The 54,832-nt window shown below is 70.6% G+C and carries 55 protein-coding genes, 1 tRNA gene and 1 riboswitch (2 of these 57 cut by a window edge); of the genes, 18 read left to right on the top strand and 38 right to left on the bottom strand.

Annotated elements, in window-relative coordinates; translation table 11 throughout:
* From HNR01_RS18435 to HNR01_RS18370, 14 genes are all read right to left on the bottom strand, one after another.
* A protein-coding gene (locus HNR01_RS18435) for an ABC transporter ATP-binding protein (protein WP_183668960.1) crosses the window boundary here: on the bottom strand, positions 1 to 105 show its beginning. 831 nt of this gene lie to the left of the window's left edge; 105 of the gene's 936 nt are visible here — the first part of the coding sequence; it begins with the start codon at positions 103 to 105; its stop codon lies off the left edge, out of view.
* Positions 102 to 1,163 (bottom strand): ABC transporter permease, encoded by a 1,062-nt coding sequence (locus HNR01_RS18430; RefSeq protein ID WP_183668958.1) that lies wholly within the window; start codon positions 1,161 to 1,163, stop codon positions 102 to 104. The genes HNR01_RS18435 and HNR01_RS18430 overlap by 4 nt, the downstream gene beginning before the upstream one ends.
* Positions 1,164 to 1,188: 25 nt before the next feature.
* Positions 1,189 to 2,199, bottom strand: coding sequence for an ABC transporter substrate-binding protein (locus HNR01_RS18425; RefSeq protein ID WP_017484402.1), 1,011 nt, complete (start codon positions 2,197 to 2,199; stop codon positions 1,189 to 1,191).
* A gap of 373 nt (positions 2,200 to 2,572) precedes the next feature.
* Positions 2,573 to 2,682: riboswitch (guanidine-I (ykkC/yxkD leader) on the bottom strand.
* A 204-nt stretch (positions 2,683 to 2,886) separates the two neighbouring features.
* Complete coding sequence (locus HNR01_RS18420) at positions 2,887 to 3,693, bottom strand: inositol monophosphatase family protein (RefSeq protein ID WP_183668956.1); 807 nt, start codon at positions 3,691 to 3,693, stop codon at positions 2,887 to 2,889.
* A gap of 3 nt (positions 3,694 to 3,696) precedes the next feature.
* Positions 3,697 to 4,632: a phosphotransferase gene (locus tag HNR01_RS18415; RefSeq protein ID WP_153874866.1), complete on the bottom strand. Its 936-nt coding sequence runs from the start codon at positions 4,630 to 4,632 to the stop codon at positions 3,697 to 3,699.
* 10 nt (positions 4,633 to 4,642) lie between these two features.
* On the bottom strand, positions 4,643 to 5,623 hold the full coding sequence (locus HNR01_RS18410; RefSeq protein ID WP_183668954.1) for a phosphotransferase family protein: 981 nt from the start codon (positions 5,621 to 5,623) through the stop codon (positions 4,643 to 4,645).
* Positions 5,620 to 6,924, bottom strand: coding sequence for a Zn-dependent hydrolase (locus tag HNR01_RS18405; RefSeq protein WP_153874868.1), 1,305 nt, complete (start codon positions 6,922 to 6,924; stop codon positions 5,620 to 5,622). The genes HNR01_RS18410 and HNR01_RS18405 overlap by 4 nt, the downstream gene beginning before the upstream one ends.
* A gap of 32 nt (positions 6,925 to 6,956) precedes the next feature.
* Positions 6,957 to 8,795 carry a dipeptide ABC transporter ATP-binding protein gene (locus tag HNR01_RS18400; protein ID WP_183668952.1) on the bottom strand — a complete coding sequence of 613 codons (1,839 nt, stop codon included), beginning with the start codon at positions 8,793 to 8,795 and terminating at the stop codon, positions 6,957 to 6,959.
* The gene (locus HNR01_RS18395) at positions 8,795 to 9,820 is read right to left on the bottom strand and encodes an ABC transporter permease (protein ID WP_246417548.1); all 1,026 of its coding nucleotides are present in this window, start codon (positions 9,818 to 9,820) and stop codon (positions 8,795 to 8,797) included. Before HNR01_RS18395 ends, HNR01_RS18400 begins: the two co-directional genes overlap by 1 nt.
* A complete protein-coding gene (locus HNR01_RS18390; protein ID WP_183668950.1) occupies positions 9,820 to 10,800 on the bottom strand; it encodes an ABC transporter permease in 981 nt (326 codons plus the stop codon). Before HNR01_RS18390 ends, HNR01_RS18395 begins: the two co-directional genes overlap by 1 nt.
* Positions 10,801 to 10,879: 79 nt before the next feature.
* Positions 10,880 to 12,463, bottom strand: a complete 1,584-nt coding sequence (locus HNR01_RS18385; protein ID WP_026105504.1) for an ABC transporter substrate-binding protein — start codon at positions 12,461 to 12,463, stop codon at positions 10,880 to 10,882.
* Between the two features lie 275 nt (positions 12,464 to 12,738).
* Complete coding sequence (locus HNR01_RS18380) at positions 12,739 to 15,297, bottom strand: TonB-dependent receptor (RefSeq protein WP_183668948.1); 2,559 nt, start codon at positions 15,295 to 15,297, stop codon at positions 12,739 to 12,741.
* 170 nt (positions 15,298 to 15,467) lie between these two features.
* Positions 15,468 to 16,406, bottom strand: a complete 939-nt coding sequence (locus tag HNR01_RS18375; protein WP_183668946.1) for a FecR family protein — start codon at positions 16,404 to 16,406, stop codon at positions 15,468 to 15,470.
* A 115-nt stretch (positions 16,407 to 16,521) separates the two neighbouring features.
* A complete protein-coding gene (locus tag HNR01_RS18370; protein ID WP_183668944.1) occupies positions 16,522 to 17,043 on the bottom strand; it encodes an RNA polymerase sigma factor in 522 nt (173 codons plus the stop codon).
* 626 nt (positions 17,044 to 17,669) lie between these two features.
* On the opposite strand from HNR01_RS18370, the gene HNR01_RS18365 reads away from it, so the two are divergent.
* The 8 genes from HNR01_RS18365 to HNR01_RS18330 all read left to right on the top strand — a co-directional run bounded on the left by HNR01_RS18365 (position 17,670) and on the right by HNR01_RS18330 (position 26,760).
* The gene (locus tag HNR01_RS18365) at positions 17,670 to 17,816 is read left to right on the top strand and encodes a hypothetical protein (protein ID WP_153874872.1); all 147 of its coding nucleotides are present in this window, start codon (positions 17,670 to 17,672) and stop codon (positions 17,814 to 17,816) included.
* Positions 17,817 to 18,070: 254 nt separating this feature from the next.
* On the top strand, positions 18,071 to 19,876 hold the full coding sequence (locus HNR01_RS18360; protein WP_153874873.1) for an IucA/IucC family protein: 1,806 nt from the start codon (positions 18,071 to 18,073) through the stop codon (positions 19,874 to 19,876).
* Positions 19,860 to 22,868, top strand: coding sequence for an IucA/IucC family protein (locus HNR01_RS18355; protein ID WP_375373265.1), 3,009 nt, complete (start codon positions 19,860 to 19,862; stop codon positions 22,866 to 22,868). The genes HNR01_RS18360 and HNR01_RS18355 overlap by 17 nt, the downstream gene beginning before the upstream one ends.
* An 8-nt stretch (positions 22,869 to 22,876) precedes the next feature.
* Complete coding sequence (locus HNR01_RS18350; RefSeq protein ID WP_183669013.1) at positions 22,877 to 24,199, top strand: DUF6005 family protein; 1,323 nt, start codon at positions 22,877 to 22,879, stop codon at positions 24,197 to 24,199.
* On the top strand, positions 24,196 to 25,032 hold the full coding sequence (locus HNR01_RS18345) for a sugar phosphate isomerase/epimerase family protein (protein ID WP_017484389.1): 837 nt from the start codon (positions 24,196 to 24,198) through the stop codon (positions 25,030 to 25,032). Before HNR01_RS18350 ends, HNR01_RS18345 begins: the two co-directional genes overlap by 4 nt.
* Positions 25,033 to 25,054: 22 nt before the next feature.
* A complete protein-coding gene (locus tag HNR01_RS18340) occupies positions 25,055 to 25,333 on the top strand; it encodes a DUF2218 domain-containing protein (protein WP_183668942.1) in 279 nt (92 codons plus the stop codon).
* Between the two features lie 49 nt (positions 25,334 to 25,382).
* Complete coding sequence (locus HNR01_RS18335; protein ID WP_017484387.1) at positions 25,383 to 25,904, top strand: GNAT family N-acetyltransferase; 522 nt, start codon at positions 25,383 to 25,385, stop codon at positions 25,902 to 25,904.
* 166 nt (positions 25,905 to 26,070) lie between these two features.
* Entirely contained in the window at positions 26,071 to 26,760 is a 690-nt protein-coding gene (locus HNR01_RS18330; protein ID WP_183668940.1) for a DUF4142 domain-containing protein, read from the top strand.
* 227 nt (positions 26,761 to 26,987) lie between these two features.
* On the opposite strand, the gene HNR01_RS18325 is transcribed toward HNR01_RS18330, so the two are convergent.
* From HNR01_RS18325 to HNR01_RS18305, 5 genes are all read right to left on the bottom strand, one after another.
* Entirely contained in the window at positions 26,988 to 27,311 is a 324-nt protein-coding gene (locus tag HNR01_RS18325; RefSeq protein WP_183668938.1) for a hypothetical protein, read from the bottom strand.
* Between the two features lie 149 nt (positions 27,312 to 27,460).
* Complete coding sequence (locus tag HNR01_RS18320; protein WP_183668936.1) at positions 27,461 to 28,258, bottom strand: TetR/AcrR family transcriptional regulator; 798 nt, start codon at positions 28,256 to 28,258, stop codon at positions 27,461 to 27,463.
* Between the two features lie 70 nt (positions 28,259 to 28,328).
* Complete coding sequence (gene proC / locus HNR01_RS18315) at positions 28,329 to 29,159, bottom strand: pyrroline-5-carboxylate reductase (RefSeq protein WP_183668934.1); 831 nt, start codon at positions 29,157 to 29,159, stop codon at positions 28,329 to 28,331.
* Between the two features lie 77 nt (positions 29,160 to 29,236).
* The gene (locus HNR01_RS18310; protein WP_183668931.1) at positions 29,237 to 29,743 is read right to left on the bottom strand and encodes a type III secretion system chaperone family protein; all 507 of its coding nucleotides are present in this window, start codon (positions 29,741 to 29,743) and stop codon (positions 29,237 to 29,239) included.
* A gap of 338 nt (positions 29,744 to 30,081) precedes the next feature.
* Positions 30,082 to 30,363 (bottom strand): accessory factor UbiK family protein, encoded by a 282-nt coding sequence (locus HNR01_RS18305; RefSeq protein WP_026105500.1) that lies wholly within the window; start codon positions 30,361 to 30,363, stop codon positions 30,082 to 30,084.
* A 241-nt stretch (positions 30,364 to 30,604) separates the two neighbouring features.
* On the opposite strand from HNR01_RS18305, the gene HNR01_RS18300 reads away from it, so the two are divergent.
* Both HNR01_RS18300 and HNR01_RS18295 read left to right on the top strand, forming a co-directional pair.
* A complete protein-coding gene (locus HNR01_RS18300; RefSeq protein WP_017484380.1) occupies positions 30,605 to 31,327 on the top strand; it encodes a response regulator in 723 nt (240 codons plus the stop codon).
* Positions 31,324 to 32,808: an ATP-binding protein gene (locus HNR01_RS18295; protein ID WP_183668929.1), complete on the top strand. Its 1,485-nt coding sequence runs from the start codon at positions 31,324 to 31,326 to the stop codon at positions 32,806 to 32,808. The genes HNR01_RS18300 and HNR01_RS18295 overlap by 4 nt, the downstream gene beginning before the upstream one ends.
* Before the next feature lie 22 nt (positions 32,809 to 32,830).
* Here HNR01_RS18295 and HNR01_RS18290 read toward each other — a convergent pair whose 3' ends face one another.
* Positions 32,831 to 33,487 (bottom strand): glutathione S-transferase family protein, encoded by a 657-nt coding sequence (locus HNR01_RS18290; protein WP_183668927.1) that lies wholly within the window; start codon positions 33,485 to 33,487, stop codon positions 32,831 to 32,833.
* Positions 33,488 to 33,841: 354 nt separating this feature from the next.
* On the opposite strand from HNR01_RS18290, the gene HNR01_RS18285 reads away from it, so the two are divergent.
* Both HNR01_RS18285 and rpsU read left to right on the top strand, forming a co-directional pair.
* A complete protein-coding gene (locus tag HNR01_RS18285; protein WP_017484377.1) occupies positions 33,842 to 35,056 on the top strand; it encodes a polyhydroxyalkanoate depolymerase in 1,215 nt (404 codons plus the stop codon).
* Positions 35,057 to 35,383: 327 nt separating this feature from the next.
* Positions 35,384 to 35,692, top strand: coding sequence for a 30S ribosomal protein S21 (rpsU, locus tag HNR01_RS18280; protein ID WP_017484376.1), 309 nt, complete (start codon positions 35,384 to 35,386; stop codon positions 35,690 to 35,692).
* A gap of 111 nt (positions 35,693 to 35,803) precedes the next feature.
* On the opposite strand, the gene HNR01_RS18275 is transcribed toward rpsU, so the two are convergent.
* Entirely contained in the window at positions 35,804 to 36,193 is a 390-nt protein-coding gene (locus tag HNR01_RS18275; RefSeq protein WP_017484375.1) for a response regulator, read from the bottom strand.
* 283 nt (positions 36,194 to 36,476) lie between these two features.
* Between HNR01_RS18275 and HNR01_RS18270 the strand changes: the two genes are divergently transcribed.
* Together HNR01_RS18270 and HNR01_RS18265 are read left to right on the top strand one after the other, a co-directional pair.
* Positions 36,477 to 37,262, top strand: a complete 786-nt coding sequence (locus HNR01_RS18270) for a class II glutamine amidotransferase (protein ID WP_153874882.1) — start codon at positions 36,477 to 36,479, stop codon at positions 37,260 to 37,262.
* Between the two features lie 150 nt (positions 37,263 to 37,412).
* Complete coding sequence (locus HNR01_RS18265) at positions 37,413 to 38,204, top strand: TSUP family transporter (protein ID WP_183668925.1); 792 nt, start codon at positions 37,413 to 37,415, stop codon at positions 38,202 to 38,204.
* 28 nt (positions 38,205 to 38,232) lie between these two features.
* Here HNR01_RS18265 and HNR01_RS18260 read toward each other — a convergent pair whose 3' ends face one another.
* Positions 38,233 to 39,279, bottom strand: a complete 1,047-nt coding sequence (locus HNR01_RS18260; RefSeq protein WP_017484372.1) for a MaoC family dehydratase — start codon at positions 39,277 to 39,279, stop codon at positions 38,233 to 38,235.
* Positions 39,280 to 39,580: 301 nt separating this feature from the next.
* Positions 39,581 to 39,871, bottom strand: a complete 291-nt coding sequence (locus tag HNR01_RS18255) for a YggT family protein (RefSeq protein ID WP_017484371.1) — start codon at positions 39,869 to 39,871, stop codon at positions 39,581 to 39,583.
* A 123-nt stretch (positions 39,872 to 39,994) separates the two neighbouring features.
* On the opposite strand from HNR01_RS18255, the gene HNR01_RS18250 reads away from it, so the two are divergent.
* Positions 39,995 to 40,070: transfer RNA gene (locus HNR01_RS18250), tRNA-Ala, on the top strand.
* Between the two features lie 293 nt (positions 40,071 to 40,363).
* Here HNR01_RS18250 and HNR01_RS18245 read toward each other — a convergent pair.
* The 7 genes from HNR01_RS18245 to HNR01_RS18215 form a co-directional block, all read right to left on the bottom strand.
* Positions 40,364 to 40,993, bottom strand: a complete 630-nt coding sequence (locus tag HNR01_RS18245; RefSeq protein ID WP_003604313.1) for an FRG domain-containing protein — start codon at positions 40,991 to 40,993, stop codon at positions 40,364 to 40,366.
* Positions 40,994 to 41,165: 172 nt separating this feature from the next.
* Positions 41,166 to 42,353 carry a carbohydrate kinase family protein gene (locus HNR01_RS18240; RefSeq protein ID WP_012455858.1) on the bottom strand — a complete coding sequence of 396 codons (1,188 nt, stop codon included), beginning with the start codon at positions 42,351 to 42,353 and terminating at the stop codon, positions 41,166 to 41,168.
* Positions 42,350 to 42,703 (bottom strand): hypothetical protein, encoded by a 354-nt coding sequence (locus tag HNR01_RS18235; RefSeq protein WP_003604315.1) that lies wholly within the window; start codon positions 42,701 to 42,703, stop codon positions 42,350 to 42,352. Before HNR01_RS18235 ends, HNR01_RS18240 begins: the two co-directional genes overlap by 4 nt.
* Before the next feature lie 3 nt (positions 42,704 to 42,706).
* Positions 42,707 to 43,351 (bottom strand): 7-cyano-7-deazaguanine synthase, encoded by a 645-nt coding sequence (locus tag HNR01_RS18230; protein WP_003604316.1) that lies wholly within the window; start codon positions 43,349 to 43,351, stop codon positions 42,707 to 42,709.
* On the bottom strand, positions 43,348 to 44,532 hold the full coding sequence (locus HNR01_RS18225; protein ID WP_003604317.1) for a nucleoside 2-deoxyribosyltransferase: 1,185 nt from the start codon (positions 44,530 to 44,532) through the stop codon (positions 43,348 to 43,350). The genes HNR01_RS18230 and HNR01_RS18225 overlap by 4 nt, the downstream gene beginning before the upstream one ends.
* Positions 44,529 to 44,930, bottom strand: a complete 402-nt coding sequence (locus HNR01_RS18220) for a hypothetical protein (RefSeq protein ID WP_003604318.1) — start codon at positions 44,928 to 44,930, stop codon at positions 44,529 to 44,531. Before HNR01_RS18220 ends, HNR01_RS18225 begins: the two co-directional genes overlap by 4 nt.
* Positions 44,931 to 44,991: 61 nt before the next feature.
* The gene (locus tag HNR01_RS18215; RefSeq protein WP_012455859.1) at positions 44,992 to 45,657 is read right to left on the bottom strand and encodes an 8-oxoguanine DNA glycosylase; all 666 of its coding nucleotides are present in this window, start codon (positions 45,655 to 45,657) and stop codon (positions 44,992 to 44,994) included.
* A gap of 114 nt (positions 45,658 to 45,771) precedes the next feature.
* Between HNR01_RS18215 and HNR01_RS18210 the strand changes: the two genes are divergently transcribed.
* Both HNR01_RS18210 and HNR01_RS18205 read left to right on the top strand, forming a co-directional pair.
* Positions 45,772 to 46,104 carry a helix-turn-helix domain-containing protein gene (locus HNR01_RS18210; RefSeq protein ID WP_003604320.1) on the top strand — a complete coding sequence of 111 codons (333 nt, stop codon included), beginning with the start codon at positions 45,772 to 45,774 and terminating at the stop codon, positions 46,102 to 46,104.
* Positions 46,105 to 46,481: 377 nt separating this feature from the next.
* The gene (locus HNR01_RS18205) at positions 46,482 to 47,216 is read left to right on the top strand and encodes a type II toxin-antitoxin system PemK/MazF family toxin (protein ID WP_003596782.1); all 735 of its coding nucleotides are present in this window, start codon (positions 46,482 to 46,484) and stop codon (positions 47,214 to 47,216) included.
* A gap of 300 nt (positions 47,217 to 47,516) precedes the next feature.
* Here HNR01_RS18205 and HNR01_RS18200 read toward each other — a convergent pair whose 3' ends face one another.
* Together HNR01_RS18200 and HNR01_RS18195 are read right to left on the bottom strand one after the other, a co-directional pair.
* Complete coding sequence (locus HNR01_RS18200) at positions 47,517 to 48,263, bottom strand: hypothetical protein (RefSeq protein ID WP_012455861.1); 747 nt, start codon at positions 48,261 to 48,263, stop codon at positions 47,517 to 47,519.
* 147 nt (positions 48,264 to 48,410) lie between these two features.
* Positions 48,411 to 48,968 carry a hypothetical protein gene (locus HNR01_RS18195; RefSeq protein WP_238224433.1) on the bottom strand — a complete coding sequence of 186 codons (558 nt, stop codon included), beginning with the start codon at positions 48,966 to 48,968 and terminating at the stop codon, positions 48,411 to 48,413.
* A gap of 378 nt (positions 48,969 to 49,346) precedes the next feature.
* Between HNR01_RS18195 and HNR01_RS18190 the strand changes: the two genes are divergently transcribed.
* Complete coding sequence (locus tag HNR01_RS18190; protein WP_012455863.1) at positions 49,347 to 49,859, top strand: hypothetical protein; 513 nt, start codon at positions 49,347 to 49,349, stop codon at positions 49,857 to 49,859.
* 975 nt (positions 49,860 to 50,834) lie between these two features.
* On the opposite strand, the gene HNR01_RS18185 is transcribed toward HNR01_RS18190, so the two are convergent.
* The 6 genes in view from HNR01_RS18185 to HNR01_RS28160 are tightly spaced (at most 15 nt apart) and all read right to left on the bottom strand, a layout consistent with a single transcriptional unit that may run on beyond the window.
* Positions 50,835 to 52,115: an MFS transporter gene (locus HNR01_RS18185; protein WP_012455864.1), complete on the bottom strand. Its 1,281-nt coding sequence runs from the start codon at positions 52,113 to 52,115 to the stop codon at positions 50,835 to 50,837.
* A complete protein-coding gene (gene arsB / locus HNR01_RS18180; protein WP_012455865.1) occupies positions 52,105 to 53,172 on the bottom strand; it encodes an ACR3 family arsenite efflux transporter in 1,068 nt (355 codons plus the stop codon). The genes HNR01_RS18185 and arsB overlap by 11 nt, the downstream gene beginning before the upstream one ends.
* Before the next feature lie 7 nt (positions 53,173 to 53,179).
* Positions 53,180 to 53,605, bottom strand: a complete 426-nt coding sequence (arsC, locus tag HNR01_RS18175; RefSeq protein ID WP_012455866.1) for an arsenate reductase (glutaredoxin) — start codon at positions 53,603 to 53,605, stop codon at positions 53,180 to 53,182.
* Positions 53,605 to 54,132, bottom strand: a complete 528-nt coding sequence (locus HNR01_RS18170; protein ID WP_003596792.1) for an arsenate reductase ArsC — start codon at positions 54,130 to 54,132, stop codon at positions 53,605 to 53,607. Before HNR01_RS18170 ends, arsC begins: the two co-directional genes overlap by 1 nt.
* The gene (locus tag HNR01_RS18165; RefSeq protein ID WP_003596793.1) at positions 54,125 to 54,484 is read right to left on the bottom strand and encodes an ArsR/SmtB family transcription factor; all 360 of its coding nucleotides are present in this window, start codon (positions 54,482 to 54,484) and stop codon (positions 54,125 to 54,127) included. The genes HNR01_RS18170 and HNR01_RS18165 overlap by 8 nt, the downstream gene beginning before the upstream one ends.
* 15 nt (positions 54,485 to 54,499) lie before the next feature.
* Positions 54,500 to 54,832, bottom strand: the final stretch of a protein-coding gene (locus HNR01_RS28160; RefSeq protein WP_246417547.1) for a recombinase family protein. 1,923 nt of this gene lie beyond the right edge of the window; only the last 333 of its 2,256 coding nucleotides appear in the window; the start codon falls outside the window, past its right edge; its stop codon occupies positions 54,500 to 54,502.

Below are 54,832 nucleotides of genomic sequence, written 5' to 3'. Positions count from 1 at the left end.
CGCGACCTCGCGGGCCTTCAGCCGCTCGAAGCGGGCGCGCACGGGCTCGCACTGGGTGCGGTAGTCGCAGGCCTCGATCGGCAGGGTGATGGGGGCGCCGCTCATGCCTCGGCCCTCGCATAGGGGAAGAGCCGGCGGCCGAGCAGCGCGAGCGCGATGTCGGTGGCGATGCCGACGAGGCCGATCACGAGGATCGCGGCGTAGACGTTGTCGAAATGCTGGTAGCGGGCCTGTTGCGTGATGAAGAAGGTGATGCCCGACGAGGTGCCGATCAGTTCCGCGACGATCAGGTAGGTCCAGGCCCAGCCGAGCAGGATGCGCTGGTCGCGGTAGATCTGCGGCAGCACCGCCGGCACGATCACCCGGCGGATCAGGCGCAGGTTGCGCGAGCCCATGGTGAGCGCGGCCTCGACCAGCAGCGGATCGACCCGGCGGGTGGTGTTGGCGATGACGAGCACCTGCTGAAAGAAGGTGCCGATGACGATGATGGCGATCTTCGGCCCGTCGTAGATCCCGAGGATCGCGACCATCAGCGCGCCGAAAGCCGGCGCCGGCAGGTAGCGCACGAACTCGATTACGGGCTCGGTCAGCCGGGCGATCGAGGCTTGCGCCCCGCACAGCACGCCGAGCGGCACGCCGACGAGGGAGGAGATCGTGAAGCCCCAGAAGATGATCTGGATCGAGTGCCACAGGCTCGCGGGCAGCCAGATCGCGTCGCGCTGGGGCGGCGGCGCCGTGAGCGCGGTCCAGAGGGCGACCGCGACCTCGTGCGGGGCCGGCAGGTAGACCGGGTTGGCGGGCCGGCCCTCGGGGCCCGCGCCGCCGGCGCCCTGGGCCGCCGCGACCTCCTCGGCGAAGGCCGCCCGCGGCACCCGCATGCCGGGCTCCATCCAGGCCACGTCGCCGGGGTTCGTCACCTCGACCAGGGGATGCCAGAGGAAGGGGAGGTAGGAGACGGCGGCCCACAGGCCGAGCGGGATCAGGAAGGAGAGGAGCGTCAGCGTCCCGTGCCGCCGCCGCGAGAGCGGGCGCGCCACGCCGATCCAGGATCGCCGCGCCCGGCCGGCGACGGGGGCGGCCCCCGCCACCGGCGGGAGCGGGGCAACCGCCACCGCCGGAGCGGCGTCCCGGTCGGACAGGTGTCGAGGCTGCGGCGCGCGCATCGGCTCCTCTCCCCTCACTTGCCGCTCACTTGCCGTCGGTGAGGGCGGGATCGATCGCGGCCTTCACGTCCTGCGGGGTCTTGTAGACCTCGAACTTGACGTTGAAGGCGTCCGCGTGCCGGCTCGACCCGTAGAGCGAGCCGAAGCCGTCGGCGTCCTTCATCACCGCGCGGCCTTCGGCGAGCGTGAGGAGCTTCGTGCCCTTGAGGAAGCGGGTGAAGACGGCGGGCTCGATGCCGACCTTGGCCGCCATGATCGCCACGGCGTCGCCCTGCGTCTTCGGATCCTGGATATAGGCCACCACCCGGTCCCACAGGCCGACGAGCTTGATCCAGTCGGGCCGCCGCGCGGCGAGGCTCGCGGGCGTCACCGTGACTACGTCGTAGATCAGGCCCGGCCGGTCGGCGGAGGTGTAGAGCGGGCGGGCCCCCGCCGCGCCGCGCATGGCCTGACCCGCGATCGGCTGCCACGCGCCGATGGCCGAGACGTCGCCCGAGGCGAGGATCTGCGGCGTCTCGTTGGTCTTGGCGTTGACGAGGCTGACGTCGCTCTCCTTGATCCCGGCCTTCTGCAGGCCGTCGATGAGGAGGAGGTGCTCGACGAGGCCGACTTCGAGACCGACCTTCTTGCCCTTCAAGTCGGCCAGCGACTTCACCCCCGGCTTGCCGACGATCATGTCGTTGCCGTTGGAGTAGTCGGTGAGCATGATCATGACGTTCTTGGCGCCGTTGCCGCTCATCACGAGCGCGTCGCCGTTGGTGCAGGTCACCGCGTCGAGCTTGCCCGCCGAGAAGGCGTCCATCGAGGCCGAGTAGTCGAACCACTCGAACTTCGCGTCGATGCCGGCCTCCTTGAGCCAGCCCTTCTCGATGGCGACCTGCCACGCCACCCAGCCCGGCCAGTCGCTGTAGCCGATGCGCAGCGGCTCGGCGGCCTGTGCCATCGGTGCGGCGAGGAGCCCGACGGCGAGGGTGAGGGCGGACAGGCCGCGCCGGACCCCTGTGAGACCGCCGGTGATCAGGCTCGGGATGCGCATGTCTCGTCTCCTGGCATGTCTTGTCGTCTGGGATGGCCGCTTGCGGCCGGACACGGAGCTGGGGCGGGCGCGGCGTGCAAGCGCGCGCAGAGGCAGGCGGCGGGGCGAAGCCCGCTGTCGGACAGCCAAAGCAGGCCTGTTGGCAGGCGGCCACCACGAGGATGTGGAGCGTCCCCGCGCGGGCGCGGCCTACGGAACGGGGTTGGGAAAACCGGGGGGACGCGCGGCCAGGACGGGCCGGCGGTGGGAGCGCGGGAGGGCGCCGCTCAAAGAGGTCGAACAGTCGATCTTGGAGGCTCTGCCGGGCATACGTCCCTTCCAATACAGAAAGAGATTGTACAAGACCTGTCCTTGCCAATCTCTGGCCAGTGAGGTCTCCCGGGCTTTTATCCCGCCGTGCATCCGGGCGGATGTCTCCCGCCGCGGCAACCGCTCTCGGACCGAACACATCGAAGCGATGCTGGAACCCTAGCGATCAACTCGATTACATTTTTAAAATTGGCGATTTTCCCAGTCAAGCAAAGAGCATCCCGTCGATGCGCAAGTTTTTACCTTCGATGCCCATGTTTTAAGCGCTCTGCGATCCGAACTTGCATCCGGCCGGCGCGTGGGGCGGTCTTCGTCTCCGCCGCGAGGCGCCGCCCCGCACCATCGTCGGGGCCCGTGATCGGGTCCCTGCCGGCGGCCTCATTCCCGCAGGATCGCCAGTGCCTGCGCGTGCAGTTCCGGGCTCGCCGCCGCGAGCACCCGCCCGTCGGAGCCGAGGGTGAGGTCTGCGCCGGCCCAGTCGGTGACAACCCCGCCCGCCGCGCGGATCACCGGCACCAGCGCCATGTAGTCGTAGGGCTGGAGGCCGGTCTCGGCGATCAGGTCGCAATGGCCGGAGGCCAGCAGGCCGTAGGCGTAGCAATCGCCGCCGAAGCGGCGCAGGGCCGTGGCTGCGCTGAGGCGGCGGTAGCGCGCCGCGTCTTCGCCGATGAACCCGTCGGGCGCCGTGGTGAAGGAGCGCGCCGCCGACAGGCTCCGGCAGCCGCTGGTGCGGGCGGGCTCGGCCCCGAACAGGGCCTGCCCCGGCCGCCCGGTCCAGCGCTCGCCCAGCGCCGGCATGTCGATCAGCCCGACGAGCGGCACCCCGCCGTCGAGGAAGGCGATCAGGGTGCCGAACAGCGGCAGGCCGGTGACGAAGCTCTTGGTGCCGTCGATGGGATCGATCACCCAGACCGGGCCGTTTCCGGGCGCCGTGCCGGGCTTCACCCCCATCTCCTCGCCGAAGATGCCGTGATCGGGAAACCGCGCCTCGATCAGGCCGCGCAGGCGCGCCTCGATGGCGCGGTCGGCCAAGGTCACCGGGCTCTCGTCGGCCTTCGTCACGATGTCGAGGGGGGTGCGGAAATAGGCGCGCGCGATCGGGCGCGCCGCCTCCGCCAGTTCGGCGGCGAAGGCGAGGATGTCGTCGGCGGCGAGGGTGCCGGTCGTGGGAGCAGCCGGACCCATCGCTCAGAGCGCCTTCAGGAAGAGCGGCCAGCGCGGGTCGTTCATGATCGAGCGGGCGCGCATGTGCTTCCAGATCCCGTACTTGTAGAAATCGAAGTCGAGGGTGGAGATGCGGTTCTGCACCATCGCCCAGGTCGACCACTTCACGTCGGCGAGCGCCTTGTGCACCATCAGGCGCGCAAACAAAGCTTCGTCGTAGCGGCCGAAATACTGTTCGATCAGTTCGCGATCGACGCTCTCGGGGAAGAACATCTCCCCGCTCCAGATCGCGATGTCGTAGAGCCGGTCGTTGTTGGAGGCGTACTCGAAGTCGATCAAGAGGATCGAGCCGTCCTCGCCGATCAGGAAGTTGCCCGGCATCGGGTCGTTGAAGCAGGGCACGAGATCGAGACCGGACGCTTCGATCGCCGCCCGCGCCAGCCGGGTCTGGCGGGTCAGCCAGGCTTGGTCCGGGGGCAGGAGGGCGCCGAGTTCGGCCGCCTGCCGGTCGTGCTCGTCGATCATGTCGAACACGGTCTTGGTCAGCGGCAGGAGCGGGGCGGCGTGGAAGCGGCGGTAGACGCGCATCGCCTCCGCCCGCAGGGCCGGATCGGCGAAGTCGCGGTTGGTCGAGGGGCGGCGCCCGTCCACGAACTCGGCGATCTCGATGCCGTGCGCGTCGAGATCGTCGAAGGTGCGGGGCCCCAGCCCGATCACCTCCGCCTGCCGGCTGGCGGCGCGGGCGGCGGCGCGGTCGATGAACATCTCGGTGCCCCGGCCCGGCATCTTGACGAAGTAGGAATGCGGCTCGCCCTCGATCTCGACGCGCCAGTTGACGTTGCTGATCCCGCCGAGAACCGGGCGGTAGCGCGTCGCGCGCCCCTGCCAGCGCGGCACGGCGCGCAGGGCGGCCTCGAAGGCGTGCTCGGCCTCGGTGGCCGCCTGACCCAGAACGATCATCGTCACCTCCTCACAGGGCTCTCAGGGTTTCCTCGAAGCCCGGCCGGCCGACGAGCATCCGGCAGCGCAGGAAGCGCCAGGCGGCGTATTTGCGGAATTCGAGCGAGCGGCGGGGCGAGAGCCGGTCCATGGCGAGCGCCCGCAGGCCCCAGTGCAGGTCGTCGGCCGCCGCGTAGGCGCGGGCGCGGTTGAACACCTCGGGCCGGAACTGCCCCTCCGCCATCTCGATGCCGGCCCGCATCGGCGTCTCGAAGGCGCAGGCCTCGTTGAGGAAGGCGCCGAGCTGGTAATGGGGGTCGGTGTCGCAGGCCATGTCGAAATCGACGAACTGCAGGGCGCCGCCGGGGCCGAACAGCAGGTTGGAGGCGTGCGGGTCGGCATGCGCCGGGCGGATATCCGTGCCGGCGGCCGCGAGCGCCGCCTCGATCGCCTCGGCCCAGTCGAACAGGAACCACGCGTCGGGCGGCAGGCTGTCGGCGCCCGGCCCGAGCAGGGCGCGGAGGTCGCGGATCGCCTCGAACACGCTCCAGGGCCGGCCGAAGGCCTCGCCCGCGCCGATCCGGCGGAAGGCGTCGATCACGGTCGCCATGCCCTCCGGCCGCTGAAGCGTGTCGAGGGTGGCCGGGCGCCAGTCCGGGCCGAGGCACCGGAACAGGATCGCACCCTGATCCGCCGCGACGTGCAGCGGCTCCGGCGCGAGGCCCAGCGCGGCGATCCCTTGCGCCGCACGGAAGGCGGCGGCGGGGTCGAGCAGCGCCGCGGCGCAGGGTTCGGACACCTTGAGGAACAGGCTCGCCTCGGCGCCCTGCGCGTCCGCCACGCGATAGGTCGTGGATTCGACTCCGTGATAGGAGGGCGAGGCGAGGCCGGGCACGGCCACCTCGTAATGCGCGACCCCGCCCCGAAGGCCGGGGAGCGCGGCGAAGGCCTGCGCCAGAGCGGCCTCGGCGAGGCGCTCGGAGGCATCCTCGGGCGTGCCGAGCGGCTTCATCGGCGTCCTCCCCCGGCCTCGATGACGGCCATGCCCTCGACCGCCAGGATCATCAGCATGTCGGCGAGCACCTGGGTGCCGACGGCTTGGTCCTCGGGGCTCGCGAACTCGGTCGGGTGGTGCATCACGCCGCCGCGGCAGGGCACCGCCAGCACCACCGCCGGGCAGACGGCGGAGAGGCTGACGGCGTCGTGGCCGCCGATCGTGTCGAGGTGGCGGGCGACCGTGCCGTTGGCCGCCCCCGCGCGCTCGGCGAGCCGCACGAGGCCCGGCGCCATCGGCCCGGCGGCCCGGCGGTCGATGGCGCGCACCTCGTGGCCGACCTCGGCGCGGGCGGCGGCGAGGTCGATCGCCGCCTTGAGCCGGAGTTCGGCCTCTTCGAGGATCGCGGGCGAGCCGGAGCGCAGCTCGATGAACAGGACCGCCTCGCTCGGGACGGTGTTCGGCGAGTTCGGCCGCACTTCGAGGCGGCCGACGGAGGTGTGCAGGTCGAGGCCGTAATCGGCCGTCATCGCCTTGAGATCGGCGATCAGGTAGGCGGCGCCGAGAAGCGCGTCGCGCCGCTCGGCCATCGGCGTCGGGCCGGTATGGGCCTGACGCCCGAGGAAGGCGAGGCGGTACTTGGTGGCGCCCCAGAAGCGGGTGAAGGCGCCGAAGCGCAGGCCCTCCCGCTCCAGGATCGGGCCGCCCTCGATGTGCAGCTCGATGAAGGCGTCGGGCACCGGCACGGAATCGGTCCCGGCATAACCGATCCGCGACAGGGCCTCGGCCACCGTGACCCCGTCGCCGTCGCGCCGGGCAAGGGCCCAGTCGAGATCCGCCGCGCCGGTGAAGACGCTGCTGCCGAGCAGGCTCGGCTGGAAGCGGGCGCCCTCCTCGTTGGTCCAGTTGGCGACCGCGAAGTTGCAGGCGGAGGCCGTGCCCGCCGCTTCGAGCGCCGCGCGGACGGAGAGGACCGCCTCGCAGGCGGCGAGCACGCCCAGCGTTCCGTCGAAGCGCCCGCCATTGGGCTGGCTGTCGAGATGCGAGCCGACCATCACGGTCGGCGCGCCGGGCCCGGCGAGGTCCAGGACCCCGAACTGGTTGCCGATCGCATCGACCCGCGGCGCGAAGCCGTGGGCGGCAAACCACGCGGCGAGCCAGTCGCGCGCCTGCCCGTCCTCCGGCGACAGCGTCAGGCGGGTCAGGGCGCCGCCCGCTCCGCCGCCGAAGGCGGAGACCGCCTCCATCATCGCCTGGAGGCGGGCGGGATCGATCCGCGCGGGGGGCGGAGCCAGCATGTCGGCCGTCATGTCGGGCATGGATCTCATCGATGTCTCGGGAAGGGGCGGCATCAGGCGGCGCCCGCCAGCAGGGCGGCGCCGGCGCCCGGCACGCGGTGGCAGGCGGCGAGGTCGCGCGCGCCGCGCACGGTGAGGAAGGGCGGATGATGGAGGCAGGCCTCGAACGCCTGCGGGCAGCGCGAGCGGAAGGCGCAGCCCTGCGGCAGGTCGATCGGGCTCGGCGGCTCGCCCTCCATCAGGCAATCCTCCGGCCGGAAGCGCCGCGCCTCCAGGGCCGGCATCGCCGAGAGCAGGGCGCGGGTGTAGGGATGGCCGGGATCGAAGAACAGGCGCTCGTTGTCGGCGAGCTCCACGACCTCGCCGAGATACATCACCGCGATGCGGTTGCAGGCCTTTCGCACCATCGCGAGGTCGTGGCTGATGTAGATGTAGGTCAGCCCGTGCGCGCGCTGGAGTTTCTCGAACAGGGCCAGCAGCTTGAACTGCTCGGTCTGGTCGAGGGCCGAGAGCGTCTCGTCCATGAGCAGGATCTCGGGCTCGAGCACCATGGCGCGGGCGACGTTGATCCGCTGGCGCTGCCCGGCCGAGAGCCCGAGCGGCAGCTCGTCGTAGAGCGCCACGGGCAGGCCGACATCGTCCATCACGGCGCGCACCCGCTCGCGGATCTTCCTCGGATCGCGCCAGCCGTGGATGCGCAGGGGCGCCTCCAGCATGGCGCCGATGCCGGTGCGCGGCGGCAGCGAGTTGAACGGGTCCTGCAGCACCAGCTGCAGCTTGCGGCGGAAGCCGAGGAGTTCGGCGCCCGACAGGCGGGCGATGTCGCGCCCCTCGCACAGCACTTGGCCGGCGCTCGGACGCTCCAGGCGGCTGAGCAGCCGCATCAGGGTGGACTTCCCGCAGCCGGATTCGCCGACCACGGCGAAGCTGTCGCCCTTGACGATGTCGAAGGTGACGTTGCGGACGGCGCGCAGGTCGCTGGTGGCGGCGAAACTCCCGCGCCGCTTCACCCGGTAGGTCTGCGACACGTCCCGCAGGCTGATGATCGCGTCCGTGGGCCGCGCGCCGGCGGCCCTCGGCACCGCCGGCAGGCTCGGGCGCTCGCCCCAGATCACCGGGATCTGCGCGACGAGCTCGCGGGTATAGGCGTGGCGCGGGGCGGCGATCAGCGCCTCGGTCGGCTGCTCCTCGACCAGACGGCCTTGATCGATCACCAGGGTGCGGCTCGCCGCCTCGCGGGCCACGGGCAGCGAGGAGGAGACGAACAGGATCGCGGTCTCGAAACGCTCGGTGAGTTCGCGCATCAGGCGGATCACCTGGGCGGCCACCGTCACGTCGAGGGGCTGGGTCACGTTGTCGGCGACCAAGAGCGCCGGGTTCGAGACCATGGCGTCGACGATCAGCGCGCGCTGCATCATGCCGCCGGAGAATTGCGACGGGTAATCGTGGAAGCGCGCGGTCGCCGAGGGGATGCGCACGGCGTCGAGCAGGGCGATCACGCGCGCCTGCGCCTCCCGGCGGCTCACGTCCGGCATGACGGCGCGCAGTTTCTCGACGATCTGGCGCCCGACCGGCAGGGTCGGGTCGAGGGCGCCCATCGGGTCGGCGCCGACATAGGCGATGTCGCGGCGCAGGCGCCGCATCGCGCGCGGAGGCAGCCCGAGCAGGTCTGTTCCGCGGAAGGACACATGTCCGGAACGGATGGCGAGCGGGGCAGCGATCCAGTTGACGACCGCCCGCGACAGCACGGTCTTGCCCGCCCCCGAGGCGCCGACGACGCCGACGATCTCCCGCGGGGCGACGTCGAAGCCGATGGCGTCGAGGATCGTCCGCTCACGCCCGGGGAGGGTGAGGGCGACGGAGAGGTCGCGGACGGAGAGCACCGGGTCCATCAGGCGCCCCCGTGGATCGAGTTGCGGGCGCGCTCGAACGCGGCGCCGATCAGGTTGATGCTCGTCAGCGTGAGGCACAGGAACACGCCGGGCATGGTGGCGATCCACCACGCGTTGAGCAGGTACTTGCGCCCGTCGGCGATGATGCTGCCGAAGGTCGGGGTCGGCGGCTGCACGCCGAGGCCGAGGAAGCCCAGCGTCGATTCGAAGATCATCATCCGCGCCACGTCGAGCACCGAGGTGAAGAGCAGCGGCGGCACCAGCAGCGGCACGAGCAGCGTGAGGAGGATGCGCGGATGCGTGGCGCCCGAGACCTGCGCGGCGCGCACGTATTCGCGCCCGCGCTCGGCCATCACCACCGAGCGCATCACGCGGGCGTAGACGGGCCAGTTCGACAGGCCGAGCACGAGGATGATCGCAGGAATCGTCGGGCGGTCGGCGCCGAGCACCGCGATCGCCAGGATGATCATCGGGATCGAGAGCTGCGCGTCGGTGATCCGCATGATCACCGTGTCGGTGCGCCCGCCGAAATAGCCGGCGACCGTGCCGAGCGCGCAGCCGATGACCACGGTGACGGCGACCGAGGCCACGCCGATCAGCAGGGAGTAGCGCAGGCCGACGAGGCAGCGCACCAGCATGTCGCGGCCGATCTGGTCGGTGCCGAGCGGGTGGGCCCAGCTCCACTTGTCGCCGAGGAACAGGGGCGGCAGCAGCCGCGCCCGGATGTCCCGCATCGCCGGATCGATGCCGCTGAGCTCCGGGTAGAGCGCGGCGGCGAGCACGAGCCCGGCGAGCAGGAGGGCCCCGATGCGAAAGCCCCCGGAGCGGGCCGCGCGATCGAGGATGCGCCGGCCGATGGAACGCGAGGCGGTGACATCGACGCGCGGCGGGGCGAGCGCTGGAGCCGGGTCCGCTCGCTCCGCGATCGAGCACGGCTCCAGGTTTTTGCTTTGACGCGCTCTCTTTCGCCGAACCGGCATCCACTTCGACTGAGAGCGCTTCGGGAAGGTCTCCACGGCGTCCATCAGTATTCGAGCCTCGGATCGATGGTGGTCGCCGCCAGATCGACGAGGATGTTGATCAGGACGAAGATCGCACTGGTGACGATCGCGATGCCCTGGATCAGCGGGAAGTCGCGCTGGAGCACGGCGTTGATCGTGAGGAGCCCGAGTCCGGGATAGTCGAAGATGTATTCGACGATGATCACGCCCCCGAGCAGCGAGGAGAACTGCACGCCGAGAAGGTTGAGGAGCGGCACCGAGGCGTTGCGCAGCGCGTGCGCGGCGACGATCCGCGGGCGCGACAGGCCGCGCACCTGGGCGGCGGCGACGTAGGCTTCGCCCATCTGCGCCGCGACCGCGCTCGACAGCGTCCGGATCAGCACCGGCGACAGTTCGACGGCGAGCACCAGGGCCGGCAGCACCGTGTAGGAGAAGCCGCCGTAGCCGATCGCCGGCAGCCAGCCGAGCTTCACCGACAGGAGCAGGGCCAGCACGATCCCGAGCCAGAAGTTCGGGATCGAGATGAAGAGCGAGGAGACCGCGAAGGCGAGCCGGTCGAACACGCCGCCGGGGCGCAGGCCCGCCGCGATCCCGAGCAGGGCCGAGAAGGCGAGCGCGATGGCGAGCGCCAGGGCGGCGAGCTGCAGGGTCATCGGCAGGGCATCGAGGATGAGATCGCCGACCCCGGCCCGCGCGCCGCGGGTCAGGTCGTCGAAATTCGCGCCGCCCGTCGCCGCACCGTTGGCCGGCCGCACGAAGCTGCGGCCGAGATCGCCCTGGACGACCCCGGCGGCGTAGCGGCCGAACTGCACGATGATCGGATCGCGCAGGCCCATCGTCGTGGCGATCTCCTCCACCAGGGAGTCGGGCGCCATCCCGCCCACCATCTGGCGCACGGGATTGCCCGACATCACCCGCAGCAGGGTGAAGATCAGCAGCGAGACGAGGAAGATGATGACCGCACCCTGCGCGAGGCGCCGGGCGAGGAAGCTGAGAACGAACATCGAGGGTGTCGGGTCCGGTGACGGGGGCGGGCCCGGCCGGGTGCCGGGCGCGGGGAGTCCGGTCAGGCGGTCCTGCCCGTCACGCCGTCTTCGAGGCGTCGATCGAGCCGTCCGGATAGACGTAGAGGCCCTTCAGCTCCCGCTGCATGGCGTGGATCATCACCGAGGTGAACAGCGACAGGGCCGGCACCTTGGCCGCGAGCAGCGGCATGGTCTCGTTCTGGAGGATGGCCTTGCGCGCCTCCAGCGTCGGCGCCGCGCGTTCCCGGTCGAGGCTCGCGTCGATCTCCGCATCCTCGATGCCGGTGATCCGGTGCGAGGAGGAGTGGAAGTGGGTGCGCAGCACCAGATCCGGCTCGGGCGAGCCGGTGGACCAGCCGCAATCGACCATGTGGCCGGGCCCGCCGCCGGGGCGGTGGTAGAGCCGCTCGTTCCAGGCCGCCGGCTCCAGGACGGTCAGGCTCACCGGAAAGCCCTGCTCGTTGAGCATCGCGGTGATGACCTCGCCGTACTCCTTGGTCTTCGGGTAGAAGCCGACCGAGGTGATGTATTCGAGCGGCGGCAGCCCCTTGCCCTTCGGGTAGCCCGCTTCCGCCAGCAGCGCCTGGGCCTTGGCGGGATCGTAGGCCGGGTAGTTGTTCAGCTCGACGTAGCCGAACTTCACCGGCGAGATGAAGTTCGCCGAGGCGTGGCCCGCCGCGCCCAGGATCTCGAGCAGCATCGCCCGGTCGATGGAATGGCAGGCGGCCATGCGCACCCGCACGTCGTTGAAGGGCGGCTTGGAGCAGCGGAACCAGAGATACTTGTTCTCGACCGAGACCACCTCGTTGATCGCGATCTTCGGGTTGCTCTTCACCGTCTCGACCTGCTCGGGTTCGAGCCGCTCGACGATCGAGGCCTGACCGTTCATCAGCGACAGCATCCGCGTGGTCGAATCGCCGGTGAAGGTGAAGTTGATGCCCGGAATCCCCGGCTTGCCGCGGAAATAGCCGTCATGGGCCTTGAGCACGGTGTCGTTGCCGCGCTGCTCGACGAAGCGGAACGGGCCCGTCCCGTTCAGGCGCCGGGTGAGGGCGCCGCCGGGCCCCTCGGCGATGTCCTTGGCCGAGAGGATCGGGAGGAACGAGGCCAGGAAAATGAAGAGGTGGGCCGGGTAGCCCCCCTTGGAGGTATCGACGATCACGGTCTCGTCGTCGGGCGTGGTGATCGTCAGCGTCTCGGTCGGGCCGGGATACCACTGCGCCGGCCTGTCCTTGCCGGAACCGTACTCGAAGGTGGCCTTGACGTCCTCGGGCCCGAACGGCTTGCCGTCGTGGAATTGCACGCCCTTGCGCAGCTTGATCTGCAGGCGGTGGGGATCGAGGAGTTTGATGTCGGTGGCGAGTTCGTAGACGACCTTGCCGGGGTCCTCGAGGGTCATCGGCGTGCGGGTCAGGAAGCCCATCACGAAGCCCTCGATGTTCTTCTGCGAGAGCGTGGTGTGAGCGGTCGGATCCCAGTTGCCGGTGATGTTCTCGGCCGAAAGGAAGACCAGCGGCTTGCCCGCCTGCGCGAAGGCCGAGGAAATCAGGAAGTCGGGATTGATCTGGGCAAATCCCACAGCAGCGGCACCGCCCTGCAAAGCCCCTTGCAGAAACCGTCTGCGGTCCATCATTCCGGCCATGCTGCGGCTCCCGAGTTCCCACGCATCCATCAAAGCGGTCAAAAACCACATTGCAGGAGGCGTGCCAGAAGCCGCAGATCACGCGGAACGGTCAGCTTGGCCGTTGAGCCGCGCCGACCGCCGCGGCGGGAAGCGCCGAGCCGGCGGCGGGCCGCCCCTCGCCGGCATCTGCCCGTTTCGGCGGCAGACGGGGCGCGGGAGCGTGCATTCGCGATACCGGATGGCCCCGGCGCGCGGACGGGACCGGGGAGGGGCAGGAACCGGGCGGCCTGTCCTCAGAAGTCGACCGAGGCGGACACGATGAAGGTGCGCGGCGCGCCGACGGCGAGGAAGCCGCGGGCGGCCGAGGCCCAATACGAGTCGTCGAGCAGGTTCTGGACGAGAGCGCGGAACACCACGGGCTTCCCGTTCACGCCCTCGGTCGTGTAGCGCAGGCCGGCGTCGAAGCGCGTCCAGTCCGGCACCGACTGGGTGTTGGCCTGATCGTAGAACATGCTGCTCGTGTAGATCGCCCGGCCGGTCAGGGTCAGGCCCGGCGCCAGCCACGGCGGCAGGTCATACTCGGCGTAGAGGTTGAACGCGGTATCGGGCACGCCGGGCGCCGCCCGGCCGTTGAACTGTCCGCCCGGGGTGTTGACCAGTTCCGCGTCGATGAAGGTGACGCCGCCGAGCAGCCGCAGGCCCGGGACGACCTCGCCGAACACGTTCAGCTCGACGCCGCGGTTCCGCTGACGGCCGCTGACCGAGTAGATGCGGGTACCCGGATCGGTGAAGGCGTTCGGCAACTCGATCTCGAACAGCGCAGCCGTGGCCGCGATGGTGCCGAAATCGTACTTGACGCCGATTTCCTTCTGCCGCCCCACGGCGGGCGGGAAGAGGGCGTTTGCATTGATTGCCACAAGAGGCGCCGCGGCCACCGGGTCGAGCGACTCGATGTAGTTGCCGTAGAAGGACAGGTTCTCGAACGGGCTCAGGACGAAGGTGATGGCCGGGCTGAAGCGGCCCTCCTGATAGTTCGAGGTCACCTGCCCCTGCGTCGGCCCCGGCCGGGTGGCGAAGCCCTGCTGGTCGATCTCCTGATAGCGCCCGCCGAGCGTCAACAGGAAACGGTCGCTGCCGAAGAGCGACAGGGTGTCGGCCACCGCCACGCTGCGCGCGGAGAGCTGGGCGAAGAGCGGCTGCGAGGCGGAGCGGGGCAGCCCGATCGTCGGAACCGATCCGGTCGGCAGGTAGACCGGATCGTAGATGTTGATGGTGTAGGGGGTGAAGACCGGCGGGACGAAGCCGCCGCGGAAGTTCTTGTTGTTCGCCTCCACGGCCGAAATGCTCACCTGATGGTCGAGGAAGCCGGTGCTGAAGCGGGTGCGCAGGCCGACCTCGCCGGTGAGGCCCTGGATCTCCTGGGGCTGGATCGCGAGCGTGTTGGTCGCCAGCCCGGTCACGCTCGTCACGCGGTAGTTCGAGGTCAGGAAGTCCTCGTTGTAGCGGCTGGCTCCGCCAGCGATGTAGACCGTCGTGTCGGGCAGGATGTCGTACTCGGCCCGGCCCGCGATCATGCCGTAGCGGCTGTCGTTGTACTCGAACGGGTTTGCGGTGTTGATCCGGTTGTTCGGCGCGCGCGGGATCGGGATGCCCGGCGCGACCGCGTTGAACAGCGAGGTCGGCGCCGTCACGTTCTGGGTCGAGTGGGTCATGTCGAGCGAGGCGCGGAACCGGTCGCCGCGATAGTCGAGGCCGAGCGCGGCGACCCCCACCTCGATCGCGTTGTTGTCGAGCGGCGTGGCGCCGGTGCGGTAGGCGCCGTTGAAGCGCACGCCCCATTCCTTGAACTCGCCGAACCGGCGGCCGAGATCGGCATGGGTCCAGATCTGGGCGTCGCTAAGATAGGTCGTGGTGAGCCGCGCGAACGGCTCGTCGTAGGCCCGCTTCGGAATGAGGTTGATCGTGCCGCCGACGCGGCCGGTGCCGCCGCTCAGGAGAGCGGAGGGGCCGAGCAGGATCTCGACGCGCTCCAGCCCTTCGGTGAACGAGCGGCGCGGATTGGCGAGATAGAACAGGCCGTCGAAGGCGGTGTCGAGGTTGGTGACCGAGAAGCCGCGGATGAAGTAGGAATCGCGCTCGCTGTAGGGGGGCGCGTCGTTGCGCACCGACGAGTTGTTCAGCACGACGTCGGCGAGCGACACCGCCTGCTGATCCTCGATTAGCTTCTCGGTGTAGCCCGTGATGCTGAAGGGCGTCTTCAGGACGGAGCGGTTGCCCAGGAAGCCGACCCGGGTTCCCGAGCCGACCTGGCCGCCGGCATAGGGCACGGGCGGCTGGCCGACCGTGCCGGTGGGCGGCGGCAGGCCGGCGGCCCTGGCCCGGCCCTGAGCCTGCCCCTGGACGTGCAGCTCGTCGAGCGTCACCGTGCTCGCGGGCTCGGCGCCGAGCTGGACGTAGCGCGGATTGACCAGGGTGATGGTCGAGGCGCCGGCCGGCCGAGGGGTGAGGCCGGTGCCTTCCAAGAGTCGGGTCAGCGCCTCGATCGGGGCGAACTCGCCCGCGAGGCCCTGCGTCTCCAGCCGCGCCGTCAGTTCGGTCGGATAGACCAGCTTGACCCCCGCCTGCTGGGTGAAGGCGACGAGGCCGGTCTCCAGCGAGCCCCGCGGAATGGCGAGGCGAACCGGATCGGCGGCCATCGGCGCCTCGGTCAGGATCGCCCGGGCCGCCCGGCCGGGCGGGCCCTTCGCTTCCCCGGTCACTCGACCGGTGATCGGGCCGGTCATCTCGCGGGCCCCGGCGGCCGCCTGCGTCATCACCGCGACCGACACGCCCGCCAGCGCGAGTCCCACCATCCGGCCCCGTGAAAACCTGCGCGCACGCGACGCCATGCCATAAGCCCCATCGATCCATCGGGAGGGGCGGCACGCTTCGCGTCGTCCGCGCCCTCGCCGATTAAGATCAACGGGCGCGCCATCTCCTGACGTCGGACGAGCGATTTTTTTCGCCCCTCCCCATCACCCGGTCACAGGGGCGATCCGACCAGCACCAGCAGGGGCGAGAGGCGGCGGATGCGGGCGCCCATGGTCGCGGCGATCACATCGAGGGCCTCGTCGGTGTTGCGGGCGTCGAACGCGCCGGTCACCCGCCGCGCCCCGAGGCCGCGGTCGAGCAGCACGATGCGCCCGCGGCGGTAGCGGTTCAGCTCCGCCAGCACCGCCGCCAGCGGCTGCCCGGCGAAGATCAGCCGGCCGTCGCGCCACGCCGTGTCGCGCTCCACATCCGCGGCAACCACCCGCAGGGCGCCCTCGCCGATACGGATCGCCTCGCCGGCCGAGACGACGGCGCGCCCGCCCGGCCCCGACACGTCGACACGCCCCTCCGCCACCCCCACCGGACCGGCCGCCCCGTCCGCGCGCAGGAAGAAGCGGGTCCCGACCGCGCGCACGCTCAGGCCGCCGCCGCGCACGACGAACGGGCGGTGGGGATCGGGCACCACATCGAAGCTGGCCTCGCCCCGCAGAAGCTCGATCCCGCGCTCCCGCTCGGTGAACCGCACCGCCAGCGCCGTGTCGGTGTTGAGGTCGACGCCGCTGCCGTCGGCGAGGGTCGCGTGCTCGATGGTGCCGACGTCGCTCCACAGATCGGCGCGCATCCGATCGAGGAGCCCGAGCTGATGCACCAGGGCGCCGCCGCCGATCAGCGCGAGGGCGGCAAGGCCGGCCAGCCTCTTCGGCGCCCTCTTGCGCGGGCGCGGGTCGGGGAGCTGCCCGAGCCTGCGCCACAGCGCATCCATCTCGGCATAGGCCGCCGTACGGGCCGGATCGGCCCCGCGCCACGCCTCGAAGGCCCTGCGGTCGTCCTCGGTGGCGTCGGAGGAGGAGAGCCGCGCGACCCAGGCCGCGGCCTCGTGCTCGACCGGATCCTCACCGTCGTCGGCATCCGTCCCGTCGCTGGCGACCACGTCGTTCCCCCGGGGGCCCGCCGCGGCCCGGTATAGCGCGGCGCGGGTCTCCTATCCCCTTAGATCAACGAGGTCGCGGCCTCCTGATGCGATCGATTCAAAAAACGATGGCGATTCAAAAAAGATCGAGGCGGCTACGGCGGCAATGCAGGAGCGCCTTGATGACGTGCTTCTCGACCATGTTGCGCGAGATGCCGAGGCGCAGCGCGATCTCCCCGTTGGCGAGGCCGTCGAGGCGGCTGAGCAGGAACACCTCGCGGCAGCGGGGCGGCAGCGCATCGATCGCTGCGGCGAGCCGCATCAGCTCCTCGCGGGCAATCGCCTGCCGCTCCGGGAGGGCGTATCCGTCGGCGATCTCGGCGAGTTCCGCCTCGCACTTGGCCGCGAACAGGGTCCGCTCCAGACGGCCGCGGTTGCGCATCCGCAGGGCGACGTTGGTGGCGATGCGGAACAGCAGGGCGGAGGGGTGCTCGATGCTCGTGCGCGAGAGGGCGGCGACCATGCGCAGATAGGTTTCCTGGCTCGCATCCGCGGCATCCGCCGGGTTGTCGAGCAGGCGGTTGAGGAAGCGCCGGAGCTTCAGCCCCTCGTGCCGGTAGAGGGCATCGATCGACACCCCCGTCGCCCCTCCCGTCATGACATCGGCCCCGCCGCCCACAGATGATCCTGCACTCGATGATTGAGGATCGACCAGAAGGAGATGCGCCGATAATGCAAGTCCTGCAGTAGCTTATAGAGCTTCCAGTCTATCCGCCGATGCTATCGCAAGGCATTGGACGAGCAGTCGAAATGTAGATCCGAGAACCAAGACGAGAATTATTACAAACGAAGCACTCGAGTCATTTCATCATCTCGTTGCAGATCAGCAACAGGTTATCTTGCCACCATGCACACGCTGACGACGGATCGAGATCATCAGGCAAGGCTGCCGGACGATCGAGCCTGAGCCGAACCAGACCTTTGGGGCGAGGGCACCGTGACGCGCCCCGAGCGGCGCACAACCCAGGATCGGCCCGAGAGCGGCCGCCCACGCCACTCCCTTGGCGGGCGGCGCCGCGGCACGCCTCCCTCTTCGATCCATGACCCGAGACAGGAAAGAATAAATCAAGGACTTTCGTACCGCCAACCGATTGGCACGAAACAAAAAGCAGCAATCACCCTGAATCAAGAACAATTCCAATCGAATCGACTTCTCTTGACGCGTACGTTGGGTTTGCGCAACACGCCTTCAGCTTTACGCGATTCGAGCGAGTCCTCAGTCCGATGAGCAAGTACAGCAAAAATCAATTTTATTCTTCATACGCTTCGAGCAAAGCCTTCTCCTTACTCCTGCTGCCGCGTGCCCTTTTTGCCCGCCCGCGCAACGGTGGGTTCGGCATAACGACGCTCCGCCCGGCGGCGATGCGCTGACACGCGCCTGACGCGCCACCGGAGGTGCCACCGGCCCGGACGGAAGAGGGATCGGCACGGATCCGGCGGAGCGGCGGCCCGCGCTCCGGCAGCGATTTGGCGACGACTTGGCGACGACTTGGCGGCGATTCGGCGGCGACCTCTGGCCGTCCATCGACCGCCTCCTGACCGGGGTCCGGCCGGGGCTCGGCCGCCCCCCTGGCGGCCCCCCTGGCCGCCCCCATTCCTGAAGGTTCTCACGAGGTTCGAACGCCATGCCACCCTCGTCCCAAGCCGTTGCCGAGGCGGCCGCCTTCCGCAGCTTCGCCAACGGGTACCTGCGCGAGATCGACCCCGGCATCCGCGTCCGGCACGCGCTGGCGGACGCGCCGCCCGCCCCGTGCGTGGAATGGAACCTGCGCAGCCGACGCCTCGCGATCCGCGCCGAGATCCGGTCACCCTCGCTGTGCGGCGCGCACGGATTCGGCCGCCTCTGGACCCGCCACCTTCACGAGCCGCGCTGGCGGCCGGTGGCACCGATGCGGGCGCTCCAGGAGCTTCTCGGCGAGGCCTATTCCCGTGCGGATGCGGGCAGCGGCGAGACCGCCCGCGAGCGCGAACTCGAGCTTCTCGGGCGCGTGCTCGACAGCTACCGCGAGACGGCGCGCCTGCTCGACCTGACGGGGCGGGCCGAGGGCGGGGATGAGGCCGCGGAGACCGACTTCATCGCGGCCGAGCGCGCCCTCGTCTTCGGCCACTGGCTGCACCCGACGCCCAAGAGCCGGCAAGGCCTCACGACCTGGCAGGCCCGCGCCTACGCGCCGGAGGAGGGCGGCACGTTCCGGCTTGCCGTGTTCGCCGCCGAGGCGGGCCTCGTCCGCCACGATTCGGCGGTGTCCCGCTCCGCGCCCGACCTCGCCCTCGACCTCATCGGCGCGGATGCCGGCCGCCTGGGCCTGCGCGCGGGCGAGACCGCCCTGCCGATGCACCCGCTCCAGGCCGAGGCGCTGATGCTGGAGCCCGCCATCGCCGCCCTGGTCGAGGCGGGCCGCCTCCGGCCGCTCGGCGCCTTCGGCCCCCGCTTCACCGCAACCTCCTCGCTGCGCACCGTCTACGCGGCGGGGAGACCGTGGATGGCGAAGTTCTCGCTGCCCGTCACCCTCACCAACTCGCTGCGGGTGAACCGGCTCGCCGAACTCAAGGCCGGCGTCGCCATGGCCCGGCTCCTGGCCAGGAACGGCTTCGGCGCCCGCCACCCCAACTTCCGGATCCTCACGGACCCGGCCTATCTCACCTTGCACGACCCCGGCCGCGCGGAGGGCGAGGAGAGCGGCTTCGAGACGGTGCTGCGCGAAAACCCGTTCCGCGCGGGGGCGGCGCGGGGTGTCGCCACCCTGGCGGCCCTGACCGCCGAGCCGCTGCCCGGCCGCCCCTCGCGGCTGGAGGCGCTCCTGCGGCGGCTCTGCCCGGACGGCCCGGCCGGGCGGGCGCAGGCCGCCCGCACGTGGTTCGGGCTTTATCTCGACTGCATGCTGGAGCCCGTCGTCGCCCTCTACGATGCGCACGGCATCGCGCTGGAAGCGCACCAGCAGAACGCGCTGCTCGACCTCGCCTCCGGCTGGCCGCAGCGCGGCTTCTACCGCGACAACCAGGGCTTCTACCTGTCGGAGGCCGCCCGCCCCCGGCTCCTGCGCGACGCGCCCGAGACCGGTTCCATCGCCTCGCTCTACTTCGCCGACGGCGAGATCCGCCGGCGGCTCGCCTATTACCTCGTGGTCAACCAGATCTTCTCCGTCATCGCCCGGATGGGCCATGACGGGCTGGCCCGCGAGGAGACACTCCTCGACGACCTCGGCCACCGCCTGGAGGCGATGGCGCGCCGCCTGACCGGCGCCGGCCGCGCCTTCGCCCGCTCGGTGCTCGACGGGCCGACGCTCTGCACCAAGGCCAACCTGCGGGTCCGCCTGTGCGACCGCGACGAGCTCGCCTCGGGCGACGGCACCGGCAACTACATCGACATGCCGAACCCCTTCGCGGGTCGGGCAGTTCGGGACGAGGCCGGCCGTGCCCTCGCGTCGTGAAGACATGGAACGGCAAGGCATCGAGCGGCAAGGCATCGAGCGGCCGGAAGAGCGCGTCCTGCGCCAGTTGGCACAGGCCGTCCTGTTCGAGGGGCTGGCCGCGTGCGAGCCCGCCGGCGGCTCCCGCCGGCTCGCGTGGCGGCTGGGGCCGCACCGCTTCCGCGCGACCGGCACCCTCGGCCCCTTCGGCCGCCCCCGGCTCGATCCCGGTTCGATCGAGTGGGCGGACGGGGCGGGCGCCTGGGCTCCCGCCGACCTCGCCGCCCTCGTCGATCTCCTTCCCGCCGCCCCCGAGCACCGGAGTCGCCTGTTGGCCGAGCTGCGGCAGACGGTCGAACTCTGCCGCTGGAACGCCCGGGCCCTGTCGCTCCCCGCGCGTCGCGACCTGCCTTTCGCCGCACTCGATGCGGCGCTGTGGGAGGGGCATCCCTACCATCCGAGCTTCAAGGCGCGCACCGGCTTCACCCTGGAGGACCACCGCCGCTACGGGCCCGAGGCCGCCGCGCCGTTCCGCCTCGAATGGCTGGCGATCGGCCGTGACGCGATCGCCCTCGCGCTGCCGGGCGCGGAAGCCGCGTTCTGGCGGGCCGAACTCGGCGGTGCATGGGATCTCCTCGCCGGCCGACTCGGCGCGGCCGGCGCCTCCCTCGACACCCACGCGCTCCTGCCGGTCCATCCCTGGCAGATGCGCCGGCTCGAAGGCGCGGCACTGCAGCCCTGGCTGGCGGAGGGCCGCGCGGTTGCCCTCGGCGCCGCCGGTCCGCGCTACGTCGCGAGCCAGTCCCTGCGCACGCTGCACAACCTCGACGATCCGTCCGCCGCGAGCGTGAAGCTGTCCCTGAGCGTGGTCTCGACCTCGAGCCTGCGCATCCTCGACCCGCATTTCGTGCTGACGGGCCCGGCCCTGTCGGATTGGCTCGCCGGCATCGTCGCCGCCGATCCCGGGCTGCGCGGCCGGGTGACCTTGCTGCGCGAGTACGCCGCCGTGCTCGCCGACCGGGACGGGCCGCTCGCCGGGCATCTCGCCGCGATCTGGCGGGAGAGCCCGCGTCTCGAACCGGGCGAGGCGGCCGTCCCCTTCAACGCCCTCGCCACCTGCGAGGTGGACGGCACCAGCTTCGTCGCGCCCTGGCTCGACCGCCACGGTCGCCATGCCTGGCTCGACCGCCTCGTCGAGGTCGCGGTGCTGCCGGTCTGGCACCTGCTCGCGGCCCACGGCGTCGCCCTGGAGGCGCATGGCCAGAACATGATCCTGGTCCACCGCGACGGCTGGCCGGAACGGGTGATCCTGCGCGACTTCCACGAGAGCGCGGAATACGCGCCCGACTTCGTGACGAACCCGGAACGGGTGCCGGATTTCGGGGCGATCGACCCGGCCCATGCCGGCCCGATCGACGATCGCTTCCACGCCATGCGCTCGGCCGCGACGCTGGCCGAACTCGTCACCGACAGCCTGTTCGTCTTCAACCTCAGCGAGATCACCGGCCTCCTGGCCCGCCGGCACGGTCTCGACGAGGCGATGTTCTGGCGCAGCCTCGGCCGGCGGCTGCGGCGCCACGCCGTGGCGCACGGGCTGGAGGCGCGCTTCGCCCGCCTGTCGGTCGAGGCGCCCCGGCTGCGGGTCGAGGCGCTCCTGTCGCGCAAGCTCGGGCTCGGCGAGGCGCAGGGCAGCCTCCACGCCCCCAACACCCTGTTCCCTTCCCCCGACGTCCTTTCCGGAGCTTGCATGATCGAGATCGACGGCCGCACCATCCCGGCGGACGCGATGGAGGCCGCCATCCGCCGCGTCGGGGACGCGGCCGGCTTGCGCGGCGGCAGCGGCGAGCGCGTCGCCGCGCGCTTCCGCGACACTGCTCAGTGCCTTGCCTTCATCCTCGCCGCCCGTCGGCACGGGGCGAGCCTGCTGCCGATCCATCCGGCCCTGCCGGACGAGGGCGCGCGCCGGCTCGCCGAGCGCGCCGGCTGCCACCGCCTGTTGCTCGACGGCCTGGAGGGCCAGGCGCTCGCCGGCGCCGCGCCGCCGGTCCCGGGGGAGGGCGAGCTGCTCCAGATGAGCTCCGGCACCACCGGCGAGCCCAAATGCATCGCCCGCCCCTGGAGCGCGGTGGAGCGCGAGATCGAGAGCTACGTCGGCGCCTTCACCGAGCCGGACGGCATGACCCCGGTCATCGCCTGCCCGATCACCCATTCCTACGGTCTGATCTGCGGCCTCTTCGTGGGCCTGGCGCGCGGCCGCGTGCCGGTGATCGTGGACACCACCAACCCGAAATACCTCCTGCGCCGCCTGCGCGAGATCGAGCGGCCGGTGCTCTACACCGCGCCGGCCATGCTGCACACGCTGGCCCGACTCATGCCCGAGGGCGAGACCCTGCACGCGGCGATGGTCTCGGGCACACTCCTGCCCGCGCCCTGGTTCGCCGCCATCCGCGGGCGCGTCACCCACCTGTTCCAGCAATACGGCTGCTCGGAAGCCGGCTGCATCGCGATCAATCCGGATCTGCGCCGGGCCGACGCCATCGGCCGGCCGCTGCCGCACCACCGCGTCCGCGCCGGGACCGGCGCCGAGGCGCCGGCGGAGATCGTGGTCGAGGGGGAGGGCGGGGCGATCCGCACCGCCGATCTCGGCTATCTCGAGCCCGACGGCATGCTGGTCTTCGTCGCGCGCAAGGACGACACGATCAACGTCTCGGGCCTCAACGTCTATCCCGGCGAGGTCGAGGACGTGGTGATGGCGATGCCCGGGGTCACCGACGCCGTGGCCTTCGCCCGGCCCGACCCGTTCGCGGGCGAGCGGGTGACGCTGCTGTTCAGCGCGGAACGCCCCGTGCCGCCCCGCGCCCTCCAGGACTGGTGCCGCCGCTGGCTCGCCGGCCATCAGGTGCCGGTGGAGGCGGTGCAGGTCGGCGCGATCCCGCGCGAGGCCAACGGCAAGATTTCTCGCCGCGCGGTCGCTGCGCAGTACCGGGACGGTGGCCTGGAGGCGGTGGCGTGAGCGTCGTCATGAACAGCGCGACGCTGGTCGCGGCCATCGGCACGGTCCTGCGCGAGGAGATGCGCCATCCCCATCTCGACCGCTTCGGGCCTCAGGCGCGGCTGAACGAGGATCTCTACCTCGATTCCGTCCAGTTGCTTCAGCTCATCCTGGCCCTGGAGATCACGCACGGGGTGTCGGTGCCGGAAGCGGCGATCAACCGGCAGGACGTCTCCACCGTCGCCGACCTCGCCCGCATCCTGGCGCCGGGGGCGGAGCCGGCCGCACCGGTCGCCGCCGAACCGCAGGCGCCCTCCGAGGGCGTCCACGGCCCGATGCCCTACGATCTGAAGATCCACTGCTTCGTCAGCTGCGTCTGCGACGGGCTCAAGGCGCGGGGCATCGACCATCGCCCGTTCTACGCCCTGATCTGGGACGCCGAGTTCGCGATCACCGACGGCTCGCGCCTCGCCTACCACTCGGACGCGATGGACCACGAGTCGTTCCGCTACTGGTTCGAGCGGCTCTACGGCGTGCCGCTCGTGTCCTGGTACGACCATTCCCGCTCGAAGGACGACAACATCGCCACCCTGCTCGACCTCATGGAGCGGCGCGAGCCCGAGTCGAGCATCATGGTGATGCTCGACATGTTCCACCTCCCCGAGCGCGAGAACAAGTTCAACCAGAACCCCTTCCCGCACTACCTGCTCGTGTCGCTCAGCGACGATCCCGACCTGTGGCAGGTCCGTGATCCCGATTTCCGCTGGGAAGGCGTGATCGAGCGCGAGCGGATGCTGAACGCGATCCGCCAGCCCAGCGTCGCCGGCGGCTACCGCTTCGATCCCGCGCGCGCCCATCCCCCGACGGCGGCGGATCTGACCGCCTTCTTCGACGCCTGTTTCCGGTTCGACACCAATCCGCTGATCGACGCCGCGCGCGCCATCGTGCTCGCCCATGCCGAGGGGCGCGGCGGGCTGAGGCTCGCCGATCTCGGCGAGGCGCTGCGCGAACTGCCGGTCATCAGCATCCGCAAATGGGCCTACGAACACGGCTTCGCCTTCTTCTGGCGCGCCCTGCGCTGGCCGGACCCGGAGTTCCAGCGGATCTGCGACGAGATCGAGGCCCTGGTGAACGGCCTCACCGCCCTGCACTACGCCGTGCTGAAGCTCGCCCGGACAGCCGAGGCGGGTGGCGAGGCGGCCGAGCTCGGCCCCGTCCTCGGACGGCTCGATGCGCTCGATGCGCAGGAATTCGCGATCAAGCGGCAGCTCGCCGCCGCCTACGCCGCATGGCGGCAGGCGAGCCCGGATCCCGGATGCGCGACGTCCTTCCGCGAAAGGCTCCCCGCATGAGAATCGCCCTCTGCACCATCAGCTTTCGCCATCACCTCGTCTCGATCGGCGAACTCGCCCGCTTCGCCCGCGGCCACGGCTTCGACGGGATCGAGCTGTGGGGGGTCCACGCCCGCAATCTCGGCCCCGGCGACCACGCCGAATGGCTCGCCGCCTACGGCCTGCGGGTGCCGATGCTGAGCGACTACCTGCCGCTCGATGCGCCGCCCGAAGCCCTGACCGAGCGGACCGCCGAACTCGCCCGCCTTGCGGGCAGCTGGGGCGCACCGCGGCTGCGCACCTTCGCCGGCACGAAGGGCAGCGCCACCGCCTCGGCCGAAGAGCGCGCCCACGTCGCCCGGCGTCTGCGGATGGCGGCGGAGCAGCTCGCCGATCAGGGCCTGCGGCTCGTGGTCGAGACGCATCCGGGCACGCTGGCCGACACCACCGGCTCGCTCCTCGACCTGCTGGCGGCGGTCGATCACCCGAACCTGCGGGTGAATTTCGACACGCTCCACGTCTGGGAGGGCGGCGACGACCCGTTCGCGGCCCATGCCCGGCTCAGCCCGCATATCGACTACTACCACCTCAAGAACGTGCGCAGCCGCGCCGACCTGTCGGTGTTCGAGCCGGCCAACGTCTACGCCGCGGCCGGACGGCGCGAGGGCATGACCGCCCTGTTCGAGGGCGCGCTGGATTACGACGCCTTCCTCAAGACGCTGCCGCCGCAGGCGGAAGCCTCGCTCGAATGGTTCGGCGAGGCCTCCTTCTCCGTCCTGCCGACCGACCTCTTTCGCGTGCGGACCGCCACCGCCGGCCGCCGCGGGGCCGCCCCCCTCCACGCCGCGCGCTGAGCGGACATTCAAGGAGACCGCCATGCCCGACAGCCACGCCGTCGTCAGCACCCCGCATGCGAGCCGCTATCTCCAGCAGCTCTGCAAGCACTGGGCCCACCGGTTCGAGACCGAGTTCAGCGCGACGGACGCACGGATCGCGCTGCCGCTCGGCGAGACGCGGCTCTCCGCCGATGCCGAGACCCTGACCATCGGCCTGACCGCGCACGATCCGGCGAGCCTGCCCGACCTGCGCGACGTGGTCGTGCGCCACATCGAGCGCTTCGCCTTCCGCGAGACGCTGCGCTTCGAGTGGACGTGAGCACGCCCCGCAACGAGCCAGAACCACCTCTCAGGGAGCACGGACCGGAATGAACGGCATGGGCAGAGACGGGGACTTGACCATTCGGGCGATGCGCGAGGAGGACGCGCCGGATCTCTTCGAGATCTACAATCAGCCCGCCTTCCGCTTCGGAACCCTCGCGCTCCCCTTCGAGTCGTTCGAGGCGGTGAAGAAGTGGGCGGAGCCCCGCTCGCCGCGGGATCTGCACCTCGCCGCAGAGCGGGACGGCCGGGTCGTCGGGGCGGCGGCCCTGCGTCCCTTCTACGGCCGGCGCGCGCACGCGGCGGAGTTCTGGATCGCGGTCCACGAGGATTTCGCCGGCAACGGCATCGGCTCGCGACTTCTCGCGGCGGTGATCGACACCGCGGACAACTGGATCAACGTCTCGCGCATCGAGATGACGGTCTTCACGGACAATGCGCGCGCCATCGCCCTCTACGAGAAATTCGGTTTCGTCATCGAGGGCACGCACCGGGCCGCCTCGTTCCGCAACGGCCGCTTCGACGACGTGCATTGCATGGCCCGTCTGCGCCCTTCGAGCGGACTCTGAGGCGCGGCGGGGAGTCCTTCACGGATCGCCAGAGCGTCTTCGATCGACAGCGATCTCGAACAGCAGGAACATTGCTGATTTCGCGAAGGTTTCGCCCGTCAGACTCCGGCACCGTCCAAGACAATCGGCGCCTGGCTGTCGTGTCCAGACCGGGAGATCCGATTCCATGCATCGGCGCGCTTTTCTGACGACGCTGCTGACCGCAACGGCTGCGCTGGCCGTCACCCGCACGGCCCTCGCCCAACCGGCGCCGGCCGGCGCCATCCCGGCGCCCGTCTATCTCGCCATGGCGACGAAGGGCGGCCTGTTCCTCGAGAACACGGCGCGGGACGCCCACGCCAAGACCCGCAATCCGCGCGTCAAGGCCTTCAGCCGGGCGGAGGTGACCGAGCAGGTCAATCTCGCCCGTAAACTCGACCCGTATATGGGTTCGGCGCCCATGGCGGCGGGTGCGCCCCCCGGTCCGGGCGGCGTCGTCGGCGGTCTCGTCGCGGCACCCCTGGCGGTGGCGGGCGGTGTCGCGGGGGCGACCGTCGGCGCGGTCGGCGGCGTGGTCGGTGGCGCCCTGGGTGCGCCGGGCGGGGCCGGTCCGGGCGCCATGACGACGGACGAGCAGAAGGCGCAGATCCTGTCGCAGCTCTCCGGAATGCAGCCCGGCCCCGAATACGACGCGATGTTCGTCAACGCCTCGCTCCAGGGCCACCAGGAAGCCTACCAGATCCACGGCTCCTACGCGCAGTCCGGCGACGATCCGGCCCTGCGCCGCATCGCGGCGGGCGCGCTCCCGCTGATCCAGCGCCACATCGCGCAGCTCTCGCGGATGCAGGCGACGATGGGCGGCACCCGCCAGGGATAGGGCGTGTTCCGACGGAGCGGAGACCGGACCGTCGAGAGAAAGCGCGTTGAAGACGAACCGAGGGACGCCAGCCTGATGCAATCAGGCTGGCGTCCTCAGGTCGCGAGACCACGGCGCCTTGCTCTGAAGGCCAATCCAGGGAGCGGTGCCGTCAACGACGTTCGGCCGAGCGCCTCCCGTAAGGCGGAACGGAGACTTCGGCTGGTCCTTCCTGGACAAAGAACTCCTCACGGCCAGAACGGCGTTCGCGTGCGCGGCTGCGCCGGCGGATAGACCGCTGCGGGGTCCTTGCCCTCTTCCGCCAGGGTGTGAATCGTTTCCCAGTACGATTTCAGCCAGCGACGCGCTTCGAGCACGCCGACGAAAACGCCCAGCGCCACCCCGATCGACGTGCTGAGAGCGATCTTCGACGCGTCCCAAAGCAGGATATACTCGTTGGGACCGGGACCAGGCCTGATCATGGAGCCGACGCCTCCGCCGGCCCCCACGAGCGTGAAGTAGAGAAACTTGTCTGCCACGATGGCGGCGAACTTTCTCTGCTTGAACTGCACGGGCGAGCCTTCCCACCGAAGCACTCGCCCAGAAGTGTCATGACCGCGAGGCGAACCGGTTAAGCGGGCATTCCGCGGAACGGGTTACCCACACGACTTGCATCGGCCAACCCGTTCCGGCTCCGGCCTCGTGCGCGCGGCCCCGTCGCTCAGATCGCCGCGGCCGGGTCGCGGTCCTCTCCGTCGCCCGACGGCGGCGTCCGGTCGCGCGGGGAGCGCCGCTCCATCAGGGCGCGGCCGAGGGCGCGCAGGGGTGCCGTGAGGCGGCGGGCGTCGTCGGCACGCTCCATGATGGTCTCGCCGCGGCGGATCTCGCGGTCGAGCTTGGCCATGGTGCGGGCGAGCGCCGGGTCGTCGTCGTCCAGCCAGACCTCGACGGTGCGGGCGAAGGCGATCACCGTGCCCTGAAGCTTGAGCCGGCCGAGCGGTCCCTCCGTGTCGATGCCGGCGGCGGCCAGCATGTAGCGGTGGGAGTTGAGGGCGACCCCGTTGAGCGCCAGCATGGACAGGACGTCGCCGCGCAGGGCGAAGGCGATGCGGCGCAAGGCCGGCTTGTAGGGCGTCATCGCGTCGAGGCGGCGCATCAGCACGTCGAACAGGCGCTCGCGGGCCGGCTCGTCGGCGAGGTCGGCCGTGTCGACCTCCAGCACCTTGCGGTCGATGATCCGCGACAGACCGCCGAGCACAGCGCCCTTCGAAGGGAAGAGGTCGCGCAGTTCGGCCAGACTCAACCCCGCCTCACGGGCGATGTCGCCGATCTCGATGTCGTTCCAGGGCTGCTCGGCGGCGAGCCGCATCAGCGCCTCGACCGCGGCCTCGCGCGGGTTGGGCTTGGAGGTGTTCGCCTGCGCCTTGCCGGATTGCGCCGAACCGGGCTTGCCACCGGTTTCAGGCTTGCCGCCGGTCTCGGGCTTGCCGCCGGTGTCCGGCTCGGGGGCCGTATCCATGATCCGTGCTCCGTGTTCGGTTCGACGTCTCATGTAGGGGCGAAGCCGCCGGGTTGAACCCGCCGGGCCGTCAGCCGGACAATTCGCCCGCCCGCCGCTTCGCCGCGGCGACCGCCTCGCGCATCAGGTCCGGCAGGGCGCCCTCGCGCATCAGCACCGCCAGCGCCGCCGCGGTGGTGCCGCCCGGCGAGGTGACGTCCCGGCGCAGCTGGCCGGCCTCGCGGGCATCGGCGTCGAGCAGGGCACCGGCGCCCGCGACGGTGGCGCGGGCGAGCTGCGCCGACAGGTCCGGCGGCAGCCCCGCCGCCACGCCGGCCTCCGCCAGCGCCTCCGCCAGCAGGAAGACGTAGGCCGGCCCCGAGCCCGAAACCGCGGTCACCGCATCGATCAACGCCTCGTCGTCGAGCCAGGCGACGAGGCCTGAACTGGCGAGGAGCCGCTCCGCGCTCGCCCGCGCCTGCGGCCCGACCTCGGGGCTGCCGACGGCGCCGGTCGCGCCGCGGCCGATGCTGGCGGGTAGGTTGGGCATCACGCGCACCACGGCGCGGGCTCCCAGCAGGCGCCACTTCAGGTCGGCGATGGTCTTTCCCGCCAGGATCGAGACCACGAGGGTGTCCGGGCCGATCCAGGGGACAAGCGCCGCCGCCGCCGCGTCGAGAACCTGCGGCTTGATGCCGAGCACCAGGGCTCCGGCGGGCGCGGCGGCCTCGGGGTTGAGGCGCAGGCCCCGCTCGGCGCAGAGCGCGGCGATGTCCGGGGACGGCTGCGGATCGATGACGGTCACGGCGGCGGGGTCGAGGCCGCCCGCGAGCCAGCCCCGCAGCAGGGCCGCCCCCATCTTGCCGGCCCCGACCAGAACCAGAGGGGTGGGGAGGGCGGCCGGAATGTTCTCGCGCGTCATGGCCCCTCGATCCCACCGGAGGCGCGCCGAATCAAGGGCGCCGGCCCCGTCCGGGGGGAGCGGCCCGCCGGGCGCGGCTACGCCTCGCCTTCAGTTTCGAACAGCACCGCGTCGAGGGCCTCGCGGGCATCTTTGCCGGCCCAGAGCACGAACTGGAAGGCCTGGTAGTAGCGCTCGCAGGCGTCGGTGGCGGTCTTCATCATCATCGCGCACTGGCCCTGGGTCGGCGCGATGCCGTCGGTGAGCAGCAGGGAATGGCGGAACATCACCACGCTGTCGGACGACCACAGGTCGAAATGGCCGATCCAGAGCTGCTCGTTCACCAGCGCGACGAGGCGCAGCATCTCGGCCCGGCGCCGCTCGGGCACCTTGAGGTCGAAGGCGGCAGCCACGTGCAGCGACTCGACCTCCTCGATCCAGGTGAAGGCGACGTGGTATTCGGCCCATCGCCCCGAGACGGAAACCGACATCTCGTCGGTCTCGATCCGGTCGAAGATCCAGTCCCGCAGCGAGGCGAGGCGCTCGACGACATCGAGCGGGTGCTCCGGCCGGTCGCTGTCTTCGATGAGGCTAAGCTGGGTCATGGCGATCCAAGTTGTCGACCCGGTCGATGCACGCGATCGGGCCGGCGGGCAAAGCAGGGCCGTGACGGGAATCGAGGCGACGCCCGTCGATCTCCGTCCTGCGGAGGGGTTCAATCCAGATTTCACCACCCCGGGGTTCGGTTCCACCTTTCCGCCGGGGCGAATCAACTTCGGATCGTTTATAGCCCGCGCCCCCCGAGGGCTTCAAAGCGTCGCCCCGGCATCAGCGGTGGGCAACGCGGCTATCCACCGATGCTTCCTGTGCAAAGAAATCGGGATTCCGCGTTTTCCCTCAAGGGTGAGTCTTGAGTGAGTCTTCGCCGACTCCGCGCCGTCACTCAGACCGATTCCGTGCTGCCCGCGCTTCCGGCCTCGGCGCCGAGCCGGGCCTCCAGGGCGCTCACCCGGGCGGCCAGCGCGTCGTTCTGGCTGCGCAGGGCCGCGACGAGGTCGCGCAGCACGTCCACCTCCTCGCGGGTGGCGACGTCCATGTCGCGGATCAGGCGTTCGACCTGGCCCTTGAACATCGTCTCCGCCTCGCGGCGCACGCCCTGGGCGGCCCCGGCGGCGTCGGTGAACAGGCGGGCGACATCGTCGAAAAGGCGGTTCGAGCCTTGCATGGGGATCTCCTCCCGCGCCCGGACCTGTTCGAGCACGTCTCCACGACATAAGAATCGGCGGCCGGCAGGGCAATCGAGGGGTGCTCACGAAACGCTTCGGCCGCGCACCGGCGGAGGGGGCGCAGCCACTCCGGATTGTTGCCGCAGGTGTCGGATCCGGCAGCGGAAACGCGCGGTTACAATCTTCGCGGCCGGCCCGACTTCCGGGCAGGGCGCGCGGGAGCGTAAGACTGTTCCCGTCATGACCGCGAACCAGCCGACGCCCCACATCCTCGTCGTCGAGGACGACCGCGAGATCAGCGCGCTCGTCGCGCGCTACCTGCGCGCCAACGAGTGCCGCGTGAGCCTCGCGGGCGACGGGCGCGAGATGGACCGGGTGCTGGCCGATGCCCGGGTCGATCTCATCGTGCTCGACCTGATGCTGCCGGGCGAGGACGGCTTGAGCCTGTGCCGGCGCCTCAGAGCCTCCTCGCAGGTGCCGATCCTGATGCTCACGGCCAAGTCGGAGGAGATCGACCGGATCGTCGGGCTGGAGATCGGCGCCGACGACTATCTCGGCAAGCCGTTCAACCCGCGCGAATTGCTGGCGCGCATCCGGGCGATCCTGCGGCGCAAGGGCTCCGAACCGCAGGACGGGGACGGCGCGCGCCGCTTTCACTTCTCGGGCTGGACCCTCGATGTGGGCCTGCGCCAGGTGCTGAGCCCGGAGGGTGCGCGCATCGCCATCACGGGGGCCGAGTTCGACCTGCTCCACGCGCTCTGCCTGCGGCCGGGGCGGGTGCTGTCCCGCGACCAGCTCCTGGACCTGACGCAGGGGCGGGCGGCGGGTCCGTTCGAGCGCAGCATCGACGTCCTGGTCTCCCGCATCCGACAGAAGATCGAGCGCGACCCGCGCAACCCCGAGATCATCCGCACGATCCGCTCGGGCGGCTACCTGTTCGCGCCGGAGATCGGCCGCTCATGAGCCCCGTCAGGACCGCGGCGAGCCCGGCGGAAGCCCCGGCCTCGGACTCGTCCCCCAAGCAGGACCGGAGCCGGCGCCCGCCGCGGCTCCGCCTCGCCTGGCCGCGCCCGAAGAAGGCGGCCGGGCAGATCGCGCTTCTCGTCGTGGCGGCCCTGCTCGCCGCCCATGTCCTGGCGGCGGTCATGCTGCTCGCCCTGCGCGAGCCGTGGCGGCCGGACGAGCGGCCGGGGGTGGCGGCGACGCGGCTCTCGACCGTGGCCCGGCTGCTCGATGCCGCCGAGCCGGGCGAGCGGGAGGGGATCCTCCGGGCGGCGGCACGCAGCCTTCCGACCCTGCGCCTCGCTCCCTGGGATGGCGAGACGCCGCCGGCGGGGACGGGCGATGCCGACGACGAGATCGAGCATCATCCCCTGATCACGCGCCTGCGCGACGGCTTCGGGCGGGCGCTGCCGGTGACCGACCTCTCCCCCGGCCACGACCGGGGGCGGACCGGGCTCCTGCAGATCGGCATCACCACCCCGGCCGGCGCCCGGCTGCGGGCGGTGCTGCCCGACGATTTTCCCCGCCCGCCGGCGCAGGGACCGATCATCTTCACCTTCGTCTTCCTGGGCGTCAGCCTCACGCTGCTCTCGTTCTGGGCGACGCGGGCGCTCACCGCGCCGCTCGCCGGGCTCGCCGCGGCGGCGGAAGCCTTCGGCACGGCGGAGGAACCGCCGCCCCTGCCCAAGCGCGGCCCGGAGGAGGTGCTGGCGCTCGCCCGCGCCCTCGACCGGATGCGCACCCGCCTGCTGCGCCTGCTCGACGACCGAACGCAGATGCTCGCCGCAATCAGCCACGACCTGCGCACCCCGATCACCCGGCTGCGGCTGCGCGCCGAATTCATCGAGGACGAGCGCGCCCGCGAGATGACCCTGCGCGACCTCGATCAGATGAACGGCCTCGTGGAATCCGCGCTCTCCTACGTCCGGGACGGTCAGGGGGCGCCGGGCGGGGGCGAGACCACGCTGATCGACCTCGCCTCGGTGGTGCAGACGGTCTGCGACGGGTTCTCCGATGTCGGCGCGGCGGTGAGCCTGGAGCGGACCCGCCACGTCCTCGTGCGCGGCCGCCCCGACGACCTGCAGCGGGCGATCACCAATCTCGTCGACAACGCCGTGAAGTACGGCGGCGGCGCCCGCCTCGTCATGGGGCCGGCGGGCTCCGGCGACCATCCCGGCGTGGCGGTGGAGGTGATCGACGACGGCCCCGGCATCCCCGATGCCGAGCGCAGCGCCATGCTCCAGCCCTTCGTGCGCGGCGACCGGGCCCGCAACCTCGATTCCGCGAGCGGCTTCGGCCTCGGCCTGTCGATCGTGCTCGCCATCGTCGAGGGCCATGGCGGCCGCCTGCGCCTGGAGAACCGCCCCGGCGGCGGCTTCTGCGCCCGCATCGAGCTCCCGCTCGCCGCCGGGCGCTCCGCCGACAGGGGCGCCTCCGCCTGACGGGCTGGACCGGCAGCCGCCCTCAGAACTCCATGTCGAGCTCCTCGATCTCCTCCGGCTCGGCTTCGGCGAGCGCCGCCCACTCGTTCATCAGGTCCCAGGCGAGGATCGTGTCGCGGTAGGTCGCGGCGGTGTAGGGAAGCGTGACGTCGTAGGTGCGGAAGCGGGTGCAGACGGGCGCGTACATCGCATCCGCCAGGGTCGGGCGCGCCCCGAACAGGTAGGGTCCGCCCGAGCGCGACAGGCAATCCTCGAAGATCGCGCAGATGCGCTCGATGTCCCCCTTGGCGCCGTTGAAGATCTTGAAGCCGCGATGGAGGCTGCGCAGGTTCATCGGCAGGGCCGAGCGCAGGTTGACGAAGCCGCCATGCATCTCGCCCGAGACGGCGCGGCAGCGCGCGCGCTCCGCGGCGGTCTCGGGCAGGAGGGCGGCCTCCGGCCGGATCTCGTTGAGATACTCGGCGATGGCGAGCACATCCCACACCGCGACCGCGCCGTGCTCCAGCCGGGGCACCAGGAAGGACGGCGACAGGTGGAGCAGTTCGGCCCGCGTCGCGGCGTCCGAGCCGGACAGCACCGCCACCGAGAGATCGAGTCCGGCCATCCGGCACAGCAGCCAGCCGCGCAGGGACCAGGACGAGTAGTTGCGACTGGAGATCGTGAGCGTCGCCTCGGCCATGGCTGCTTCCCTGATGCGCGTTCGCCCGAGGCTGCCGCCCGGGCCCCTGGACCGGCATCCAAGACTCGTGCCGGGCGGCGCACCGGATTGCGCGCCGCCAGCTCCACGTTTCCGGCAGTAGGATTCATTTTCTCCCGGCAGACGTGCAAGGTGATGCATCCACACCACAGCGGCGCGCCTTATACTTTTGATCGGTTGCGCCCAATCCAGAACCGCTTAGCCTGCTTCGTCCGGCATCGTCCTTTGAGGGCGGCAGCGGCGATCCGGAAGCGAGGCGGGCGAATCCGGGCCATTCGGGACGTTCGCGAGAGATTGGCGCGTGCAGGCACCTTGCGCGCTTGGAGTTCGGGCCCGATGCTCTACCACGCCTTCGATGTCCAATCGGACATCGCCCGGCAGACCCGGCAATGGGGCCGGCTCCTGCAGGAGGCCGCCGCCCCGTGGATGCGGACGCCCTGGCACGACGCCGCGAAATGGTGGTCGGCGGGCGCGCGCATGATGATGCGCGCCGGCCTCACCTTCGCGCGGCCGGCCTACGGCATCCATGCCGTGCGGGTCGGCAACCGCGACGTGCCGGTGATCGAGGAGCCGGTGCTCGCCACGCCCTTCGGCACCCTGCTCCGCTTCCGCAAGGACATCGACACCGTCCAGCCCAAGGTGCTGGTGCTCGCGCCCCTCTCGGGCCACTTCGCCACGCTGCTGCGCGGCACCGTGCGCACGCTGCTGCCCGACCACGACGTCTACATCACCGACTGGCACAACGCCCGCGACGTGCCGGTCTCGGAGGGGCGCTTCGGCTTCGACGACTACGTCGACCACGTCGTGCGCTTCCTGGAGACCATCGGCGAGGGCGCCCACCTCATGGCCGTGTGCCAGCCGGCGGTGCAGGCGCTCGCCGCCACGGCGGTGATGGCGCATACCAAGAATCCGGCCCAGCCGCGCAGCATGACCCTGATGGCCGGCCCCGTCGATTGCCGCGTCAGCCCGACCGCGGTGAACCGGCTCGCCACCTCGAAGCCGATCGAGTGGTTCGAGCAGAACCTGATCGAGACGGTGCCCGGCCGCCACAAGGGCGCGGGGCGGCGGGTCTATCCCGGTTTCATGCAGGTCTCCGCCTTCGTCTCGATGAACGCCCGGCGCCACTCGGACGCGCATAGCGACCTGTTCTGGCACTACGTCGACGGCAGCGCCGACAAGGCGCAGGCGATCGAAACCTTCTACGACGAGTATTTCGCCGTCCTCGACCTGACCGCCGAGTTCTATCTCGAGACCGTCAGGACCGTGTTCCAGGACTACACGCTCGCCCGCAACCAGCTCACCTATCGCGGCGAGCCCATCGACATGGGCGCGATCCGCCGCACCGCCCTGATGACGGTGGAGGGCGAGCGCGACGACATCTGCGCGGTCGGCCAGACCATGGCCGCCCACGACCTCTGCTCGGGCCTGCCGCCGCACATGAAGAGCCACCATCTCCAGGCGGGCGTGGGTCACTACGGCGTGTTCTCGGGGCGCAAGTGGGAGGCCCAGACCTACCCGATCGTGCGCAACTTCATCGCCACGCACGCGTGAGCCGAACCTCCGCCTCGTCGTTGCGAGGCGGAGCCGGAGCGCTGGCGATGTCCGGCGGATCCGGGGCGATCGGGCGGAAGCCGCGCGGTCCCAGGCCGGCGACAGACCTTCGAGCGGCCTTCAAGAGGCTTTCTCGCACTTCCAACACGAACCTGTTTCGTGTATGCCGCGCGCTCAGGTGCAATTCTTTCGCACCGATTCGGCTGCCGTCGCGACGCCTCCTCCGGAACCAAGCCGGGGCAGGGGCGCCTGACGGCTTTTTCCCGGTTCTGCCGGGAATCCGAGGCCGGTGCGGTTCGAAACAACAGATCCTAGGGGTTGATTCCGTTGCAGGTACTCGTTCGCGATAACAACGTCGACCAGGCGCTCCGCGTCCTCAAGAAGAAGATGCAGCGCGAGGGCATCTTCCGCGAGATGAAGCAGCGCAAGGCCTACGAGAAGCCGTCCGTGCGCAAGGCTCGCGAGAAGGCCGAGGCCGTCCGCCGCGCCCGCAAGCAGGCCCGCAAGACCGCGATCCGCGAGGGCCTGATCGCCGCGCCGAAGCCGAAGCCCCGGACCGGCGCCCCGCGCCGCCCGAGCGCTCCGAGCTTCTCGCAGCAGCCGGCCGCCGTTCAGGCGCCCGCCGCGGCCTCCTGAGGCCGACCTTTCGAGACGCGCCGGCTCCGGAGCGGGCCGCGCGCGATCCGGATACGAAAAAGGCCCCTCCGGCTCGACCGGCGGGGCCTTTTTCGTGGGAAACGACCCGTTTCAGGCGGCGCGCGCGGTGAGCGTCGCGCGCTCGGCCTGCCGCAGGAGCTCGAGGGGCAGCCAGGGCTTGCGCATGTAGACGGCGTGCGGCGGGATCCCGGTCCGCCGCTCCTCGCGCGCCTCGGACGTCACCACGAGCCGCACGTCCGGCCAGCGATCCTCGACGGTGCGCGCCAGCGCCGCGCCATCCATCGCGCCAGACAGATGCGTGTCGGCGATCACCATCGCCACCGTCACGTCGCCGCGTTCGAGCACGGCGAGCGCGTCCTCGGCGCTCGAACAGGCGATGACGTCGAGGTCGGTCTCCTCGATCAGGACGGTTGCGAGGTCGCGGGCGGCCTCGTCCTCCTCGACGACGAGCGCGACCGGGCTGTCTCCGGTGTGAGCCATGATGTCTCCCTGAAGCTGTGCGAGCGGTTCGGAAGCGGCGGCCCGGACAGGGGTGCGCCGCGGCGGGATCGGCGACGCCGACGATGCTTGCCCTGCGACAACAAGTTCGGGGATGATCGGTTCAGCGAAATTGTGCCGGCCTGAACCGAACGATCCGAGCCGCCTCTTAACGGCCTGTTCACCACACGAAACGAATTGTTACAGTCCGGCGACGCAGGACGGTCCGAACGGACCGATGCTTGCATGGCCCGCCCCGGACCGCAAAGGAGGCTCTCGTCCCGCCATGTGCCGCTTCCTCGCCTATCTCGGTGAGCCGGTCTTCTTGAACGAGCTGGTCTGCGCCCCGACCCATTCGCTGGTCCATCAGTCGCTGCACGCCTCGGAGGCCAAGACGGAGACCAACGGAGACGGGTTCGGGATCGGCTGGTACGGCGAGCATGCCGAGCCCGGCCTCTACCGCGACATCTGCCCGGCCTGGTCGGACGAGAACCTGGTGAACCTCTGCCGACAGGTGCGGGCGCGGACCTTCTTCGCCCATGTGCGCGCGGCGACCGGCACGGCGACGACCCGGGCCAATTGCCACCCCTTCGCCCACGGCCGGCACCTGTTCATGCATAACGGCCAGATCGGCGGCTATCACCGGATCAAGCGGCGCCTGGAGGCGCTGATCCCCGACGAACTCTACGACACCCGCCGCGGCTCGACCGATTCGGAGGCGCTCTTCCTGCTGGCCCTGGCCAACGGCCTCGACGCCGATCCCGTCGCCGCCATGGAGGCGACCTGCGCCACCGTGCGCGGGCTGATGCAGGAGGCGCGGATCGCGGAGGCCTTCCGCTTCACGGCGGTGCTCACCGACGGCGAAAGCCTCACCGCCTTCCGCTGGGCCTGCGACGGGCGCCCGCCGAGCCTGTACTACCGCGAGAGCGAGCGCGGCCTCACCGTCGTCTCCGAGCCGATCGACGGCTGCAAGGAGGGCTGGACGATCGTGCCCAAGGGCGGCACGCTGCGGGCGAGCCGCGGCGCCCGGGCTACCGTCAGCCTGCCGCGGGCGGAGCGCGCCGCCGCCTGAGGCTTGCCCAAGCGGAGCAGCCATGGTCAAGGCTTCGAAAGGACGAGTCCTTTCGCGGGTGCAGGGCAGAGCCCTGCAAATCGGCTCCGCCGACATCAGGGCGCTGCCCTGACAACCCGCCAAAGGGCTGCAAGCCCTTTGGGATCCCCGATGAGTATTGAGCTTGAGACGGTCGCGGGCCTGTTCGGCGTGGCCGTGGTGGCGGGCGCCATCGACGCCATCGCCGGCGGGGGCGGGCTGATGACCCTGCCGGCCCTGCTGCTGGCCGGGCTCGATCCCGTCAGCGCGATCGCCACCAACAAGCTCCAGGGCAGCGCCGGATCGGTCTCGGCCACGATCGCCTTCGCCCGTCGCGGGCTGATCCGCTGGCGCGAGGCGGCCCCCGCCGCGCTCGGGGCCGGCCTCGCCTCGGTCGCGGGCGCGCTCTGCGTCAGCCTGCTGCCGCGCCCGGTCCTCGACGCGCTGGTGCCGGTCATGCTCGTCGGGATCGCGGGCTACTTCGCCACCGCGCGGCGGATGAGCAACGAGGACGCGACGGCGCGCATCACGCCCGGCCTGTTCGCCGTGACGCTGGCGCCGGCGGTCGGCTTCTACGACGGCGTGTTCGGGCCCGGCGCCGGCTCGTTCTACATGATCGGCTTCGTCACTCTGCTCGGGCTCGGCGTGGTGCGCGCCACCGCCCACACCAAGCTCTCGAACGCCGCGAGCAATGTCGGAAGCCTCGCCCTGTTCACGTTCCAGGGCGCGGTGATCTGGCCGGTCGGGCTCGCCATGGCGGCCGGCGCCTTTCTCGGCGCCCAGATCGGCTCGGCGCTGGCCGTGCGCCTCGGCGCCCGGCTGATCCGCCCGCTCCTCGTCGTCATCGCCTGCGCGATGGCGCTGCGCCTGCTGTCGAACCCGGCCAACCCCTTGCGTCAGGCCGTGACCGGGTTCTTTTCGTAAGTGTCTCAGCCCTTTGAGGGCCGACGCTTCAGCGCGGGATGAAGGCCCAGTAGTCGAGATCGAGGATCACCGAGGGGTCGTAGCCCTCCCCCTGCTTGTCCGGATAGCCGCCGCAGGGCTGGTTCTTGGCCGCCACCGTGCGCAGGCGCAGCGCGCCGATATCGCTGCGGCCGGGAAGCTCCGCGGTCTCCAGCACTTCGGACCACGCGTAGACCGTGTCGCCGGCAAACAGCGGCGCCACGTGCCGGCCGGCATTGATACCGCCGATGGCGAAGGCGTTGGCGAGCCCGTTGAAGCTGAGGGCGCGGGCGAGCGAGATGACGTGGCCGCCATAGATCAGGCGCTTGCCGAACTTGGTCTCTTTGGTCGCCACCGCGTCGAAATGAACCTTGGCGGTGTTCTGGAACAGGCGCGTGGCGATCTGGTGCTCGGCCTCCTCGACGGTCATGCCGTCGACATGGTCGATCTTCTCGCCGACCGCGTAATCCGCGAAGCGGTGCGGGCTGCCGGCCAGGACAGTGTCGTAGGCCGCCGGGTCGAGCGGAGGCAGGGCGCTGGCGAGGTCGGCCGGGTTCACGACCTTGGCGAGCTGGGGCACGTGCTCCTCCGCGATCTTCGCTTCCGGGTCGCGCTTGCGCACGAGCACCCAGCGGCAATAGCTCAGCACGGTCCGCCCCGAAGAGTCGGAGCCGGTGGAGCGCACGTAGACCACGCCGGTCTGTCGGTTCGAGCTCTCCTTCAAGCCGATCACCTCGGAGACGGTGGAGAGCGTCTCGCCCGGATAGACCGGACGGCGGAAGCCGCCCTCGGCGTAGCCCAGGTTGGCCAGCGCGTTGAGCGAGACGTCCGGCACGGTCTTGCCGAACACCACGTGGAAGGTGAGCCAATCGTCGAGCGGGCTCGCCGGGTAGCCGATCGCCTTGGCGAAGGCGTCCGAGGATTGCACGGCGAAGCGCGGGCCGTAGAGGGCCGTGTAGAGCGCCACGTCGCCCGTGGTGACGGTGCGGGGCGTGGCGTGGCGGATGGTCTCCCCGAGGCGGAAATCCTCGAAGAAGCGGCCCGGATTGGTCTTCATGCGCGCGCGTCGCTCCCTGTACGGCTCTTGCTGGCCGGGCAGGGCACCGTCTTGAATACCGTATTCAGAACGAGGCCCTAAACTTCTGACGTTGCATCGGCTTTTCGGCCGAGCCGGTGCCCGACCGCCTTAGCAACCCGCCCGGCATCCGCGCAATGCCGTGCCCGGGCCGCGCCCATTCGGGCGCAGCACCGCAACAGGCCCGCTCGCTCCTCCGGACGGCTTCGGGGGACCGTTCCGGGGGCCGCTCCGGAGCCGCCGCGGCTCGGACGGGACGCCTCGAGCGCGCCGCGGCGTCCTCTCAGAAGGCGAACTGGACGTAGAGGTCGGTGATGAGCTTCTGCGCGAACAGCAGGAGCAGGATCAGGATGATCGGCGAGATGTCGACGCCGCCGAGATTGGGAAGCAGGTTGCGGATCGGCCGCAGCGCCGGTTCGGTCACGCGGTAGAGGAATTCGCCGATCTGCGAGACGATGGGGTTGCGCACGTTGACCACGTTGAAGGCCACGAGCCAGCTCAGCACGGCGCTCGCGACGAGGACGTAGATGTAGAGCTGGATGACGGTGTTGATGAGCCAGAGCAGGGCGTTCATGCGGGGGGTATCGGTCCTCGTCGCCCCAAACGCACGACCGGCGCGGGAGGCGCGGGGCGCGGCGGGAAATTTCCGGAATTGACAGGCCGAAGCGGACAAGCCTACAAGGCCCTCGCCTCGGACGGGGCTGTAGCTCAGATGGGAGAGCGCCGCAATCGCACTGCGGAGGTCAGGGGTTCGAATCCCCTCAGCTCCACCACCGACTTTCGCTTGAAAATTGGTGTGTGGCATCAAGGACTTGGGGAGTGGCAGCTCCCGGATAAATCCCAATTCCTCCCACGCTTCCGTTTCGCTAAATCCCAGGCGTGGTCCGGTTTTCGACAGGATATCCACACCACCCCCGCGCAGCTACGGGGCAACCCTTGCTGTGCCTGACCCACGCCGTGCGCGTTGGTAGAGGGCGCGCCGGCCGGTGAATATCGAAGCCTGCACCGGCTTGGCGGGACCGCCGTCGTCCGGACCGGATGATCCAGGGATTCCGAGCGGCGGGGGCTACAAGGCCGCGCCGAGCCCGATTCGGAGGCGGTACTGCCACGTCAGCGAGAGGCAGACGCCTTCGAGGCTGGCCCAGATGTGGGCCGCATCCACGCCGAGCTGGAACAGGTTGCGCTGGAAGACCGCGCGGGTGTCCCGCGGGATCTCGAAGCTGTTCTCCGCCATGCCGGGCGGCGTCCACGCCGAGGCCGGATCGGGGTGGGCCGAGAACAGGCCCTTCTGGCTCGCGATGCGGGGCGCCAGGGCGGAGGGCAGCAGGAAGCCGACCTCGGCGATCTCGAAGGGGCCGGGACCCCGCTCGGGGTCGATCATGGAACTGCCGCCGAGCGGATGCGCGTACACGATGGCGTCCTCGTTCGCGGGCTGGCTGGCAACGGCGAAGAAGCAGGCGATGAGCGGATTGGTCGTCCAGTCGAGCAAGCGGGTCGGGAGACCGTAATGCTGACCCAGCGCCAGCCAGTCCCAATCCGTCGCCCCGGGCATCGCGACGTGCAGCCTGGCCTCGCGCTTGAAATCCTGGAACAGTTGCCGTTCGTGGCGCGGGTCGAACTCGGCGCCCCGGCCGGCGCTGGGCTTGCACTCGAAGGCCTTCGACGCGCAGCCGCGGAACACCCATCGTGAGTTCATGCGTGCCGCCAGGAAGGCGTGGAACGCCTGCCAGCGCTCCTGCGCCGGCCCGCCCTCTCCATCGCCGGACCCCGATGGTCCGGACGGGGACGGCGTGCGATCAGGCGCCCGCAGGCGCGCCGGAGCGGGTGGAAACCGTGGCGGCCTCAACGGGTGCCCTCCCGGCCGCCGATCACCGCAGGCATGCCACACACGTCCGGTAGAGCGCCGTGGCGAGATCGTGCGTCACCTCGCAGCCGCTTCCCGAGAACATCGTCAAATCCCCGCCGGAGGCCGTCTCGGCGAGCAGCACCACCGGCATGCCGTTGGCTTGCGCGTAGCCGACGTGAAGGTTCGTCCCGAGGTCGGCGACGTCGCCCAGGGCTAGGAGGGCTGAATGGGGCACGCGAGGCCGGGGCGGCCAATTCGCTCGCGTGGGTGAGCGGGGGCCGTCGTCCGCAAACGCCGTCTCCGTCCTGAACCCGAGCGCGTCGAGGTAAGCGGCCGCCTCGTCGAAGAGCCATCTTTGGGCCATGGTCCGGCGCGGTCCGGACAGGTAGACCCGGCAACCCGACGCGGGGCGCCCGGGCACCGCCTCCATCCCTTCGAGCTCGTCCGGCGGAGGCAGCGGCAACCGAGCCCCGTCGTTGAACCACGCCACGCAGCGGGACGCGAGGTCGGCCGCCCCCACGGCGTCGAAGCCACGCTCGCCCCAATAATGCGCGAAGGCCGCGCAGAAGACGTCGCCGGCCCCGATCCTGAACCAGCGGCGGGCGGCGTACGCCGGCACCGGGATGCCGGGGGCGTCGCCCCGGTACACCGTGGCACCGCCGAATGCGTGGCGCGACACGACGAGCGTGGCGCCCTCGCGGGCCATGACGCCGGTCGCGGCGTCGCGCGGGTCCGGGAGCGGCCCGAGCCGGACCAAGTCGGCATCCTGCACCACGTAGGCGAGTTGCTCCGTCGCCCGCGAGCCGGAACGCACGAAGGAGGACGCGGGGTCGGCGGAGCGCGGGTCGTAGACCGCCCGGCCGGCCGTGAGCCGGGCCGTGCCCTCCAGCATGCCGAACCCGAGCACGACGTCGCCGGTGACGGCCAGGTCGGCGTAGCGCCGGCCGGCCTCGGGAACCCAGCTCTTGCGAAGGGGATGCCAATACTCGAATTCGAGCCGCTCCCCGATGGCGACGATGTCCGTCTCGACCTCGAAGGCGGCCATGGTCGCCCGGAGGTCGCCGGCCGACTCGGCGTAAGCATACGTGCTCAGGCGGGTGCCCGGGGACAGCGCGCTCACCGCCATGGCGGCGCGCGCGCCCGAACCGAACAGGCCGGCCCAGGCGGGGAACGCGCAGCTCTCGAAATATGTGCCGCCGACGACGTTCACGCCTCGGCCCTCGTGACCGTAACGGTGCAGCGCGTCGCGCCGACATCCTCGATGAGGGCCTCGAACCGCACCCCCTGGTCGAGGCAGCCGAGCAGGCTCACGAGGCCGCGGAACGCGGCGAGGGCGCCGACGGTCGCCCCGTCGGCGGTGCGGCAGACTGCGGTGCTGGCGCCCGCGCCGGCCACGAGGTCCACCTCCAACACGTCTCCGGCCTGCAGGCCGCGCGTGGCGTCGCGGCGGACACCGATCAGGTCGACCGTGAAGGTCAGGTCGCACTCGTCGGACCCTGTCCGGACCTGTCCCATGCCGTACGGCATGCGGCGGCGTTTGGGTGGGAGCCCTCCGCCCATTCGTCAACCCTCCGCCCGCGCCGCGTCCGGTCGGTCCGGGGCCGCGCGGGATGCCTTCACGTCGGACCGCAGGCCGAACGACCGCAAGGTCTCGCGATGCTTCTCGCATCCGCGGCACTGCCCGCAGGCATATTCCATGACGTGACAGGAGAATGTCGCACCGAGCGCCGAGGCGGGAAGGCCGGACGCCGCGAGAAGGGCCGGCCCGCTCAGGTGCCGTGCGGGCGCCACGACGCGCACCCCACCCTCCTGGAGCCGCATCAGTCGGTCGAGCGTCCGCAGGAATGGGGCGCGTCCGTCGGCGTGGACATCGGTCGCCACCGTTCCGATGAGGATCTCCGACAGGCCTTCCGCGACGAAGCGCATGCCTGCGAGGGTGACCAGGATCTGGTTGCGGTAGGGCCACCATTCGGGGGCACGCGCGAGCGCGGCGGGCTCCCCGCCGGCCAGGGGCCCGAGGCCAAGCCCGGACAGGTCGACCTGAAGCGTTTCGAGCCGCAGCCCGAACTCGGCCGCGATGGACGTCGCAGCCGCCCTTTCGCCCGCCGCCGGCCGCTGGCCGTAATCGACGAACAGGCAGGCGTCCGGCCTCTGCCACCAAGCGAGGGCGGTCGAATCGAGGCCGCCGGAAAACAGCAGAACCCTCATCGCAGCGAGGCCCACACGACCCGATAGAGGGCGGAGGCGAAATCGTCGACGACCTCGCAGCCGGTGCCGGCCAGCATGGTCAGGTGATGCTCGTCGAGGCGTTCGGCCAGCACGACCACTGGGATGCCGCGCGCCCGCGCATGTCCAACCTCGAAGATCGAGCCCGGGTCCGCCCCGTCGAGCAGGGCGAGCACGGCTTGGCAGCCGTCGAGCCCCGCGAGGTCGGCGGTGGCGAGGGCGACGGCGCCGCCCCCCGTGCCCACGTCGTGCAACGGCGAGAAGACAGACGCGCCGAGGGCGTGCAGCCGGTCCCGTGCCTCCTCGACGAGCCAGCGTTGGGCGATGTGGAAGAACGGGGCCGCGAGGTAGACGCGGCCGGGCTCCCCGCCCACGGGTGCGAGCGCCTGGTCGGCGAGGTCGGCGGCCGCGGGCAGCGGCAGCGAGCGCGTGTCGACGAAATGGTGGACCGCGCGCGACGCCAGGTCGGCCGCCGCCGCGGCGTCGAGGCCGCGCTCGCCCCAGTGATGCGCGAAGGCGGCGCTGAAGACGTCGCCCGAGCCGATCTTGAACACGCGGGCGGATCGATAAGCGGGCACCGCGACGGGGTCGCGACCAGGCCGGTGGACGGTCGCGCCCGAGCAGCCACGCTTGACCACGACCACGTCGGCCGCGTGCAGGGCGAGAACGGCCTCGCCTGCGGCCGGCCCCTCCTCGCCCGTCGCCCCCTCCGCCTCCCCCTCGTTCAGGACTACGGCCAGGGCCTCGGCCCGGGACCCGTTGGCGCGGAACGGGACAACGTCGTCGCCCTGCGGGTCGTGGACCGCCCGCTCCGCGGACACGACCGCGTCGCCCTCCACGAAGCCGAAACGCAGCACGACCCGCCCGTCGACCGAGAGGGCCGGGTGTCGCGTCGGCACGCCGGGCCGCAGCGTGGCCGGCGACAGGGCATGGAAGTAGCCGAAGCTGATCTCCTCGGCGATGGGCATTACCGTCGCCGTCACCCCGCAGGCGTGCATCGAGCTCTCGACGTCGCGGGCCCAGCCTGCGAAGGCATAGGTGTGAAGGCTGCTGCCCGGCGAGAGCTGCCCGACCGCCGCGGCGGCACGGCCGCCCGAACCGAACAGCCGGCGCCAGCGCGGGATCTCGCAGATCTCCAGGTAGGACCCTCCGGCGACGATCAACCCAGCACCGGTGCGATGGCGACGCGACAGAGGAGGCGGCCGACCTGCGTCACGGTCGCCGCGTAGCGGTGGTGGGTGCGCAGGCAACCGAGAAGTTCGTCGAGGCCTTCGACGTTCGCCAGCGTGCCGACCACCTGCCCGGCGGGGCGGGTACGGCACACGGCGGTCTCGAACGCACCCGCCCTGTGCAGCGCGACGTCCAGGACGTCGCCGATGCGCACGACGGCGACGACGTCGGCCCGGACCCCGGTCAGTTCGACGTCGTAACTGAGGTCGCAGGGCGAGCCCGTCGGCGCATTCCCGCCCTCCGATCCGGCGGTCGAGCTCGGCGCGCCCGGCCCTGCACCGGCCGGCGCGACCAGGCGACGGCCCGAACTTTTCTTGCTGCCCCCCGACATCCCGCTTGCCCGGCCACTGGTGAAGGAGACCTGATTTCTTATCGGCCTCCGCCGTCGCCGGTCAAACCGGTCCCCGGCCGATGTTGCGCATCGCCCGCCACATGACGGCATCGACCAGCGACGGCTTCGCGTCCAGGGCCACGCAGAACTGCAGGAAGCGCCGTTCGAGCGCCTCGTAGTCCCGCGGGAGGCGGATCGGCCGCTCGAACAGGCCGATCAGGAGGCCTGCACGGATGATGTGAATGTCGAGGATGGCGACCTCGTCCGAGCCCAGCCAGTTCCGGGTGACCCACGAGGCGGTCTTCGGACCGACGCCGGGCAGGCGCATCAGGTGGCGTCGGAAGGCCAGGGCGTCGCTCGACGGCGGAGGATCGGTCTCGATGAGCGTCAGCGCGTCGGCGAGCCTGCCCGCCCTCTGCTTCGGGAAGCGGTAGCGCACCGACCTTTCGCCGATGCGGACCGGCCTGCGCAGGAGGGCCTCGATCTCATCGGCCCCGGGACGACGGCCCGGCTCGAAGATCCCATCCGCGGCGAGCGCGCGATGGACCGCGTGGTTGACCTCGGCCGTGATGCCGTAGCCCCCGAGCAGACAGAAGCCGATCTCGTGGGCCAGGCTGACCTCCCGCCCCACGAACCCGTCGACCGGCTCGCTGGCCCGACCGACCATGAAAGCCCAGAACGCGGCACTCGGCACCCATTCCGGGCGCCCCCACCGCACCCCCGGCATCAATTCGGCCTCCGGGTCCGCGGGAATCGTCGCGACCGACCGCGTCCTCCCGGACGTCTGAGCCTGCATCCTGCGCGCCTTGATTATTCGTTATCATTCGATTTTATTGACTTCATGAGCGGAAGCAAGCGGGCGGCTGACGGCGGGGATGCGCATGCGCTGGCGATTGCCCTCGGTCGCGTGCGTCGAGAGCGCGGGCTTACGCAGGCTGCCCTTGCCAAGATCCTCGGCGCGAGCCAGGCGACCATATCGAAGCTATTGGCAGGGCAACATAAGCCTAGACCCGCGCTGCATCTCGCCGCGGTTCGGTTCATCGGTGCGCACCCGTCGGAGGATCCCGCGGCTTTCTCGAACCTGACGCTGCGCGTGGAGGCGGCTGCACGGCAGTCGGTCGCGTTCCGAGCGCTCCTGGAGGCCGCGGTGGCGCTCTTGAATGAAAACGAATAGCCGCGCCGGGCGGTGCGGCAAGGTCGGGAACCGTCGTTCTCGGCGCCGGATGGAACGTGCCCCGGGACCAGGCCGAGGCGGCGCGCCCGGGCGGCGGGACCCGGCGCCTCGATGACGAGCGCGGGTGCCGCCCCCCCCGGGCCTGGTCGCTCAAACGAATGCATCCACGGCGGGTAGGCCCCGGCATGATCGCGGCGCCCGGGCGCCGGCGGCGCTCGGCCCCTTCGGCGTGGGATGACAATGGTCCGGCGTGCGGATACGGCGTCGGCCGAGGTGTTTGCCGACTTCGAACGGATCGGCTCGCCCTCGGCCTGCCCGACGCGACGTCGCCCGGGCTACGCCATCGCCTTCCCATCGGCAGGAGCATTTGTCTCGGGGTGCCCCACGCCTTTCGCATGTTCAAGGCCATGACGGATCTCGGCTTCGCCCAGGGCGAGGCGCTCGCCGTCGGCGGATTGATGGAGATTTCCCGGCATCCCGATACCCGCTTCGACGGCGAGGCTTGCCTCGACCGGCTGTGCGAGGGAGGCTTCGCCGAAGAGGCCGCGGAGGCGGTGGCCAGCGCGTTGCGCCACTGCTTCCTGTCGGAGAAGGCCACCGCGCAGTACGAGCGGACCAAGCTGAAGACGGCGCTGGTTCGCGGCGGCATCGCCGCCGCGAAGGCGGACGCGTTCCTGACGACGCTGGAAGGTTCGGTCGTCACGCGCCGCACGGCCGAGGTCAGGCGGCCGGTTCCGCACGCTCCGAGCCCCGGCCGGGTCGTGATGTGCGATTTCACCTACCTCGTGAAGCCGGAGATGCAGAAGGAACGGCGGGCGATCGTCGTGTCCTCGCGCTCGGCCGGCGCCGCCGGGCGCTGCACGGTGGTGCCGGTGAGCAAGAGCCCGCCCCGGGAGAACAACACCCATCATTTCCGGTTCGAGCCGGGCACGTATCCCTTCTTCCACCAGACCGACCCGGTTTGGGCCGTCTGCGACCACATCTATACCGTTTCCCTGGTCCGGCTGTGGCAGGTCAACGTGAACCGCCGCCCGGCGCTGCCGTCCATCTCGCCCGCCGAGCTCGCCGGCATCCGAGCGCTCCTCGGAACCGTGCTGGGCCTCGATCATTGACCCGGCGAGGCGGATATGCGATATCCCTCTCACTCGCTGGAGGCGGGTCACACCGTCTTTTCAGCTGACCGAAGATGCTCGCCATCGGAGGTCGGGGTTTGCCCGCGGGTATTCCCCTCAAACGAAAGCTCCGCTCAGGCGGGGCTTTTTCGTTGGCGGTATGCGCCTCGAACGCACAAGGACCGCCGTACACCCACGCTGCGCTCCTTCCTGGCACACGTCACGGCCCGAGAGGCGAGAGCTTAAGCTTGGCGAGGGCCGGCCCTGCATCCGGGCGTCGGCGCCATCGGCCGACGCCGGCTAGGGCCGATCCGAGGCGGCACCCTGGCAGAACCGAACGAGGTCTGCAGGATCGACATCGTCGGATACGGCCCAGAACCAATCCAACAACTCGGGCAGCCACTGGCGACCGATGCAGCAGCGCGTGCGCCCGGGCCGACTCAGGTCGAGGCGCGACAGGGTGCCGGCCATGACCAAGCGCCGCTCTCGATGGACCAGGACGTGAAGTTCGGCACCGCTGCACGCGATCCGAACTCGGGTCTCCGGCGTGCCGACGACGAGGGCGATCTCATCGCCGCGCATCGAGTCCTTCGCTCCTAGGGAAGCGGTGCACTCGGCGAGGAACCGAACGAGCTTCGGGCCCGTGAGGCGGGCTTGGCGCGCCGGGAACCGTGCGACGAAGGGTGAGCGCTCGGAATGCGACCGGCGCGGCGGTCCGAAGTTCCGCGGCGAGGTCTCGCCGGCGAACGCGCGCCATGGCGCAGCCAGTGCCTCCAGCACGGACAACCACTCTCCAACGAGGCAGTACCCGGTCGGCGGCGCCCCATCCCTCGCGGTCAAGGAGGCAACGAGCGTTCCCCGCACGATCAGGCGAAAGGCCCGCGCGCCCGCCGCGGTGACCAGGCCGCGGATGACCATGCCGGGAGCGATCTCGTGCTCGCTCATGGTTCCGTCGGCGGCCCGGCTGCGCGGCGGCGTCACGACCGAGAGCAGGGCGACGAGAGACAGGACGTGCAGGCGACGCGCGTCGCCGAACGAGGTGGTCATGTGCGCTCCGAGTCCATGTTTGCGTTGGATGGTCGAACGGGCGGTAGGCCGCGGGCTTGCCGGGTCTCGATCTCCGCCAGCGCCCTGCCTTCCTGCGCAGGGAGCCGATCTGCGAGGCGATGGATTGGCCTTGCCATGGGCGGGCGATCAGACCCGACCCGGCCCGGCGGGACCGGACCTGCCTTTGCTGCGGGGCCTCTTCGCCGACGGGCTGTAATGCGTCCCGTCGAAGTCGACCCAACCGGCCTTGCGAAGCCGCCGCATCGCGGCCAGAAGGGAATTGTCGCGCGCCTCGGTCCGCTCGCCCCCGTCCCAGTCCCTCAGCTGTCCGAGCAGCTCCCGGGATGTCAGGGGCTTGCCTGCGCGCTTGACGAGGTCGTACGCAGCGGCGCTCACCCCCTTGAGCGGGCGGGGGGACCTCTTGGGCCGAGGACCGGCTTGCGGTGCCGCGACCTCCTTGGCGCCGGGCGGCACCTGCTGCGCAGGCTCCGGGGGTGGAGGCGGCGTGACAGCCTCGGCACCGCGCCCGATGGGCGCCGAAGCCAGCCAGTTCGCCAAGGCAGGGGGCACGGCCGCCGTTCCGGACAGGAAGGCGTCGATGACGACGCGCTTGAGCACGGGCTCCGCGTGGAGCCGCCAGTATTCCTCCGCCCGCTCCGCCGCCCAATCCGAGTCGCCCATGGTGCCGTACCTCCGTTGCGCCACACTAACCTCCGACGGTTACACGTCCACATGGATATCTAAGCGGGGTTCGAGGCGACGCGATTTATCCACAGGGAGTTTCGCGTCACGGCGGAGGGATGGCCACAGCGAATTGCAGAGATCCTGGTGGACGTGGGTCGGCCGCCGCCGAGGAGCAGGCGACAACATACCCGACCGCTTCCGCGCTCGGCGACGGAACCGTCGCCCAGGTCGCGGACCAAGTCGCCGCCTGGGCGGCGGCGTTGAAGGGGCAAGGCGCCTTTCCAGCCGGACCTCGTCCTGGCCGGGGCGACCCGACGAAGCTTCCGACGCGGCGTTGCCTTGACCGCTCCGTAGCGAGCTGAATCCATTGGCTCACCGTACGCAGTCCCATGGTCCGCGATGTTCCGCCCGTCCTCGATCTTCTTCGCAAACCGCAAGGTGCACGCCCTGCGCGCGCAACTCGCCAATGTCCGGCAGCCTATCGCCGAGGCGACCGCTCGACAGGTCGTCGCGCTGGCGTGGGGGTGGCAGTCCTGGAGCGAGTTGCTTTCGGCGCTTGAGACGCCCGGCACGCCCACGCCGCTCGACGAGGAACTCGTCGGCCCGGATGCCCGGGCCGGGGCCATGGGCCTCCTCAACACGCGTATCGTGGGACAGCGCAGCAAGAGTTCCAGCTGCGCTCTCCAGACCGTCGTCGGCCTGCCGCCGCCGGTTTGCCTATCGCTGAGCGCCTTCCTGCGCCTGACCGGACGTCATCCCGTCGGCACTTGGCTGACACCTGAAGCATACCGTGAATTGTATGAGGCGTCCGTCGCGCCGAGGCCGGATTGGGCCCTGGATCTCCTGGACCATCAGCGACGGTCGCGGGAGGCGCCGCAGCGGTTTCCGCTTCCGCCGGATCGACCACGCTGATCGAAGGGCTCCGACGTGCCGGTCACGTCGCCCGGGGCGGGCCAGCGGTTTCGGGCGGAACGGTCACGACTTGGATCGAGTGGTCGAGCCATCGCCAGCCCCCCCGCGAGCCGCGGATCGTGGCAAGCTGCCGAGATGGCCGGCCGGTCTGCCGGGTTCCGCTCGCGACCGACCGTACGGGCGTGGCTCATGCGCTGCTATACCCATATCGACGCCTCGCTGGCTTGAGACCTGCGCATGCGTCGTCGGCGAGGACGACGGCATCATCAGCGAAGCCAATATCGCGCGTGCGCGGCGGCGTCGCTGGGTGGCCTCGGCCTGTCGCTGATCGGCTGCGGACAGGAGACGGGCGCTGGCGGGCCGGCCGTGCGGGCGGATGACCGAAGTCGCGGTGTTCCACGTCGTGTGCATGGACGTGCGTCGCGCCCGCGGGGCGATGGCCCATGAGGGCGCACGGGATCACACGGATGCTGCGCACTGGCTGGTTTCGGTAAGCGCTCGGCCGCGGTGCTCCGATTGCTGCGGTTAGCAGACTTGAACACCAATCTAGCGACAAGGCGGCGGCAGCCATGCATCACACGAAACTGCCGAGATGCCGTTCTTCGTTTCGGTTTCCGGGCCCGGGCGTAGGAGGCCAGTTATCTACTGCAGGATCCTGAGGACACATAAACACCCAACATCAAAAAAACGCGCATGTACAGATAGATATCGCAGAGAGCAGACATTTGGGCGACCGGTCTCCGCTGGCTCCCAAGCGGAGGCTCGGGAGCCAGCGGAGACCGTTCGCCCAATTGCGAGATGTCTGCCAAAAATTATTCAAAGATCAATGACATCGGGCGATTTGCGAGGACTTGCGGTCGCCAGAGGCCGACGTGGACGGATCATTGCCGCCAGGAGTGTGGTGCCGAACCGGCCACCTCATTTGGTCAACCCGGCATTCCGGTGCCGAGCACCATTATTCTGCACTGAAGCAACCTAGAGCGAAGAAGGGGGGCCGTTTCGAAGGCGGCCCTTCGGCTTGGCTGCTGAAGCGAAGCACCTGTTCTTCGAGCCCGCCTCGGCCTCGCCGGGGATGCCGACCGCTTCCGGTCGTGTGCCCCACAAGGCGCCTGCCAAACCGACGTTCGCGAGCGCGAGCACCGCCAGAAGGGCATAGGCCAAATCGGGGCCGCCGTAGGTGAGGACCGTGGCCCCCAGCGACGGAGCAAGAGCCTGGGCGATCAGGCTCGGCCGGGCGAGCCGCCCCGCCAGAACCGGGTAGCGTTCCGACCCGAACAGGGCGAGCGGCACCGTGCCTCTCGCGATCGAGTAGATCCCGTTGCCGGCACCGTAGAGCACCAAGGCGATGCCGACCGCAGGAATGCCCACTGCCAGGATTGCCAGCCCGAGCGCCACGAGGGCCATGGCCACGTTTAGCGTCCAGAGCGGGTGGTGCCGCCCCTTATTGGCCATCTCGATAACGCGGGCTCCGACCTGGGACGGCCCGATCAGGGCGCCGTAGGATACGGCGGCGGCAAAGGCCACGCCGCGTGCCTGCAGCAAGGTAATCAGGTGGACCGAGATCAACGTCATCACGGTGCCGCCGAAAACCAACACGCCGGCCATCAGCGCGAAGGCGCGCCGTTCCCGCGAGGTGAGCGGCGCTTCGCCAAGGTGTTTTACGTCCCCGCCGTTAGCCAAGGCAGGCGCCTCAGGGATCAGACCGAGCACCAGGGGAAGCGTGACGAAGAGGTGCAGCCCGGCATAGGCAAGACATGTCGAGCGCCAGCCGACCTGCTCGACGAGAAGGGCCGAGAGCGGCCAGCAGACGGTGCTGGCGAACCCACCCCATAGGGTCAGGGTGGTGATGGCCGGGCGCGCCTCGTCGCCGTAGAGCCGGCCGAGGGTGGCGAAGGCCGGGTCGTAGAGGCCGCAGCCCATCCCGAGCCCAATGACCAGCCAGCCGGACAGGAACACCGGAAGGTTCGGTGCCAGTCCGATCACCAAGTGGCCACCCGCTAGCAGCAAGGCCGCCGATACAAGGACCGGCCGACCCCCGTGCCGGTGGATGGCGATTCCGACCCGGGGCGAGGCGATTGCCGCCACCAGCAGGCCGATGGACAGCCCCCCGACCACCCATGCGAGCGGCCAACCCGTGTCGGCGGCGATGGGCCCCGCCAGCACCGCCGGCAAGTAGAAGGACGAGCCCCAGGCGAGGATCTCCACCACGCCCAGGGCCGAGATGACGACGAGGCGGTTGTGGACCTCAGACCTCACGGGAGGCAGGCTTCAGCGCCGCTGCCTTGCCGGCCGCGCCACGCTCGTACCAGCCCTGCGAGCGGTTCACGATCCATACGACGGAAAGCATGACTGGGACCTCGATGAGGACGCCGACCACGGTGGCCAGCGCCGCGCCCGAGTTGAAGCCGAACAGGCTGATCGCGGCCGCCACCGCGAGCTCGAAGAAGTTCGAGGCGCCAATCAGTGCCGAGGGCCCGGCCACGCAGTGCTGCTCCCCGGCGACCCGGTTCAGGAGGTAGGCCAGCCCCGAGTTCAGGTAAACCTGGATGAGGATGGGGACCGCGAGCAGCCCGATGACCGCGGGCTGGGCCAGGATCTGCTCGCCCTGGAAGCCGAACAGCAGCACCAGGGTCGCCAGAAGTGCGGCGAGCGAGGTGGGCCCGAGCCTGGCGAGCAGCCGGTCGAGGGCGGCCCGCCCGCCGGAGGCCAGGAGGCCACGGCGGATCACTTGCGCGACGACGACCGGGATGACGATGTAGAGCGCCACCGACAACACCAGCGTCCCCCAAGGCACGGTGATGGCCGAGAGCCCGAGAAGCAGGCCAACGATGGGGGCGAAGGCCACCACCATGATGGTGTCGTTGAGCGCCACCTGGCTCAGGGTGAAGTACGGCTCGCCTCGGGTCAGGTTCGACCAGACGAACACCATGGCGGTGCAGGGGGCCGCCGCCAGGATGATGAGCCCGGCGATGTAGCTGTCGACCTGGTCGGCCGGCAGGTAGGGCCGGAACAGGGTGCCGATGAACAGCCAGCCGAGCGCGGCCATCGAGAAGGGCTTCACCGCCCAGTTGATGAACAGCGTCACGCCGATGCCGCGCCAGTGCCGCCCGACGTGGCGCAGCGAGGCGAAGTCGATCTTGAGCAGCATGGGGATGACCATGAGCCAGATCAGGACGGCGACCGGCAGGTTCACCTTGGCGACCTCGGCCGCGCCGACGGCGTGGAAGAAGCCCGGCATGACGTGGCCGAGCGCGATGCCGGCCACGATGCAGAGGGCGACCCAGAGGGTCAGGTAGCGTTCGAAGGTGCTCATGGTGTCCTCAAGCGGTGGCGACGCGGCGGCCGCGCTCGTCGACGACGCGCTCGCCGTCCTCCTTCACGAACTCCCCCTGCTGGTCCGGCAGGAGGTCGAGCACCGCCTCCGACGGCCGGCACAGGCGCACGCCCATCGGGCTCACCACCAACGGACGGTTGAGCAGGACGGGGTGCGCCTCGACCGCGTCGAGGAGTTGCTCGTCGGTCAGCGCCGGGTCGGCGAGGCCGAGCTCGGCGTAGGGCGTGCCCTTCTCGCGCAGGACATCCCGGACCGAGAGGCCCGCGCGGGCGAGCATCTGCTTGAGGAGCGCCCGGTTCGGTGGCGTCTTCAGGTACTCGACCACGTGCGGCTCGATGCCGGCGTTGCGGATCATCGCCAGGGTGTTGCGGGACGTGCCGCAGGCGGGGTTGTGGTAGATGACGACGTCCATCACGCGACCTCCGGGCGGGCCGAGGTCGCGCCGGCCATCTGGCCGATCTCGCGGACCTTCGACGACAGGGCGACCTGGTCGAGGCTGCCGAGCGGCAGGGCGACGAAGGCCGCGATCCGATTCTTGAGGTAGCGCTGGGCGGTGACGAAGGCGCGCTTGCGCTCCATCTCCGAGCCCTCCGCCGCGGCGGGGTCCTCGATGCCCCAGTGGGCCGTCACCGGCTGGCCCGGCCAGTACGGGCACGTCTCGCCGGCGGCGTTGTCACAGACGGTGAAGACGAAATCCATGACGGGGACTTCGGGACCGGCGAACTCGTCCCACGACTTCGAGCGCAGGCCCTCCGTCGGGTAGTCGCTTTCCCGCAGGACCTGCAGCGCCAGCGAGTGCGGCTCGCCCTTCGGTCGGCTGCCGGCCGAGAAGGCGCGGAAGCGCCCGCCGCCCTCCTTTTTGAGCATGGCCTCGGCCAGGATCGAGCGGGCCGAGTTGCCGGTGCAGAGGAACAGGACGTTGTAGACTGGCTCAGGCATGGAGGGTGTCCCCGGTGGTGCAGTCGCAGGCGGCGAGCGCGGCGACGGCCGGGGCGCACACCTCGGGGTGGCCCTGGCAGCAGTCACGCATGAGGAACTGGACGAGGTCGGACAGGCCGGCGTAGGCGGCGCTGTAGATGACCGACTTGCCCTCGCGCCGGGAGGTGATCAGCCCGGCGTGCGAGAGCTCCTTCAGGTGGAAGGACAGGTTGTTGCCGGCGACGTTCACCGTCTCGGCGAGGACGCCCGCGGCGAGGCCGCCCGGACCGGCGGTGACCAGGGCGCGCACGACCCGGAGCCTATGCTCCTGGCCGAGGGCGGCGAAGGCGGCGAGGGCTTGCCGTTCGTCCATCGAATGACCTACATATCAACTATCGTTGAAACATAGAGGAGTTAAGCGCCTTGGACAAGCCCCAGCAGCCGTTCGCCGACGGGGTGCCGAACCTCTCCGAGGCGCATTTCGAGGTGCCGACCGAGGAACGGATGGCGCCGCCGACGCCGCTCGACTGCGCTTGCGCCAATCATCACCGCCAACCTTCCAGCGCGCCCGCGCGGCCTCGACCGGGCCGAGGTCCAGTCCGGCCACGAAGGAAGGGTCCGCCTCGCGAAGGAGGTCAATCAGGATCTGGTCCCCCGCGGCATAGACGAACCGCGAGAGTGCACGCCGCATCTCCGGCGCGTCGCCGAACGCCGCCGACAG

The organism is Methylorubrum rhodesianum, assembly GCF_014199985.1.
Lineage (GTDB): Bacteria > Pseudomonadota > Alphaproteobacteria > Rhizobiales > Beijerinckiaceae > Methylobacterium > Methylobacterium rhodesianum.
This window is presented reverse-complemented; position numbering and strand designations above follow the sequence as displayed.

What these genes read in the sequence shown, in the direction of transcription:
- HNR01_RS18430 (WP_183668958.1), bottom strand. Translation starts at nt 1,163, where the DNA reads ATGCGCGCGCCGCAGCCTCGACACCTGTCCGACCGGGACGCCGCTCCG.
- HNR01_RS18425 (WP_017484402.1), bottom strand. Translation starts at nt 2,199, where the DNA reads ATGCGCATCCCGAGCCTGATCACCGGCGGTCTCACAGGGGTCCGGCGC.
- HNR01_RS18420 (WP_183668956.1), bottom strand. Translation starts at nt 3,693, where the DNA reads ATGGGTCCGGCTGCTCCCACGACCGGCACCCTCGCCGCCGACGACATC.
- HNR01_RS18415 (WP_153874866.1), bottom strand. Translation starts at nt 4,632, where the DNA reads ATGATCGTTCTGGGTCAGGCGGCCACCGAGGCCGAGCACGCCTTCGAG.
- HNR01_RS18410 (WP_183668954.1), bottom strand. Translation starts at nt 5,623, where the DNA reads ATGAAGCCGCTCGGCACGCCCGAGGATGCCTCCGAGCGCCTCGCCGAG.
- HNR01_RS18405 (WP_153874868.1), bottom strand. Translation starts at nt 6,924, where the DNA reads ATGCCCGACATGACGGCCGACATGCTGGCTCCGCCCCCCGCGCGGATC.
- HNR01_RS18400 (WP_183668952.1), bottom strand. Translation starts at nt 8,795, where the DNA reads ATGGACCCGGTGCTCTCCGTCCGCGACCTCTCCGTCGCCCTCACCCTC.
- HNR01_RS18395 (WP_246417548.1), bottom strand. Translation starts at nt 9,820, where the DNA reads ATGGACGCCGTGGAGACCTTCCCGAAGCGCTCTCAGTCGAAGTGGATG.
- HNR01_RS18390 (WP_183668950.1), bottom strand. Translation starts at nt 10,800, where the DNA reads ATGTTCGTTCTCAGCTTCCTCGCCCGGCGCCTCGCGCAGGGTGCGGTC.
- HNR01_RS18385 (WP_026105504.1), bottom strand. Translation starts at nt 12,463, where the DNA reads ATGGCCGGAATGATGGACCGCAGACGGTTTCTGCAAGGGGCTTTGCAG.
- HNR01_RS18380 (WP_183668948.1), bottom strand. Translation starts at nt 15,297, where the DNA reads ATGGTGGGACTCGCGCTGGCGGGCGTGTCGGTCGCGGTGATGACGCAG.
- HNR01_RS18370 (WP_183668944.1), bottom strand. Translation starts at nt 17,043, where the DNA reads ATGACGGGAGGGGCGACGGGGGTGTCGATCGATGCCCTCTACCGGCAC.
- HNR01_RS18365 (WP_153874872.1), top strand. Translation starts at nt 17,670, where the DNA reads ATGAGCAAGTACAGCAAAAATCAATTTTATTCTTCATACGCTTCGAGC.
- HNR01_RS18360 (WP_153874873.1), top strand. Translation starts at nt 18,071, where the DNA reads ATGCCACCCTCGTCCCAAGCCGTTGCCGAGGCGGCCGCCTTCCGCAGC.
- HNR01_RS18350 (WP_183669013.1), top strand. Translation starts at nt 22,877, where the DNA reads ATGAACAGCGCGACGCTGGTCGCGGCCATCGGCACGGTCCTGCGCGAG.
- HNR01_RS18345 (WP_017484389.1), top strand. Translation starts at nt 24,196, where the DNA reads ATGAGAATCGCCCTCTGCACCATCAGCTTTCGCCATCACCTCGTCTCG.
- HNR01_RS18340 (WP_183668942.1), top strand. Translation starts at nt 25,055, where the DNA reads ATGCCCGACAGCCACGCCGTCGTCAGCACCCCGCATGCGAGCCGCTAT.
- HNR01_RS18335 (WP_017484387.1), top strand. Translation starts at nt 25,383, where the DNA reads ATGAACGGCATGGGCAGAGACGGGGACTTGACCATTCGGGCGATGCGC.
- HNR01_RS18330 (WP_183668940.1), top strand. Translation starts at nt 26,071, where the DNA reads ATGCATCGGCGCGCTTTTCTGACGACGCTGCTGACCGCAACGGCTGCG.
- HNR01_RS18320 (WP_183668936.1), bottom strand. Translation starts at nt 28,258, where the DNA reads ATGGATACGGCCCCCGAGCCGGACACCGGCGGCAAGCCCGAGACCGGC.
- proC (WP_183668934.1), bottom strand. Translation starts at nt 29,159, where the DNA reads ATGACGCGCGAGAACATTCCGGCCGCCCTCCCCACCCCTCTGGTTCTG.
- HNR01_RS18310 (WP_183668931.1), bottom strand. Translation starts at nt 29,743, where the DNA reads ATGACCCAGCTTAGCCTCATCGAAGACAGCGACCGGCCGGAGCACCCG.
- HNR01_RS18305 (WP_026105500.1), bottom strand. Translation starts at nt 30,363, where the DNA reads ATGCAAGGCTCGAACCGCCTTTTCGACGATGTCGCCCGCCTGTTCACC.
- HNR01_RS18300 (WP_017484380.1), top strand. Translation starts at nt 30,605, where the DNA reads ATGACCGCGAACCAGCCGACGCCCCACATCCTCGTCGTCGAGGACGAC.
- HNR01_RS18295 (WP_183668929.1), top strand. Translation starts at nt 31,324, where the DNA reads ATGAGCCCCGTCAGGACCGCGGCGAGCCCGGCGGAAGCCCCGGCCTCG.
- HNR01_RS18290 (WP_183668927.1), bottom strand. Translation starts at nt 33,487, where the DNA reads ATGGCCGAGGCGACGCTCACGATCTCCAGTCGCAACTACTCGTCCTGG.
- HNR01_RS18285 (WP_017484377.1), top strand. Translation starts at nt 33,842, where the DNA reads ATGCTCTACCACGCCTTCGATGTCCAATCGGACATCGCCCGGCAGACC.
- HNR01_RS18275 (WP_017484375.1), bottom strand. Translation starts at nt 36,193, where the DNA reads ATGGCTCACACCGGAGACAGCCCGGTCGCGCTCGTCGTCGAGGAGGAC.
- HNR01_RS18270 (WP_153874882.1), top strand. Translation starts at nt 36,477, where the DNA reads ATGTGCCGCTTCCTCGCCTATCTCGGTGAGCCGGTCTTCTTGAACGAG.
- HNR01_RS18265 (WP_183668925.1), top strand. Translation starts at nt 37,413, where the DNA reads ATGAGTATTGAGCTTGAGACGGTCGCGGGCCTGTTCGGCGTGGCCGTG.
- HNR01_RS18260 (WP_017484372.1), bottom strand. Translation starts at nt 39,279, where the DNA reads ATGAAGACCAATCCGGGCCGCTTCTTCGAGGATTTCCGCCTCGGGGAG.
- HNR01_RS18255 (WP_017484371.1), bottom strand. Translation starts at nt 39,871, where the DNA reads ATGAACGCCCTGCTCTGGCTCATCAACACCGTCATCCAGCTCTACATC.
- HNR01_RS18245 (WP_003604313.1), bottom strand. Translation starts at nt 40,993, where the DNA reads ATGAACTCACGATGGGTGTTCCGCGGCTGCGCGTCGAAGGCCTTCGAG.
- HNR01_RS18235 (WP_003604315.1), bottom strand. Translation starts at nt 42,703, where the DNA reads ATGGGCGGAGGGCTCCCACCCAAACGCCGCCGCATGCCGTACGGCATG.
- HNR01_RS18230 (WP_003604316.1), bottom strand. Translation starts at nt 43,351, where the DNA reads ATGAGGGTTCTGCTGTTTTCCGGCGGCCTCGATTCGACCGCCCTCGCT.
- HNR01_RS18220 (WP_003604318.1), bottom strand. Translation starts at nt 44,930, where the DNA reads ATGTCGGGGGGCAGCAAGAAAAGTTCGGGCCGTCGCCTGGTCGCGCCG.
- HNR01_RS18215 (WP_012455859.1), bottom strand. Translation starts at nt 45,657, where the DNA reads ATGCCGGGGGTGCGGTGGGGGCGCCCGGAATGGGTGCCGAGTGCCGCG.
- HNR01_RS18210 (WP_003604320.1), top strand. Translation starts at nt 45,772, where the DNA reads ATGAGCGGAAGCAAGCGGGCGGCTGACGGCGGGGATGCGCATGCGCTG.
- HNR01_RS18200 (WP_012455861.1), bottom strand. Translation starts at nt 48,263, where the DNA reads ATGACCACCTCGTTCGGCGACGCGCGTCGCCTGCACGTCCTGTCTCTC.
- HNR01_RS18190 (WP_012455863.1), top strand. Translation starts at nt 49,347, where the DNA reads ATGTTCCGCCCGTCCTCGATCTTCTTCGCAAACCGCAAGGTGCACGCC.
- arsB (WP_012455865.1), bottom strand. Translation starts at nt 53,172, where the DNA reads ATGAGCACCTTCGAACGCTACCTGACCCTCTGGGTCGCCCTCTGCATC.
- arsC (WP_012455866.1), bottom strand. Translation starts at nt 53,605, where the DNA reads ATGGACGTCGTCATCTACCACAACCCCGCCTGCGGCACGTCCCGCAAC.
- HNR01_RS18170 (WP_003596792.1), bottom strand. Translation starts at nt 54,132, where the DNA reads ATGCCTGAGCCAGTCTACAACGTCCTGTTCCTCTGCACCGGCAACTCG.
- HNR01_RS18165 (WP_003596793.1), bottom strand. Translation starts at nt 54,484, where the DNA reads ATGGACGAACGGCAAGCCCTCGCCGCCTTCGCCGCCCTCGGCCAGGAG.